We start from the raw sequence: 57,671 nt of genomic DNA on the forward strand, positions 1-57,671 counted from the left end.
AGGGTGGTCGCCACACCCCGTTCTTCAAGGGATACCGTCCCCAGTTCTACTTCCGCACGACGGACGTGACGGGAACGGTGAAGCTGCCTGAGAACGTGGAAATGGTGATGCCGGGCGACAACATCGCGATCGAGGTAGAGCTCATCACCCCGGTGGCGATGGACAAGGAGCTGCGCTTCGCTGTTCGCGAGGGTGGCCGCACGGTGGGCGCCGGCGTCGTGGCCGAGGTCATCGAGTAATACGCCTGGGAGGCCGCAGGGTCTCCTGGCTCCACTTTCCGGATTTAGAGGGGAGGGCACCTTCTGGTAGCCTTCCCCTCTCGTGTCTGATGAGGTAGGTCATGCCGAAGGGCAATCGTTCCATTATTTCGCTCGAGTGCACGGTGTGCAAAGAGCGGAACTACACGACCACGAAGAACAAGCGGAAGAGCCAGGACAAGCTCGAATTGAGCAAGTTCTGCTCGAAGTGCCGCAAGCATACGGACCACAAGGAAGGTAAGGTCTAGGTCGGTAGTTCCTGAGAGTTTCTAGGCCAGTAGCTCCAACGGTAGAGCAGCGGTCTCCAAATCCGCGTGTTGGGGGTTCGAATCCCTCCTGGCCTGCCAAGTCTCAGTGGGAGCGGGGCCCCCGGTACCTGGAGGTACCGGGGGTTCCTGTGTTTCCGCAGTTCGTAAAATTTCGCATTCGCAGTACCTCGTGAGGCACCATGGCGACGGCATCAGAGGCCAGCCAGCAGGCTAACCGCTCGGCGATGGATCCGAAGCGGCTCGTGGTCATCTTCTACCTCCTCGCCGGCATCATCCTGGCGCTGTTCCTGGAGCGCCTCTTTGGGGCGTTGTGGGCCAGCTTCGGATGGCCCGACTCGGTTCTCATCGAGGGGTTGGATTGGAAGGTGTCCACCCTCGTGGGCTACCTGGTGGCCGTGGGGCTTGCGCTGGTCGGATTCTTCCATCCAAAGACGCACACGCTCTCCATGGAGGTCGCGTCCGAGTTGATGAAGGTCTCCTGGCCTACCTGGCCGGAGACCCGGACGTCGACCATGGCCGTGGTCGTCGCCTCGCTTGTCGCCGCGGTGCTGCTCTTCTGCATCGACACCGTCGCGTACAACTTGATGGTGGAGTGGCTGCCGGCCCTGTGGGGGAAGCTGTAATGGCCATGAAATGGTACGTGGTCCACACCTACTCGAACTTCGAGAACCAGGCGAAGAAGAGCCTGGAGGAGAAGGTTCGGCTCGAGGGGTTGCAGGACCAGTTCGGTGAAATCCTCATCCCCATGGAGCAGGTCGTGGAGATGGTGAAGGGCGAGAAGAAGACGTCTCGCCGCAAGTTCTTCCCGGGCTACATCTTCGTGCAGATGGAGCTGAACGACCGGACGCTCCACCTGGTGAAGAACACGCCGAAGATCACCGGCTTCCCCGGGACGGTGCAAAACCAGAACCCCCTGCCCATCTCGGACCAGGAGGTCGCGCGGCTCACGTCGCAGATCTCCGAGGGCACGCTCAAGCCCAAGCCCAAGGTGCAGTTCGACGATGGTGACACGGTGCGCGTCATTGACGGGCCCTTCGCCAACTTCAACGGCACGGTGGAAGAGGTCAACGCGGAGAAGGGTCGCGTGAAGGTGCTCGTGAGCATCTTTGGTCGCGCCACCCCCGTGGAGCTGGACTTCATGCAGGTGGAGAAGACCACCGGCTAGTTTTTCGCGGGCGGCTCGGGTAGAGCGCGCCTCGCACACCTTCCGCGCCCTCCGGGGCGCGGTTCCATGGGTGGGAGGGCCTCCCCGTCTGGAGGCCCGTCAGGACCACCCCCTCGAAAGGCAGTAGTCAGCCGATGAAGAAGGTCACAGGTCAGGTCAAGCTGCAGATTCCCGCCGGCAAGGCGAACCCCGCTCCGCCGATCGGCCCCGCGCTCGGTCAGCAGGGCGTGAACATCATGGAGTTCTGCAAGCAGTTCAACGCGAAGACGCAGGCGGAGGCCAAGGAGGGACTGATCATCCCGGTGATCATCACCGTCTATCAGGACCGCTCCTTCACCTTCATCCTCAAGACGCCTCCGGCGGCCGTCCTCATCAAGAAGGCGGCGGGCCTGCACACCGACAAGAAGAAGGGTTCGGGCGCGAAGAAGCCTGGCAAGGAGAAGGTGGGGCAGATCACCCGGAAGCAGCTCGAGGAGATCGCCACGAAGAAGATTCAGGACACCACCGCCGCGTCGCTTGAGGCCTGCATGAACACCATTGCTGGCACCGCGCGCTCCATGGGCATCGAAGTCGTCGGCTAAGCCGCCGCCCCACTCACGGACGAGGATTTCTGTCATGGCTCAGAATGGGAAGAAGTTCCGCGCGGCCGCCACGCTGGTGGATCGCGAGAAGCGCTACAGCATCGCCGAGGGCTTTCAGCTCCTGAAGAAGACGGTGGATGCGCGGGCGTCGAAGTACGACCAGACGGTCGATGTCGCCATCAACCTGGGTGTGGACCCCAAGCACGCGGACCAGATGGTCCGTGGCGCCGTGGTTCTGCCCAACGGCACGGGTGCCACCGTGCGCGTGGCCGTGTTCGCGAAGGGCGAGCGCGCCACCGAGGCTGGCAACGCGGGTGCGGACATCGTCGGCGCGGAGGATCTCCAGAAGCGCATCGAGGAGGGCTTCCTCGACTTCGACACCGTCATCGCGACGCCCGACATGATGGGTATCGTCGGTCGCCTCGGTAAGGTGCTCGGCCCCCGTGGCCTCATGCCGAACCCGAAGGTCGGCACGGTGACCATGGACGTGGCCAAGGCCATCCGCGACGCGAAGGGCGGTAAGGTCGACTTCCGCGCGGAGAAGGCCGGCATCGTCCACGCGAAGATGGGCAAGGCCTCCTTCGCGGTGGACAAGCTCGAGGGCAACTTCAACGCGCTGGTGGACCTGGTGATGAAGCTCAAGCCGGCCACCGCCAAGGGCGTGTACCTGAAGGGCATCGCCATCTCGACGACGATGGGCCCGGGCATCAAGATCGATACCCAGGAGATTCTGGCCCGCCACCGCTAGGCGGACAGCAGGCAGGGCGGCGCTCCCATCCCCGCACAGGGGGTGTCAGAGGCGCCGCTTGCCTGACGTCTCAGGTTCGAAAGTTCTGGATCTTTGCTGAAGCCGGGGGTATAGGCCCCCGGCTTTTGCAATTGGAGCGCCACGTCGTGAGACGGGTGTTCCGACCTGGTTCATGACAGCAGGGACCCGGTCAGAGGAGAAGTGCCCCGTTGGGAACCGGACAACCGGTCGGGGCATGGCTTCCCCTGTCGGGTTCAAACGGCCGAAAGGCCAGCCCTGCCGAGACTGGAGGTGCGTTGTGGTGTCTCTCGGAGACTCCTCTCGCTCTGCCACTTTGGCCCAGGCATCACGCCCGTCGGAAGACGGGCCAGTAAGGAGGTGAGTCAAAGTGCTGAAGAGCGAGAAGGAGGAGATGATCAAGGAACTCCACGAGAAGTTCTCGCGGACCAAGTCGGCCGTCGTTGCCGAGTTCTCCAAGGTGGATGTGGAGACGGTGACGAAGCTGCGCCGGAAGTTCCGTGAGGGCAACGTCGAGTACAAGGTCATCAAGAACACGCTGGCGCGTCGTGCGGCGCAGGGCACGGACGTGGCTGTCATCGCTGATGACTTCACGGGTCCCGTGGCGCTGTGCATCAGCTACGGCGATGTGGTGGCCCCGGCGAAGATCCTGACCGAGTTCACGAAGGACCTCGAGGACAAGATCAAGATCCGCAGCGCCGTGGTCGACGGCCGCAAGGTCGACGCCGCCGGTGTCAAGCAGCTGGCGAAGCTGCCGGGTCTCAACGAACTCCGAGCGCAGTTGCTCGGGATGATCACCCAGCCGGCTACCAAGCTGGTTCGGACGATTGCCGCCCCGGGTACGCAGCTCGCGCGGGTCATTCAGGCCCACGCGGACAAGTCGCAGGGGTAGTTTTCCTCATCTGTCCGAGAAGTTTTTCTACACCCACCTTTTCGGCCGTTCCTCCCTTTGGGAGTAAGGCCGTTAGTCAATCCAAGAAGGACACAGTTCCATGGCTGACCTGAACGCAATCGTTGATTCGCTTTCCTCCCTGACCATCATCGAGGCCGCCAACCTGGTGAAGGCCCTCGAGGAGAAGTGGGGCGTCTCCGCCGCCGCCGCCGCCGTTGTCGCCGGTCCCGCGGCCGCCGCCGCCGCTCCTGTTGAGGAGAAGACGGAGTTCACGGTGGTGCTGGCGAACGCCGGCGCCAACAAGATCAACGTCATCAAGGAGATCCGTGCCATCACCGGCCTGGGCCTGAAGGAGGCCAAGGACCTGGTCGAGGGCGCGCCCAAGACGGTCAAGGAAGGCGTCAACAAGGACGACGCCAAGAAGATCAAGGACCAGCTCGTTGCCGCTGGCGCCACCGTCGACGTCAAGTAAGTCGAACAGGAGCTGCTTGGTTTCCGGGAATTCCCAAGCAGCTTCCTGACCGAATGAGCAGGCCGGCGCTCCCAGTGAGGGGGGCTGCCGGCTTTGCCCATTTGACAGTTGCAAATTTCCCGGCGCCGCCGCGCGTTATTGATGTTTGCCCCGCCCGAGCAGCCGTCCCCGGAGCCAGAATGCCGACGCAGATCCAGAACAATTTCCGCGTGCGGAAGACCTTCGCCAAGATCGCGAAGATCATCGACATTCCCAATCTTATCAACATCCAGAAGCAGTCCTACGAGAAGTTCCTCCAGGCCGATATCGCCCCGGAGAAGCGTGAGGACGTCGGACTTCAGGGTGTCTTCAACTCGGTATTCCCGATTCGGGACTTCAACGAGACGTCGTCCCTGGAGTTTGTCAGCTACCACCTGGAGAAGCCGAAGTACGACGTCGACGAGTGCCACCAGCGCGGGATGACCTATTCCGCCCCCATCAAGGTCGTGGTCCGCCTGGTGGTGTGGGACAAGGATGAGGAGACTGGCGCCCAGTCCATCCGTGACGTGAAGGAGCAGGAGGTCTACTTCGGGGAAATCCCGCTGATGACCCAGAACGGCACCTTCATCATCAACGGAACCGAGCGCGTGGTGGTCAGCCAGCTGCACCGCAGCCCGGGTGCCTTCTTCGACCACGACAAGGGCAAGAGCCACTCGTCTGGCAAGCTGCTCTACAACGCCCGCATCATCCCCTACCGCGGTTCGTGGATCGACTTCGAGTTCGACCACAAGGACCTGCTGTACGTGCGCATCGACCGCCGGCGCAAGCTGCCCGCGACGGTGCTCATCCGCGCCCTGGGCGCCGTCAGCGACACCGCGAAGAAGAACCCGCTGGAGTTCAAGGGCTCCACCGAGGAGATCCTCAACTACTACTACGCCACGGAGACCATCTACCTCCAGAGCGCGACGGACTTCGAGAAGAGCGTCGAGCTGGAGCTGCTCCCGGGCCAGCGAGCCACCCGCGATATCAAGACGAAGACGGGCGAGCTCATCGTCAAGAAGAACCGCAAGTTCACGCGCGCCGCCATCAAGAAGCTCGAAGCGGCGAAGATGAAGACGCTGCCCATCGACGCGGACGAGCTCTTCACGAAGGTGTCCGCCTACGACGTGGTGGACGAGAACACCGGCGAGGTCATCCTCGAGTGCAACGAGGAAGTCTCGCAGGACAAGATCGACGAGCTCCTCAAGCGCAACATCAAGGAGTTCAAGGTCCTCTTCATCGACAACCTCAACGTGGGTCCGTACCTGCGTGAGACGTTGATGCTGGACAAGCTCGAGACGCCCGAGCAGTCCATCATGGAGATCTACCGCCGCCTGCGCCCTGGCGATCCGCCGACGCCGGAGACGGCGATCAACCTGTTCACCAACCTGTTCTTCAACCCGGAGCGCTACGACCTGTCCAAGGTCGGTCGCCTCAAGTTGAACTTCAAGTTCGGCCTCGAGGAGCCTCTCGACGGGCAGATCCTCACCAAGCGCGACATCCTCGAGGTGATCCGCTACCTGATCGATCTGAAGAACGGCAAGGGCACCATCGACGACATCGACCACCTCGGCAACCGCCGGGTGCGCGCGGTGGGTGAGCTGCTGGAGAACCAGTACCGCATCGGTCTGGTTCGCATGGAGCGGGCGATCAAGGAGCGCATGAGCCTCCAGGAGATCGAGACGCTCATGCCGCACGATCTCATCAACGCCAAGCCCGTCACGGCGGTCATCAAGGAGTTCTTCGGGTCCAGCCAGCTGTCTCAGTTCATGGACCAGACCAACCCCCTGTCCGAGGTGACGCACAAGCGCCGTCTGTCCGCGCTCGGGCCCGGCGGTCTGACCCGTGAGCGTGCCGGCTTCGAGGTGCGCGACGTTCACCCGACGCACTACGGCCGCATCTGCCCCATCGAGACGCCGGAAGGTCCGAACATCGGCCTCATCGCGTCGCTGTCGACCTATGCGCGCGTCAACGAGTTTGGCTTCGTGGAGACGCCGTACCGGAAGGTCGAAGCGGGCATCGTGACGACGGACGTGGCCTTCTACTCGGCGCTCGAGGAGGAGAAGCACACCATCGGACAGGCGAACGCGGAGACGGACAAGAAGGGCAAGTTCGTCAACGCGCTCGTGTCCAGCCGCCGCGGCGGTGAGTTCGTCCAGGCTCGCGCCGAGGACGTGGACCTGATGGACGTGTCTCCGAACCAGCTGGTGTCGGTGGCCGCGTCGCTCATCCCGTTCCTGGAGAACGACGACGCCAACCGCGCCCTGATGGGTTCCAACATGCAGCGCCAGGCGGTGCCCCTGCTGCGCACCAGCGCGCCGCTGGTGGGCACGGGCATCGAGGCCATCGTCGCGCGCGACTCCGGCGTGACGTGCGTGGCCAAGCGCGACGGCACGGTGGAGAGCGTGGACGCCGGCCGCATCGTGGTGAAGGCGGACGTGCCGGCTTCGCTCAGCGACGTCTCGAGCGAGGTCGACATCTACAACCTGCTCAAGTACCAGCGCTCCAACCAGAACACCTGCCTCAACCAGAAGCCCATCATCAGCAAGGGCGACAAGGTCCGGAAGGGTGACGTCATCGCCGACGGCCCGGCCACCGAGACGGGTGAGCTGGCGCTGGGGCAGAACGTGGTCGTCGCGTTCATGCCGTGGCAGGGCTACAACTTCGAGGACTCCATCCTCATCAGCGAGCGCATCCAGAAGGATGACGTCTTCACGTCGATCCACATCGAAGAGTTCGAGTGCATCGCGCGAGACACCAAGCTGGGCAAGGAAGAGATCACCCGCGACATCCCGAACGTGGGTGAGGAAGCCCTCAAGGACCTCGACGAGAGCGGCATCATCCGCATCGGCGCCGAGGTGAAGCCCGGCGACGTGCTGGTGGGCAAGATCACCCCGAAGGGCGAGACGCAGCTGTCTCCCGAAGAGAAGCTGCTGCGCGCCATCTTCGGCGAGAAGGCCGGCGACGTTCGTGACAGCTCCCTGCGCGTGCCTCCGGGCGTGGTGGGCACCGTCATCAACGCCAAGGTGTTCAGCCGCAAGGGCGTGGAGAAGGACGAGCGCGCCAAGCAGATCGAGTCCATGGAGGAGGCGAAGCTCCTCAAGGACCAGAACGACGAGATCAAGGTCCTCCAGGACAGCGCCATCGGCCGCATCCGCGCGCTGGTGCGTGGCAAGGAGGTCCAGGGCAAGCTCGTGGACGACAAGGGGAAGATCCTCCTGAAGAAGGGGGACATCCTCGACGACGCGCTGCTGGCCACCGTGCCCTACAAGTACTGGGGCGAGATCTCCGTCGGCGACCCGCTCGACTCTCGCGTGCGCGACATCCTCCGCAACCTGGAGGAGACGAAGGAGGCCGTGAAGCTGGCCTTCGGCGAGAAGATCGCCCGCATCAAGAAGGGCGACGAGCTGCCCCCTGGCGTCATCAAGATGGTGAAGGTGTACGTCGCCATCAAGCGCAAGCTGGCCGTGGGCGACAAGATGGCCGGCCGCCACGGAAACAAGGGCGTCGTGTCCCGCATCCTCCCCGAGGAGGACATGCCGTACCTGGAGGATGGCCGTCCGGTGGACATCGTCCTCAACCCGCTCGGCGTTCCCAGCCGCATGAACATCGGGCAGATCCTCGAGACGCACCTGGGCTGGGCCGCCAAGGGCACCGGCGAGGCGCTGCAGCGCTACGTGGAGGACAACTGGAGCGCTGACGCCATCAAGGTCCGCCTCAAGGCCATCTACGGTGAGGAGACCGCGTTCGGCGAGTTCCTCGACAAGCTGGACGAGGAGGAGATCAAGCAGCTCTGCCGTCGCTCCAAGCGGGGTATCCACGTGGCCACGCCGGTGTTCGACGGCGCGCACGAGCTGGAGATCCACCAGCTGCTGGACGAGGGGAAGCTGCCCCGCACGGGCCAGATGGTGCTCTTCGACGGGCGCACGGGTGAGCCGTTCGACCAGAACGTCACCGTCGGCGTCATGTACATGCTGAAGCTGCACCACCTGGTGGACGAGAAGATCCACGCCCGTTCCATTGGTCCCTACTCCCTCGTCACGCAGCAGCCCCTGGGCGGCAAGGCCCAGTTCGGCGGTCAGCGACTGGGAGAGATGGAAGTCTGGGCGATGGAGGCCTACGGCGCGGCGTACACGCTGCAGGAGTTCCTCACCGTCAAGTCGGACGACGTGGTGGGCCGCACGCGCATGTACGAGGCCATCGTCAAGGGCGACAACGTCCTGGAGAGTGGCCTGCCCGAGTCGTTCAACGTGCTTCTCAAGGAGCTCCAGTCACTCGCGCTCGACGTCGAGCTGCTGGAGCACGCCCCCCCGGAGCGGCAGCGCAGCTTCGGCGGTGACTTCCTGGGTGGTGGTGGTGACGGCGAAGACCGGAAGACCGGTACCGACGCCTGAGAGAGCCGGAGCGCCCGCCTGACCGGCCGCCCGCCACCCTGAAAAGGGTGGGCGCGGCCGGGTCCGGGGCGGGGGCCCGAATCAGCTGGCGTTCCCCACGGGGGACGCCTCACGAGATTTCGGAGGCAACGTGAAGGACATTTTCAACTTCTTCGAGAAGCCGAAGGACCCGCTGTCGTTCAACGCCATCCGCATCGCGCTGGCGTCGCCCGACAAGATCCGCCAGTGGTCCCATGGCGAGGTGAAGAAGCCGGAGACCATCAACTACCGCACGTTCAAGCCGGAGCGTGACGGCCTGTTCTGCGCCCGCATCTTCGGGCCGGTGAAGGACTACGAGTGCAACTGCGGCAAGTACAAGCGCATGAAGCACCGCGGCGTGGTGTGTGAGAAGTGTGGCGTGGAGGTCATCCAGTCGAAGGTCCGCCGCGAGCGCCTGGGTCACATCACCCTGGCCACGCCGGTGGCCCACATCTGGTTCCTCAAGTCGCTGCCGAGCCGCATCGGCAACCTGCTCGACATCACGCTCAAGGAGCTGGAGAAGGTCCTCTACTGCGAGAGCTACATCGTCCTCGACCCCAAGTCGACGCCGCTGACCAAGGGCGAGCTCATCAGCGAAGAGAAGATGCACCGGCTCTACCAGGAGCACGGTGAGGACTCCTTCACCACGGGCATGGGCGGCGAGGCCGTCCGCGAGATGCTCAAGGCGCTGGACGTGGAGCGGCTGTCCGAGGACCTGCGCAAGGACATGCGCGAGACCACCAGCGAGGCGAAGCGGAAGAAGTACGCCAAGCGCCTGAAGGTGGCCGAGGCGTTCCGCGTCTCCGGCAACAAGCCCGAGTGGATGATGCTGGACGTGATTCCGGTGATTCCGCCGGACCTGCGCCCGCTCGTTCCCCTCGACGGTGGCCGCTTCGCGACCTCCGACCTGAACGACCTGTACCGTCGCGTCATCAACCGCAACAACCGCCTCAAGCGCCTCCAGGAGCTCAACGCCCCTGACATCATCATCCGCAACGAGAAGCGGATGCTGCAGGAGGCGGTGGACGCGCTGTTCGACAACGGTCGCCGCGGCAAGACCATCACCGGCCCGAACAAGCGGCCGCTCAAGTCGCTGTCCGACATGCTCAAGGGCAAGCAGGGCCGGTTCCGTCAGAACCTGCTCGGCAAGCGCGTGGACTACTCGGGCCGCTCCGTCATCGTCGTCGGTCCCGAGCTGCGCCTGCACCAGTGCGGCCTGCCGAAGATCATGGCGCTCGAGCTGTTCAAGCCGTTCATCTACAACAAGCTCGAAGAGAAGGGTTACGTCACCACCATCAAGTCGGCGAAGAAGATGGTGGAGAAGGAGCGTCCCGAGGTCTGGGACATCCTCGAGGACGTCATCCGCGAGCACCCGGTGCTCCTCAACCGCGCCCCCACGCTGCACCGCCTGGGCATGCAGGCCTTCGAGCCCGTCCTCATCGAGGGCAAGGCCATCCAGCTGCACCCGCTCGTCTGCGCGGCGTTCAACGCCGACTTCGACGGTGACCAGATGGCTGTGCACGTGCCGCTCTCCATCGAAGCCCAGATGGAAGCCCGCGTGCTGATGATGTCGACGAACAACATCCTCAGCCCCGCGAACGGCAAGCCCATCATCGTCCCGACGCAGGACATGGTGCTCGGCATCTACTACATGACCCGCGCCCGCGAGTTCGCCAACGGCGAGGGTCGCGTGTTCAGCTCGCCCGACGAGGTGCGCGCCGCGCACGACCACGGCGAGGTGCACCTGCAGGCGAAGGTGGTCTGCCGCATCGATGGCGTCCGCAAGGAGACCACCGTCGGCCGCGTCCTCCTGTGGGAAGTGGTGCCGCGCCGCGTGGGCTTCGACGCCATCAACAAGGTGCTCGACAAGAAGTCGCTCGGCGGCCTCATCGACCTCTGCTACCGCCTCACCGGCGAGAAGGAGACGGTGCTGCTCGCGGACCGCATCCGCAGCCTCGGCTACTACAATGCGACCCGCGCCGGCATCTCCATCGCGCTCAAGGACATGATCATCCCTGCGAAGAAGCAGGAGTTCCTGGACTACGCGCGCAAGGAAGTGGCGGAGATCGAGAACCAGTACCTCGAGGGCCTCATCACCGACGGTGAGCGCTACAACAAGGTCATCGATATCTGGGCCGAGGTCACCGAGAAGGTCGCCCAGGAGATGATGCAGCAGATCTCCCAGGAGGAGACCTCCGGGGACAAGGACGGCAAGCGCGAGTCGCGCAAGCAGCCCTCGTTCAACCCCATCTACATCATGGCCGACTCTGGCGCGCGTGGTAGCGCCCAGCAGATTCGCCAGCTGGCCGGTATGCGCGGCCTGATGGCGAAGCCCTCCGGCGAAATCATCGAGACGCCCATCACCGCGAACTTCCGCGAGGGCCTCTCCGTGCTGCAGTACTTCATCTCCACGCACGGCGCTCGCAAGGGTCTGGCGGACACGGCGCTCAAGACGGCCAACTCCGGTTACCTCACCCGCCGTCTCGTCGACGTGGCGCAGGACGCCATCATCAACGAGTACGACTGCGGCACCATGGACGGTCTGTTCATCGGCGCCCTGGTCGAAGGCGGAGAAATCATCGAGCCCCTCGGCGAGCGCATCCTGGGCCGCGTGGCCCTCGATGACATCCTCGACCCCGTCACGGGTGAGGTGCTGGTGCGCGCCAACGAGGAGATCGACGAGGAGCGCGTCCGCCGCATCGAGAACAGCGGTCTGGACAAGGTGAAGATCCGCTCGGTGCTCACGTGCCAGGCCAAGCGCGGCATCTGCGTGGAGTGCTACGGACGTGATCTGGCCCGCGGCCGGAAGGTGTCCGTGGGCGAGGCCGTCGGCGTCATCGCGGCGCAGTCCATCGGTGAGCCGGGTACGCAGCTGACGATGCGCACCTTCCACATCGGTGGCGCGGCGACTCGGCGCGCGGAGCAGTCCAGCCTGGAGAACCGCTACGCCGGTAAGGTGAAGTTCGCGGGTCTCACCACGGTGCAGAAGGTGGATGGCACCCTGGTCGCGATGAACCGCAACGGCGAGCTCGTCGTGGTCGACGACTCCGGCCGTGAGCGCGAGCGCTACCAGATCATCTACGGCGCCCGCATCCTCATCAAGGAAGGGCAGCGCATCGAGCCGGGTACGCTCGTGGCCGAGTGGGATCCGTTCGCGATTCCGCTGCTCACCGAGGTCGGCGGCACGGTCCGGTACGAGGACATCATCGAAGGCGTGACGATGTCCGAGACGCTCGACGAGGTCACGGGCCTGTCCCGGAAGACCATCATCGAGTCCAAGGATCCGGAAGCGCGTCCGCGCGTCTCCATCCGCGACGCCCAGGGCAACACGAAGGACCTGCCCTCGTCCCGCAACCCGGCGAGCTACTTCCTGCCGCAGGGCTCCATCATCACCGTCAACGACGGCGATGAGATCCACCCGGGCGAAGTGCTCGCCAAGGTGCCCCGCGAGACGACGAAGACCAAGGACATCACGGGCGGTCTGCCCCGCGTGGCCGAGCTCTTCGAGGCGCGCAAGCCGAAGGACGCCGCGGCCATCGCGGAGATCGACGGCGTGGTGTCGTTCGGCAAGGACACCAAGGGCAAGCGCAAGCTCATCATCACCCCCGAGGTGAATGGCGAGCAGCGCACGGACCTGGCCAAGGAGTATTTGATCTCCAAGGGCAAGAACATCAGCGTCCACTCCGGCGACCGCGTGAAGGCCGGCGAGGCGATGATGGACGGCGCGGCCAACCCGCACGATATCCTCAAGGTGCTCGGCGAGAAGGAACTCGCTCGCTACCTGGTGGACGAAGTGCAGGAGGTCTACCGACTCCAGGGCGTGAAGATCAACGACAAGCACATCGAGACGATCGTCCGGCAGATGCTCCGCCGCGTGCGCGTCACCGACGTGGGCGACACCAACTTCCTCGTCGACGAGCAGGTCGAGAAGTGGGTGTTCGAGGAGGAGAACGAGAAGATCATGGCCGAGGGCAAGCGCCCGGCCGTGGGTGAGCCGCTGCTGCTCGGCATCACCAAGGCTTCGCTCTCCACCGAGTCGTTCATCTCGGCGTCTTCCTTCCAGGAGACCACCAAGGTGCTCACCGAGGCCGCCATCAACGGCAAGGTGGACTACCTGCGCGGCCTCAAGGAGAACGTCATCATGGGCCGGCTCATCCCCGCCGGCACGGGCCTGCCGAACTACAAGCACCTCGACATCGAGGTGGAGAGCCCGACCGACGAGGTCAACGAGATGGAGGCCGCTCTGGCTGGCGCCCATGGCGACGGAGGCCCCCTGGCCCCGCCGTCCCAGCGCTCGGAAGGCACCCAGACGACCGGCGCCGCCTAGCGCCCACCGGCCGCCCCCTGGGCGTGCCGACCTGCTTCCCTCTGCCGCCCCGGTGTTCGCACCGGGGCGGCGGTTTCATTTTCTGCCCCCAGTAAATCCGGACTTCCCGGACGTTGGTCTTGACGGTGATGGCGCGCTGCGTTAAGTTTTGCGCGAAGACTTTTGACACGCCGGGTGAGCCCCCGGCGACGCCAGGACTGAAAAGGGGAAGACGACATGGCCACGACGAAGCAGGCGGCGACGAAGAACGAGACGACCACGACCGAGGCGAGCGCCGAGGCGGTGAAGAGCGGTCTTTCGAACGTGGAAGTATTCCTGAAGGCCCAGCTCGCTCATGCGCAAAAGCGCATCGAGGAGCTGGAGGGCGAGGCCGGCAAGGTGGTGAAGGCGCTGGACGCCCGCCGCGTGGAGGCCACCAAGGAGGCGCAGTCGCTGTGGACGAAGTTCCAGGCGGGTGAGCTGCTGACGGACCCCCGCGTGAAGGAGCTGGGCACGAAGGTGAACGCGGCTGGCACGGAGCTGCGCAAGCGTCTGGATGGGCTGCAGGCCAGGGTGGTGGAGACGGTGGGCGTGGCCAGCCAGTCCCAGCTTCAGGAAATCAACAAGGAGCTGTCCAAGCTGTCGCGCAAGGTGGACGCGCTGCTCAAGCCCATCCGCCGCAACGGCGCCGCGAAGGGTTCCGAGACCACGCCGCGCGCCTGAGAGCGCCGCGTGGTTGACGGTTGGTGCCCCCTACCTACTCCACGAGTGGACACGGAGCAGGGCAGGGGGCTCGTTCTCGTTTCCTTCACCCCGGGGGTGTGATTACGTGGCAGGTCCGTTCGACTGTTCCAGGCTTGCTTGCCTGGTGCACCCCCTCCCGGAGAGACCCATTGGACAACAAGCCCGAGGCCCCCCGAGAGAAGAACCCTGTCGCGGAAACTTTTGAGCGCATCTGGAGTCAGGCGCTCCTGGCCGTGAACACCGCCGAAGAGGAAGCCTCCCGGGCCGTACAGCGGGTGGCGGCCGTGGCGGGCTGGAGCCAGGACGAGGTGAAGCGTCAGGCCCAGGCGTTCTCGGACCGGCTGGCGGGTCACCGCAAGGACCTGGAGCACAACGTGGAAGACAAGGTCCGTACCGCGCTGACCCGGATGAAGCTGCCCCGCCGCGAGGAACTTCAGGCGTTTGGTTCCCGATTGGACCGCCTGGCCGAGCGCATCCAGGCCCTGGAGCAACGTAAGTGAAGGCCCCCGCCCACACGGGCGGGAGGTCTTTCGGTACGCGGTTCTTCGAATCTCTCCACGCCCTGAGTTCCGGCTGCTCCCGACTCCCCTTGCTGGCAGGGGTGGCGCTCGTCATGTCCGCGCGGCTGGTGCCGCTGCTGGAAGAGCGACCGGTGCAGCCCGTCGTCCCCGAGCGCGTGGGGGCAGAGAGTGCTTCTCCGGAAGCCTCCCTCATCGACATCGTGCTGTCCCGCCGCGCGCCGGACCTGGGGCTCACCCTGCGGCGGCAGCTGGGACAGGCCATCGCGGAGGAGGCTCGGACGGCGGGGTATGATCCGCTGCTCGTGCTGGCCCTCATCGACGTGGAGTCCGACTTCGCCGAAGAAGCCGTCTCCGAGAAGGGCGCGCGCGGGCTAATGCAGATCAAGCCCAGCACGCTCCACTTCCTGGCGGAGAAGGAAGGGCTGCGCCTGTCCCGGGAAGAGGTGACGGCGGACACCGCGCTCTGTGTCCGGTTGGGCATCCGCTACCTGCGCTCACTCCAGGACCGCTTCGGTGGCGACCTGGAGCTGGCGCTGATGGCCTACAACGCCGGTCCCACCCGCATCCGCAACGCCATCAAGCAGGGCGAGCTGGAGCGCTTCCGGCGCTACCCGCGGGCCGTGCGACGCGACTTCCGCCGCTTCCGCGAGGGCCATGGCCTGGGTGGAGACTGGGCCCTGGCGCAGCGCGAGGTCCCCATCGCCGAGCCGACGCCCTGACGCGTCAGTGAATCTCCGAGCCGCACGCCCGCTCCAAGCGGGTACATGTGCGCCTTGTCCCGTTCCCCAGGGTGCGCTAAGCGTTGCAAGTGCCCGGGACTGTTGGAGATTCCGAGGAGTGACTACATGAATCGCCCGTTTTCGAGCGCGGCACTCGCCGCCGCCATGGTGGCGTTGTCCCCGCTGGGAGCCCTTGCGGGCTCCGTCTACCTCAACGGTGTGTTGATCGACGGCGTCACCAACCAGAAGTTCGAGAAGGCCACCGTCCGCATCGACGAGGCCGGCAACATCCACATCGACGCACCGGGCTACCGCGCATCGACGTCGAGCGCGACGCCTCCTCCGACGGCTCCCGCGCAGGCCGCCGCGCCGCCCGCGACTCCCAGGACGACTCCCGCCGCCGCGCAACCCTCCACGCCGCAGGCCATGGCCGTGCCCGCCGCCGCGCAGGGGACTCCTCCCGCTGCCGCCACCCCCGCCGTGGCCACGACGCCAGGGCGCATCACCCAGCGCTACTGGCTGGTGACGGAGCAGACGGTGCCGGGGATGACGGAGTACGACATTGATGTGTACGTCAACTCGCGCTGGCTCCGGAAGCTGCGTGGCAATGAGGACCAGGTGGTCGTCGACGTCACCAAGCACCTGCAGCCGGGGAGCAACCAGGTGATGTTGATGGCGCGGAAGGTCAGCACGGGCTCGAGGCGCAGCGATTCGCCCAAGCACGTGTTCCGGGTCATCATCGGCGAGGGCAACGAGGGGGGCGGGAACGTGATGATCGACAACCCCCTCATCCGCTTCCAGACGACGGCGGCGGAGTCGAAGGACGTCACACAGGAATTCACCCTCACCACGCGCTGACGGGGGAGGGGCCACGGAGAGACACGTCGTGTTCAACCTGGATGAGCGCTACCGCGGCCTTCCCGCGACGCGCGAACAGATCCTCGCGCTGCACACCTCGCTCAACACGCCGCATGTGGCCATCCCCGGCAAGCAGGCCGGACCGTCACAGGCGTTCGTCGTGGGCCTCCGCGGAGGGCAGGGGGCAGCCGTCTTCGTCTACCTCTACCTCTCCGAGGCCGAGGACTGCGCCGTGTACCTGTCCGGCCGCCGCAACATGACGGCGGACGAGTACCGAGACGACGAGGGCGAGGCGCTCGCCTTCGTCGAGTCGCTTGGCTTCATGATGGATGACGCCAACTGGCGCGCGCAGCCGGCGGAGCAGCAGGACGAAATGCTCAAGGCGCTGCCGGTCTTCTTCAAGGACCCCAAGCTCGTGCCGGCGGTGAAGGCGCGCGCGGAGGAGAAGAAGAACGTCACCACCACCCTGGGCCGGTTCCTCGCGGCCTTCTGAATCCCGTCTCCCACTTCCTTCCCGCCGTCGAGAACCGCTCCCATGCTCCGCCTCGCCTCAGCCTCCTGCTCCCTCGCGCTCGTGCTGGCGCTCTCCGGTTGTGTCCATACCCCCACGGAGAAGGAGCGCCGCAGCGCGGAGATTCACTACGACCTGGCGCTCCAGGCCCAGCAGCAGGGGCACCTCCAGGACGCGCTGCGCGAGCTGCAGGTGTCCCTGGACAATGACCCGGACTACCCCGAGGCCCACAACGCCATGGGCATCCTCCTGCACATGGCCTTCGGCCGGCCGGCCGAGGCGGTGGGGCACTACGAGCACGCGCTGAAGGTGCGGCCCGGCTTCTCCGAGGCCCGGACCAACCTGGCCAACGTCCACCTGGACCAGGCGCGCTACGACGAGGCCATCAAGCTCTACGAGCAGGTCCTCAACGACATGCTCTACGTGACGCCCTACATCGCCCAGGCCAACCTGGGCTGGGCGCTCTACAAGAAGGGCGACACGGCGCGCGGGGTGGGGAGCCTCAAGGCGTCGGTGACGACCAACCCCGGCTTCTGCCTGGGCTACCGCAACCTGGGCATCATCTACGACGAGACGGGCAAGCTGGATGAGTCGTGCCGGCAGTTCTCCCGCTTCCGTGAGAACTGTCCAGAAGCGGCCGAAGCGCACATGCGCGAAGGCGTCTGTCTGGCGAAGCAGGGGCAGGCGGATGCCGCCAAGCAGGCCTTCGAGTTCTGCGAGGCCAAGGCGAAGTCCAGCGAGCAGGAGATGAAGGACGACTGCCGAAGGCTGCTCGAAAAGCTCTAGTCTGCTATCTGGACGTACCGTGGACCACGTCGACTTCGGCAAGTACCTGAGCCAGCAGCGCGACCTCCGGGGCATGTCCCTGGAGGACGTCGCGCGGGAGACCAAGATTCCCCCGACGCTCATCGCCGCCCTGGAAGCGGGGCAGGTGGAGCGGCTGCCTTCTCGCATCTTCGTGGTGAACTACATCAAGGCCTACGCCCAGGTCATCGGCCTGTCCCCCGAGGAGGCGGTGCTGCGCTACGAAGAGGTGGACCGCTCGGTGCCCTCTCCGTCGCCCGCGCAGCTCGAGCAGGAGCGCCGCAAGCGGGCCTACGTGGGGCTGTCCGTCCTCCTGGTGGCCCTGGCCCTCGGCGTCTATCTGTTCCTCGTGTTGAGCGGGAAGCTTCCTTCTCCGCTCGCGCGTTGAAGGACGCCATGGAGCGCTACGACGACGATGCGCTCGTGCTGTCCACACTGGACTACGGCGAGGCTGACCGACTCGTCACGCTGCTGACGCGCGAGCATGGGAAGCTGACGGCCTTCGCCGCGGGGGCTCGCAAGAGCAAGCGGCGCTTCGCGGGTGCGCTGGAGCCGTTCATGCGCCTGCGGGTGCACATCGTCGAGACGCGCGGCTCCACCGTTCGGCTGGACACCACGGACATCGTCGCCGGCTACTACGCCGCGCGAGAGGACCTGTCGCTCATCGCCCGCGCCCTGTACGCCGTGGAGCTGTGCCGGGAGCTGACTCGCGACCACGAGCCGCAGCCGGAGCTCTTCTTCCTGCTCGAGAACTACCTGCGCCGCCTGGATGCGAAGGAAGCGGGCCCCACGTCGCTCCTGGCCTTCGAGCTGTCGGCGCTGGCCCACGCGGGCCTGATGCCGCGCTTCGATGCGTGCTCGCTGTGCGGCGGTGAACCCGGAGAGCGTCCCCGGTTCGACCAGGCTCATGGTGGCGCTGTCTGCGAGCCGTGCAGCGTGCGCGCACGCGAAGCCGTCCTCATCCCCGCGGCCCTGCTCTCCGGACTGCGCGCGCTTCAGGAAGGCGAGCGCACACCGCTCCCGGCTGACCTGCGCGCCCGAGCCCGTGGATTGCTCAACGTCTTCATCGCCCACCACCTGGGGCGCCGCCTCAAGAGCGTGGACTTCATGGCCCAGGTGGGCCTGGACTGACGACGGGGCGCGGTGCGCGCCACTCGGGAGAAACCATGAGCGAAGGGCAGGAGTCGCCGCTGGACGTGGTGTGCTTCGGTGAGACGCTGGTGGACTTCCTTCCCTCCGAACAGGGCAAGCGCGTGCGCGAGGTCGCCGCGTGGCATCCCTGTCCGGGTGGCTCGCCCGCCAACGTCGCGGTGGGGCTGGCTCGGCTGGGGCTTCGGTCCGCCATGCTGGGCGTGGTGGGTGCGGACGAGTTCGGCCACTTCCTGCGCGAGCGACTCGCTCACGAGGGCGTGAATGTGAGCCACCTGCGCCAGACACCGGACGCTCGCACGGGGCTGGTGTTCATCTCCCTGGATGCGAAAGGTGAACGCAGCTTCACCTTCTTCCGGACGCGCTCCGCGGAGTTCCTCCTGGGCGACACCGACGTGGACGCGGACTTCCTGCTCCAGGCTCGGGCCGTGCACTGTGGCTCCAACTCCTTGCAGCGCGATGAGGCCCGCTCGGCCACGGTGCGGATGCTCACCCTGGCTCGTGACGCGGACCGTATCGTGAGCTGCGACCCCAACCTGCGCCTGCACGCGTGGGAGGACCCGGAGCAGCTCAAGGGGCTGCTCGTGCGGATGTTGCCCCTGTGCACCGTGGTGAAGCTGTCCGAGGAAGAGATTGGCTTCGTCACGGGCACGGAGTCTCCCGAGGAGGCCTTGACGCGACTGTCGTCCCTCGGCGTGCGGCTGCCGGTGGTGACGCTGGGCGAGCGCGGCGCACTCTTCCTGTGGCGAGGTGAGCGGGTTCATGTCCCCGCGCCACGGGCCCGGGTGGTGGACACCACCGGAGCAGGGGACGGCTTCGTCGCGGCGCTGCTCCACGGTCTGGTGCGGTGGTACGGCGGCGCCCGCGCGCTGGAGTCCGCCACGCGCGAGGAACTCGTGGCACTGACGACCTTCGCCTGCGAAGTCGCCGCCCGTGTCGTCGAGAAGCCGGGTGCGGTGGAGGGACTGCCTCGCGCGGAAGAACTCACGGCGGTGTGGCCTTCGCGCCCCGTCGCTCGTTGAGGCGCGACAGGGCATGGGGCTCGCCTACGGTGGGGTGATTCTCGTCACGAAGCTGTCCGACGAGGACCTCCCCGTCACCGGGCCCGAGCCGAAGTCGAGGGTGCCGACGAGCCGCCCCCACAAGACGACATCACGCAGCCCCGCGCTCCCCACGCGCATCGCGGATTGATTGCCGACGTCGCCGAAGGCGCGACCCCAGCGCGTCTCTCCATCGCGGCCCAGCTTCGCCACGAAGATGTCCTCGCCGCCCGCGCTCGTCAGAAGCCCTTCGCCGAAGTCGATGGACGTGCTGAACGAGCCCGTCACGACCACGCTCCCCGCGAAGTCGACGTCCACGTCATAGCCCCAGTCGAAGCCCGGGCCGCCGAAGCTCCGGCTCCAGCGATGGTGGCCCTCGCCATCCAGCGAGACGACGAACACATCGCCGTCGCCGCTCGAGAGGGGACCTCCTCCGTGGTCCACCGTGCCGATGAACGCGCCCGTCGCCACGACGTTGCCCGACGGGTCCGCGGCCAGCCGCCAGAAGGTCTGGTTTCTCAGCGGGCCGAAGCTCTTCGCCCAGAGGGGTTCGCCATGGGCGTCCAGCTTCAGCACGTAGACGTTGAAGCCGGGCGCGGACAGCCAGGGCACGCCATGGAACGACAGCGTGTCCACATAGCCGCTGCTGATGAAGAGGTTGCCCGCCGCGTCCACCGCCAGCGACGCGAGGGTGCTCACGGGACCCGCCTCGTAGAGGTTGTTCCATACGGGCGCTCCGCTGCTTCCCGCGAGCCGCACGACGAACTGGTTCAAGGGCCCCTTCGCCGGAATCGGCCCGTCGCCGTAGTCGATGGAGCCCGCGAAGTAGCCGCTCACGTACACGTCTCCGTCGGATGCCACAGCGAGCGTGCCCGTCTGCTGTTGCCCTCCATCTCCGAAGCACCGGCTCCAGACATGCTCGCCGGAGGCCGCGAACTTCGCCACGAAGGCGCGGGGGTAGCCGGGCTCGCCACGGCAGGGCAGCGGGCCTCCTCCAAAGTCCAGCAAGCCCCAGTAGTCACCCGTGATGACCAGGTTGCCCTCCGAGTCGACGCTGATGCCCGTGGCCTGTTGGTAGTTCTCGTCGCCAAATCGCCGGCTCCACAAGAGCTGCCCCTGTGGGTCGAACCGCGCGACGAGGATGTCCGAGTTCGCCGTGCCCACGAGCGCGGTGTGGCCATCCGGTTGAACCGCCAGGTCTCCAAACCCGTCGACCCCGCCATGGGTCGCGGTCCATTCGCGGCGATTGAGCTCGAGAGGCTGGAACCGTGCGAGAGGCTCCGCTGGCGTGGCCACTTCCGCCCCGGTGCCGCCATCGCATGCCGCCACCAGGGCCACGAGCCACAGGGCGGATGAAAGCCTGAATATCGAGTTCATACGGACAGGCTAGAAAGGCCCATCCGTCGGATACAAGGCGCACGGGCCGCTCATGTCGTAGTGGAGGCGCCTGCTCTCGCGGCTGTCGTGTACGAGGACTTCTTGTGACCTGTTCGGGACGCCGGAGAGGAGCCCGCGCATGAGGGCCGTTCATGGTCGCCGACGCACTGGCGCGCGGTGGATTCCTGAAACGGGCCGGTGACGGGGAGGGGCTCGTCCTGGAGGGGGTCGGGATGAAAAGATGGGGCAGCCCATGGCCTTGCCCTCACCGCATGCCTCGCCCGAGGAAGAGGCGTCGCCCCTGGCGCCGTCTCCCGAGTCCCTGACGCTGCTGAGCATCCCGGGGGACTCACCCGAGGCCACGGACTCCTACTGGCTGACCCACGTCTACCAGGGGGACCGACTGCCGCAGTTCACCGCGCGCTCCGTACTGCTAGGCGCGGGCATCGGCGTCATCACCTGTGCCACCAACCTCTACGTCGGACTCAAGACCGGACTCGCCTTCGGTGTCGCCATCACCGCAGCGTTGCTCGCACATGCATCGCATGGGCTCCTGCGCCGCCTCACCCCGGGCCTCGCTGGCGCGCCCCTGTCTCCGCTGGAGACGTGCAATGCGCAGACGGTGGCCTCCGCGGCCGGCTATGCCACGGGCGGCGCGCTCGTCTCCGTGCAGGGCGCCTGGCTCATCGTCACCGGCCAGCATCCCTCCGGTCCGACACTCCTCGCGTGGACGTTCTTCCTGTCCGCGCTCGGGGTCCTCTTCGCCGTGCCCTTCAAGCGGCAGCTCGTCGACCACGAGCAACTTCCCTTCGCCTCCGGAACGGCCGCCGCCACCACCATTCGCGCGCTGCATTCGACGGGGGCTGAAGCGACGCCTCGATTGCGTCTGCTCGGACTGGGAGGCCTGCTCTCCGGGCTCGTCACCGTGGTCCGTGATGGACTGGGACGGCTTCCTCTCTCGATTCCATTTCCGGGCTCGTGGGGTGGCTTGCCCCTGGAGCGGCTTGGCTTCGGGCTGGAGGTGAGCTTGTTGCCCATTGGCGCGGGCGCGCTGCTCGGGCCTCGCACCACGGCGTCGCTCCTGTTGGGCGCGCTGCTGATTCACGGAGTCGTGGCGCCGCGCGTGTTCGCCTCCGGGCTCGTGTCCGTGGAGAACGGGAACTTCCTCGAGTGGAGCCTGTGGCCTGGCGCCGCCATGCTCGCCACCGCGTCCTTGCTCCATTTCCTGCTCGAAGGCCGTGTCCTCCGGCGGGCCTTTCGCGGATTGTTCTCCCGCCGCACCTCTCCACCGCATCCCGTGGACGCGCTCCAGGTGCCGCACAGGTGGCTCCTCGCGGGCCTCTGCGTGGTGACGCCCGCGACCCTCCTCGTGGCACATCGAGGCTTCGGTGTTCCGCTCGCGCACGCGGCGCTCGCCATCGCGCTGTCGTTCGTCTTGTGCCTCATCTCCTGTCGTGTCACCGGCGAGACGGATGCCACTCCGGTGGGCGCGCTCAGCCAGGTGACCCAGCTCACCTACGGCGTCTTGCTGCCACACAACATCCACGCCAACCTCGCGACCGCGGGCATCACCGTCAACTCGGCGTCGTCGGCCGCGGACCTCCTCACGGACCTGAAGACAGGGCACCTGCTGGGTGCGCATCCCCGACGCCTGTTCCTCGCGCAGCTGCTCGGCTCGGTGGTGGGAGCGCTCGCGGTGGTGCCGCTGTTCTTCCTGCTCGTGCCAGACCGTGAGGCACTCGGAGGCGAGCGCTTCCCCGCACCCGCCGCGTTCATCACCGCGAGCGTCGCGCGAGTCCTGTCCTCGGGGTTGGGAAACCTGGAGCCCGCGACCCGCGCGGCCGTGGGTTGGGCCGCGCTCGCCGCCGTCGTGCTCGTCCTCGCGGAGAGGCTGCTCCCCCAGCGTGCCCGGCGCTGGGTGCCCTCGCCCCTGGGCATGGGGCTCGCGTGTCTGTTGGCACCCTCGTACTCGCTGAGTCTCTTCCTTGGCGGGCTTGTTTCCGCCTTGGTGGGATACGTGAAATCCACGACAGCGGAGGGACGCGTGGCGACACTGGCCGCGGGGACCATCGCGGGCGAGGGACTGGTCGGCGTTGCCATCGTCCTGCTGCAAACGCTCTGGTAGCGTCACGTTCCACCGATGCGCTGCCCGAACTGCTACCGCCGCCTTTTGCCGGGCGCGGCCTGTCCCGTGCACGGCTCGCGAGATGCTGGCGGCCCTGCCAACGAAGGACTGCCGCTCGCGGACGTTCCTGGCGTGCGCGTCGCCGCGCCCCTGGGCAGCGGTGGCTTCTCGCAGGTCTTCACCGCGTATCGGGACTCGGATGGTCGCGAGGTGGCCCTGAAGCTGGGGCATGGGCCTCACCAGGAGCGCTTCGCTCGCGAGGCCACCGCCCTGCGCCGCGTGGGGCCTCCCACCGTGCCGGAGTTGCTCGAACACGGCGTGGCTCGCGGGCGTCCCTTCCTGGTGATGGAACACCTGCATGGCCAGACGCTCGCCGCGTGGATGGCCGCGCTGCCCGGCACCGGTACAGCGTCGCTTGCGCATGTCCGGGAGATGCTCCGTGGGTTGTGCTCGGCGCTGGAGCGAACGCATGCCGCGGGCGTCGCGCACCGGGACCTCAAGCCGGAGAACGTCTTCCTGCGCGAAGGTGGCGCGCTCAGCCTGCTCGACCTGGGCCTGGCGCGTTTCTATGACGTCGAGGGCGACGACCTGGCGGACGAGCTTCCTCCGGGCGTGACCCCCGCGGGACAGCGGCTGGGCACGCCGCTCTACATGGCTCCAGAGCAGTGTCTCGATGCCCGGCTCGCCAGCACGTCGGCCGACATCTACTCGCTGGGAGTCCTCCTCTTCGAGTTGCTCACGGGCGCGCCCCCCTTCGTCGGCAGCCCAGAGCAGATCCGCCACGGCCACGTCAGCTTGAGACCGCCCCGTGTCTCGGAACGTTGCGCGCTTCCTCCCGCGCTCGATGAGGTGCTGCGCACGTGTCTGGCCAAGTCCCCGACGGAGCGCTTTGCCCGGGCTCCCGATGTGCTCGCCGCTTTCGATGCGGCCTGTCACGTCGCGGTCTCTCCGAGCGTCGTCCAGCCCGGCGAAGTCCCCGCCGCCTCGGCCCTCCAGGTCGTCGGCTCGGGAGTCCGGCAGGTGGCGCTGCTGGGCCTGCATGCCTCGCTGTCCGTGGATGCGGTGCTGGCCGCCATCGAACCGCAAGGAGGTGTCCTCGCGCGTGTGAAGCGCGGTGGCTATGTCATCGCCTTCGCCGAGTCGCTCACCGCCGAAGCGAACGTCCGCGCAGGCGCGCTCACCGCGCGGCGACTGGTGGAAGAGGGCGAGTCCTCGGCGGTCCTCCACCTCGCGGAGCTGCATGTCCTCGTCGGGACAGCCACGCTGCGGATGGCGGGGCCCGCCCTCGACGCGACGGGCGACTGGTGGCCCACGGACTGGGTGCCGGGCGAGACACGTGTCACCGCCGCCGCGGCCGCGCGACTGGAGCCAGGGGCCACCGAGGCGGTGGCTTCCTCGGAGGCGAGCGTCGTCGATTCCACGCCCGTCGGCGGACGACTGCGGTTGCTCGACAGCGGTGCCTCCAGCTCCGTGTCGGAGCCGCCTCCGCTCGTGGGGCGCGAGCCGTTGGTCGACCTGCTCATCCAGGAGGCCACGCGCTGCCTCACCCTCGGCGTGCCCGGCTTCTCGGTCCTCACCGGTGACGTGGGGCAAGGCAAGTCACGGGTCATCGAGGCGCTCGCGACACGGTTGGAGGCCGAGGGCCGTGCCCAGGTCTTCCGCCTGCGCGCGGCGGCTCCCGACGTCTCGGCTCCGGAGGCCATGCTGGACGTGCTGCGGGCCTCCGTCGGCGAGGGGGCATCGCCACTCCCCGAGACTCCTCGCTCCGGACCCATTCCCCTCGCCGATGCGCGCCACGCCGCCGCGCGCTGGCTCGCCGAGGCGCTCCGACACCGCGCGCGCGAGACGCCTCGCGTGTTGTTGCTGGATGATGCCCACCTGGCCGACCCCACCAGCCTGGATGCGCTGGAAGTGGCCACGCTGGCTGGTGCGTCCGCTCCGCTGTGGGTCTGCGTGGTGGCTCGACCCGCGCTGCTCGGGCTGCGTCCTCACCTGGGCGAGCGTAGCGCGCACGCGTCGCGGCATGTCCTGCCGCCCCTGCCGCCCGAGGCCAGTCGCGCCTTGCTCCTGCACCTGCTTCGTCCGGCGGAGCATGTCCCCGAGCCCGTGCTGGCGCGCCTGGAGCAACTGGCCCAGGGCGTGCCCCTGTCCCTGGTGGAGCTGGCGGTCGCACTGAGGACCGCCGGGGCGCTGCGTGCCGCGCCGGGCGGGGGTTGGTACATCGCCCCGGACGCGCTGCTGGACGTGTCGGTGACGCCGTTGTTTCAGCGCCTTGCTACCCGCGTGCTCGCGGGACTGCCCGAGGCCCATGGCGTGCTGGCGCGTCTGTGCGCGGTGCTGGGCTCCGAGCTGGATGTCACGCGCGTGGACGCGGCCCTGCGGTACCTGGAACCGCGCGACGAACAGGTGGGCGTGGCCACGTCGCTGGACGCGGGCGCGGGCTTGCAGCGACTCGCTCGCGCTGGACTGCTGCGACCCATGGGCCTGGGGCGCTTCGCCTTCCGTCATCCGCTTCTGCGCGAGGCGCTCGAAGCGCTCCTTCCTCCCGCGACGCGCCGTGCGCTGCATGCCGCCGCGCGCCAGGCCACCTCGGGCAACTCGCCCGCGGAGCGCCGTCGTCGCGCGCACCATGCCGCGGCCTGTGGCGCGCACGAGGAAGCCGCCATCGCCTTCCTGGTGCTGGCCGAAGAGGCGCGTCGCGCGCACCAGTCGGTGGAGGCGGAGCAGCACTTCACGCGCGCCCTCTCCCTGCTGCTGGAGGAAGACACGGGGCGCCGGGCACTCGCGCTGGCCGGACGCGGCCGTGTGCGGCATCGCCTGCAGCGCTTCCATGAAGGGCTTGGAGACCTGGCCGCGGCGCGAGTCCTCGCGGAGGGGCGCGGCGACATGGCCCTGTCGTTGGACCTGCTGCTGGAGGAGGCCACCGCGCGTGACTGGATGGAGGACGTGGATGGCTCGACGGCGTGCGCGCGCGAGGCGCTGGAGCGAATCGAGCACCTCGATGACCCGCGCCTGTCCCTGCGCTGCTCGCTGGCCCGGGGCCGTCTACACGTGCGTCAGGGAGAGTGGGGCCCGGCGGCGCGCATCCTCTCCTCCGTCGTCGAGGGCGCCGAGGGCGCGCGCGAGCATGAGACGCTCGTCGTCGCCCTGGCCATGCTGGGCTCCGCGCTGACCTTCCTCCAGCGCACGGAGGAAGCCGCCGCTCGTTTCGAGGAGGCCGTGTCGCGCTGCGAGGCCGCCGGCGATGCGCTGCACCTGGCCGCCACCCTCATCAACCGCGTGTTGTTGTGGCTGGGGCAGGGCGATGTGACGCGAATGGAAGGAGACCTGCGCCGCGCCATGGGCCTGGGCCGCGAGCTGGGCCACGCCCAGGTGGAGCGCTGGTCCACCTTCAACCTCGCGGAGGTGCTCTACATGCAAGGGCGATTGGCGGAGGCCCTGCCGCTGGCGCGTCGCTCGCACGAGCTGGGGGTTCGCTTCTTCCTCGAGCACCCGGTGCCCCTGGATGCGTTGCTGCTCGCGCGCATCGGCGCCGCGCTGGGCGACCTGGGAGAGGCGTCCCGACAACTGCGCTGGATTGAGTCCCATTGTCCGCCGGCGTCCCTGCCTCCCACGGCGGTCATGCGTCGGTTGGTGGAGCTCCAGGTGCGCGAGGCCGAGGCCGGTGCGGGCTCACATGAGTCCCGGGCCTGGCATGCCCTGGAGGAAGAGGCGCGAGAGCTGGCCTCCCCCGACGAGAAGGCGGAGCTGCTCCTCCAGGCCGCGCACTCCGCCTTCGCCGCCCGCAAGCTGGCGGAGGGCCTCATCTGGTTGGCCCAGGCCGAGAGCGCCGTGTCAGCCGCGCCCCTGTGGCGCCCCCGGCTCGTCGCCCTCCAGGACGTAGCGAGGCGGGTGTAGCGCGAGCCGCTACAAAGCCGCGCGGACGTGACCTTCCGCGCTACAGCGGACGACCTGCCAGGGCGGCTTCGAGACGGCAAGGTGACCGGCGGCGCGCTGGCCTGGAGCGTGCTTCTGTAGGGGGTATTTCGCCAATTCCGTGTTTTTCACTGGAGGAGCGTCCATGGGTGTCACTGTCCGTCGCCCCCCGTCGGGAATCGTGTCCGTGCTGTGCCTGGTCCTGGCCGGCTGTGGTGGAGGAGGAAGTGGGCCCACCACCCCTCCAGCACCCGAGGTCGGAGAGAGCCAGGCGGAGATTCGCATCGCCAACTCCCTGTCCACCGACGCGCTCGTCCTCAATGCCATCGGCACCAACCCCGAAGCCAACGGGCTGCTGGCGACGACGAGGCTGGTGGACCTCTTCAGCCCGCTAGGTGGAGACCCGCGCATCCTCAAGCAGCTGCATGACCCGGACGCGCAGAAGTTCATGGAGTACCTGGTGAGCTGCGCGCTGGGGCCCAACCAGACGCTCTGGTACTACAACCCCCGAGGTTCGAACCCGGGCCCCCGCGTGTGGGGTGGCAAGGCGGGCCTGTGCACGCAGTGGCTCACGTCGGCTCCCTCGCAGGCGTGTCTCAACCGGGTCTCCGCGTGCCTCCTGTCGCGCAACAACGCGCTGGGCCGCCGAGTGGAGTTGTCCATCCGGGGCGAGGTGCCGGGAGACCCGAGCATCTTCTACCTGGAGGCCGTGACGAAGCCCGCCGAGTACGAGCCGACCACGGCCGTGAAGCTCGACAGCTTCGCCCTGTGTACCGGGAGCGAGACGGGCGCTCAGCGCGACTGTGGCTGGACGGCTGACGGCATCGGCGTTTGTATCCCGGGGTCGACGGTGTCGTTGGGCGCGGGGGGCGTTGTCTCGTGCCCCGGCCCGGCGGTGGGGTCCAGCTCGGGTGCTCAGATGGTGTTGCGCGTCTGCTCGGGAGTCGTCGGCTGCGATTCGGCCCGCACCACCAATCTGGGCGAAGGGGACTCGAGCTGCGCGGGCTCGGAACCCATTGTCACCTTCACCTGCCCCGTGGAGGGCTACTACAGCGTGATGACGGCGCCGTGGGACAGCGACGACGCGGGCACCGCCAGCGTGGACGTGTCAGCTGACTCGCCCACGCGATATGCGCTGTCCGAGTCGCAAGTGTTCGCGGTGCGTGAGGGCGCCTTCTACGGCAACGTCTTCGACCCGAAGGCCCTGGCCACCAAGGTGTCCGTGGAGGAGGTGCAGGTCGGTGGCGAGCGACCGCGTTTCGTCGTGGTCGGCGACGACGCCATCATCGAAGGTGCCATCTACAGGAAGATGTACTCCTGCTACGACCCTTCCTGGGGCGACGGCGCGGCGTACTCCTCGCATCGCGTCTGCGCGCTCCCCAACGCCGGCGCCAACTGCGCGGCCACCGTCGCGGGGCCGTGCTGGGGCTCCGCCGTGAAGCCGTCCCTGCCAGGCAGGTGCGAGGTGAATGACGGCCCGCAGGTGCCCGGAGACGGCGACTACGAGCGGTGCAAGGACCCCTACGGGAACATCTGGAAGGAGCCGGTGACCACGTTCCTCCATGACCCGTGTGGGCCCGTGAGCGATGACCAAACGGGCAAGCTGTGCGGCCGCACGGTGCGACCGCGCAAGGAGCGCTAGTCGATGACGACGGGAGGCGTGGAGTCGCTCTATGGCGAGGAGCTGCGGCCAGGAGCCCTGGTGGGTCGTTGGGTGGTGGAGCGCGTCCACTACCGAGGCCCGGTCTCCACCCTCTATCGTGCTCGGGACGTGGGAGGCGGAGGCGCCTCGGCGCTGAAGGTCCTCCAGTCGTCGGCGCTGACGACGGACACCGCGCTGCGCCGCTTCCGTCGCGAGGCGGCCACGCTCCAGCGGCTGAGTCATCCGCACATCGTCGGTGTGCACGACTATGGCGAGCTCCCGGATGGCAGGCCCTTCATCGCCATGGAGTGGCTGGAGGGCAGGGACCTGGCCGCGGAGCTGGCGGCGCGGGGTCCTCTGTCCTCACGTGAGGCGCTGGAGGTGCTGGAGCAGGTGGGCGCCGCGCTGCGGGTGGCCCATTCCGCGGGCGTGGTGCACCGGGACCTCAAGGCGCAGAACGTGATGAAGCTGTCCGGGAGCGGCGAGTCTCTCGTGGTGAAGCTGGTGGACTTCGGCGTGGCGAAGGGGCTGACGGCGGACTCGCCCGGTGCTTCTTCGCTCACCCATACCGGCGTGGCCCTGGGCACGCCGCTGTCCATGGCGCCGGAGCAGATTCGCGGTGAGGCGCCCGATGCCCGCACGGACCTGTACGCGCTGGGCGTGCTGCTGTTCCAGCTCGTCACCGGACAGCCTCCCTTCCAGGGCGCCACCCGGCATGAAGTCGAGGAGCAGCACCTGCACGCGCCCCCTCCGAGGCCCGGCGAGCGAGCCCCGGTGCCCGAGGCGCTGGACGACGTGGTGCTGCGCTGTCTGGCCAAGAATCGCGAGGACCGCTACCCGGACGTCGTCGTGCTGCTGGAGGACCTGCGGCGCGCGGTGGGAGGAGAGAAGCCGCGCGAGGCCCAGGGCCACGCGGTGGCGCTCTACGCGGAAGCGCGACTGTCGCGGGCCCCCGACTCCGCGCTGCTGGAGCGGATGGACTCCCTGCTGGAGCGGACCGGCGCGGTGGCTCGGGAGGCGGGGCTCGAGGTGCGACTGGAGGGGAGCGGCTGCCTCATGGCGCTGGCGGCTCTGCCCGATGACGCCATCTCCGAGCGCGCCGTGCGTGAGCGTGTGCTCGCGGCGGCCCTGTCGCTGCTGGAGGGCGCGCGCGACTCCCGCGATGCGGACGGCGTGCCCGTGGAGCTGGCCATCACCGTCCACGTGGACCGCCTTCCCAGTTCAGAGGGACGCGGGAGCGCGGACGGCAGCCTGCTGCACCTTCCCGGCTGGGTCGCGGACTTCCAGGACGCGGGGCTGGTGGCCACCGGGGCGGCGCTGCGGGACTTGGAGTCGGGCTTCCTCGCCGCGCCGTTGCCGGGCGGCGGAGCCATCTGGTCCCGCGTCACCGGCCGACGCTGACGCTCACGGCTTGATGCCGTGGCGGCGCAGCAGTCGGTAGAGATGCACCCGGTCCATGCCCGCGGTGACGGCGGCCTGGGCCACCTTGCCCTGGTGCTTCTCCAGCAGCGCACGCAGATAGCGCCGCTCGAAGTCGTCCACCGCGCGGCGGCGCTGGTCCGCGTAGGGCAGGCTGGGGTCCACCTCCATGGGGTTGCCCGAGCGCGACTCGTCCTCGGTCAGCTCCACGGCTTCCTCGAAGACGAGGCAGCGCTCCAGGTAGTTGCGCAGCTCGCGCACGTTGCCGGGCCACGCCGCGTAGCGCAGGCGCGCCAGGAAGTCCGGCGTGCGCAGCGAGGCCGTGCGCTCCCGGTCCGCGCCCAGCGAGCCGAGGATGCCCTCCACCAGCAGGGGCAGGTCCTCCGGACGCTGACGCAGCGGGGGCAGGGGGATGCGCAGCACCGCGAGCCGGAAGAAGAGGTCCGAGCGGAAGCGTCCCGCGTTGACCTCCGCGCGCAAGTCACGGTGCGTGGCCGCCATCAACCGCACGTCCACCGGCTGGTACGTGTTGCTGCCGACGCGGCGAATCTCCCGGTTCTCCAGCACGCGCAGCAGCTTGGGCTGCAGCTCCGCGGGCAGCTCGCCAATCTCGTCGAGGAAGACGGTGCCGCCAATGGCCTCCTCGAAGACGCCCGCGCGGCGATGGACGGCGCCGGTGAAGGCGCCCTTCTCGTGGCCGAACAGCTCGCTCTCCAGGAGGTGCGCGGGGATGGCGCCGCAGTCCACCACGAGGAAGGGCCCGTCCTTGCGGCGGCCCGCGTCGTGGATGGCCTGCGCGGCCTGGCTCTTGCCCGTGCCCGTCTCGCCCTCCAGCAGCACCGTGACGTCGCGAGACGCGGCGCGCTCCATCATCGCGAAGCACACGCGCATGGCCACTGAGGCGCCCACGAGCGTCCCGAAGCGCGTGCTCTCCGACACCGGCAGCCGGTTGTTCTCCGCGCTGAAGTCGAACCGCAGCACCACGCGGCCCAACCTCAAGAGGGAGCCGCTGCGCAGCACGCCCTCCATCACCTGGACGCCATCCAGGATGACGCCGTTGAGGCTGTCCAGGTCCCTCACCTGGGGGCCCTTGGGGCCGATGCGAATCTCGCAGTGGAAGCGCGACACGGTGGAGTCATCCACCGCGAAGTCGTTGAGCGGGTGCGAGCCCACCGAGCAGGTGTCCGCCGTGGACTCCCACGTGCTGCCGGAGTTGGTGCCTTCCACCACCGTCAGGCGGAAGCGGCGCACCGTCGACGCGTCATAGGCACGGCGCCCTTGCTCATAGGGCAGCGTCACGTGCAGCGCTTCGTCTCCTGAGTCCCGGGCCTCCAGCTTCCAGAGCGAATCGTTCTGCACGTCTGGAGTTAAGGGGGTTGTGCGGGCCCGGTCGGAAGCAGACATGAGCTTCAGGATAACATGGCCGCGTGACGCCGAGTCTTCGCTCATCCATCTCCGCCTGCCTGGCAGGACTCCGGGGAACGCCCTCGCGGAGACCCGGCGCGGCGAGACACCGGCCGGGCTCCGCGCCCCCCACTCCGCCCCCCGGCCCCCCTGCGACACAGAGCTCACGGCCGTGGTGGGTTGCTCCCGACCGTGTGGCGAGCCTGGGCACTGCAGCGGGTGTGCCGCCATACCCGCTCCCTGGGTTGTCCGGCGCCCACCGACGGACGGAGTGACTTGTAGCGCTACAAATCCCGGTCGCCTGTAGCGCGGAGGGTTACAGCCAGGCCCGGTCCGCGCGTCGATGACCGTCATCGATGGGCTCGATTGGGCTCATCCGTCCCCCGTCGCTAGGTACGTGATGCCGCCACCCCGCACCGCGAGGAGGGCGAGATCGCATCCCCGCACCCGGGGATGCCCAGCAAAGGAGAGCACCATGTTCAAGAAACTCATCCAGGTCCTTGCCCTCGCGAGCGCGGGGTGGAGCGCGGCAGTGGTCGCCGCGCCGCCCCAGGGCACTCCCGTCGCGCGGGGGCTGTCGAGCCGCGAGGCCATCCAGGACTGGAAGAAGCAGCACGGCAACTGGGGGCGCTGGGGCCAGGAGGATCAGCTCGGCACCGCGAACCTCATCACTCCAGCCAAGCGCAAGGAGGCCGCGAAGCTCGTTCGCGACGGTGTGTCCGTCTCGCTGGCGCACACCCTGGAGACCCGGCAGGCCGCGGACGTCCCCTCACCGCTGGAGCGCCAGATGCTCTTCCACGGCGAGGCCCCCGAGTCCACGTACAGCGCGGACCACCTGGGCATCGGTTTCCATGGTTGGTCCCACACGCACCTCGACGCGCTCTGCCACGTCTTCGACGAGGGCCGGACGTACAACGGCTACCCGCAGTCGAAGGTCGATTCGAAGGGCTGCTCGGTGCTCTCGGTGAACGAGGTGCGCGACGGGCTGCTCACGCGCGGAGTCCTCATCGACATGGCCGCGTTCAAGGGCGTGCCGTACCTGGAGCCCGGGACGCCCATCCACGCGGCGGACCTGGAGGCGTGGGAGCGCAAGACGAAGGTGAAGGTGTCGAGCGGTGACGCCATCATCGTCCGCACGGGGCGCTGGGCCCGCCGCGCGGCGGTCGGGCCTTGGGACGTGTCCTCGAAGTCACCGGGACTTCATGCGTCCAGCGTGGAATGGCTCGCGGCGCGCGGGGTCTCCATCGTCGCGACGGATGTCGGACTGGACGTGCTGCCCTCCGGGGTGGAGGGCGTCGTGATGCCCGTGCACGTGCTGCTCATCAACACGCTGGGCGTCCACGTCATCGACAACGCGGACCCGGAGGCCCTGGCGAAGGCGGCGGCGGCTCGCGGACGCTACGACTTCCTCCTCAGCGTCGCGCCCCTGGCCATCGAGGGCGGGACGGGCTCGCCCGTCAATCCCATCGCGACCTTCTGACGGGAGCGCTTCGGGGGCGGGGGCGTCCGCGCCGCCACCCGGGTGGCGGTGTTGTCCTCGCCGCTCGACGTGGCGGCGAGGAACATCGCCTCGCGCAGCCAGCGGTGGCCCGGGTCGGAGTCGCGCGAGGCATGCCAGCGCATCACGATGCTGTCCGCGGTCAATGCCAGGGGGGGCGGGCTCACGCTCAGGCCAAAGGCCTTCGCGCTCGCCAGCGCCGAGCGCCGGGGCAGCAGGCCGAGCAGCCGCGCACCGCGCAGGAGGTGGGGCACGCTGAGCGCGTGGGTCGTCTGAACGGCCACGCGGCGGCGCAGGCGGAGCTTGGCGAGCGCGTCATCCACCGCGTCGCTGGAGTCCGCCCGTCGCGACACGCGGACATGCGGAATGGCGAGGAAGTCTTCCATGGACAGCTGCGTGTCCACGCGCACGACGCTCGGGTCGAACACGACCAGATAGCCCCCGGCGCAGAACAGCCGCAGCTTGTGATGGGGGGCCTGCTCCATGGGTGGACCCACGAGCAGGTCCAACGAGCCGTCATCCAGCATCGCCAGCCCCCGCGCTTCCTGGAGCGGAGAGAGGGAGAGGGTGACGCCCGGGGCCTGCTCCGCGACGAGCGCGAGGAGCGGCGGCACCAGCGAGGACTCGAGTCCGTCGGACAGGCTCACGCGGAAGTGGCGCTCCTGCGTGGCGGGGTCGAAGGGGCGCTGGGTGAGCACGGCCTGGAGGCACGCGAGCGCATTGCGCACGGGCTCCGCGAGCGCCTGCGCATGGGGCGTGGGGACGACGCCCGTGGGCGCGCGGGTGAAGAGCTCGTCGCCGAGCAGCTCGCGCAGACGGGCCAGGTGGTGGCTCATCGCGGGCTGGCCCAGTCCGACGCGGTGGGCGGCCCGGGTGACGTGGCGCTCGCGCATGAGGGCGTCGAACGCCACCAGGAGATTCAGGTCCAGTCGGGAGAGATGCGCGTGGTCGATGGGCTGCATGGCTTCGCGTCTCCTTGCCAGCCGCAGGGATAACGCAAAGCCGGCGCGGATGCCCGGGAGACGTGGCGCTAGAACGCCAGGTTGAGCTGCAGGGTGATGAGCTGGGAGGTGCCCGCGTCCTTGGGGATGACGACGGAGGCGGCTTCCGCTCCGGCGGCGGCCTCCTGGTGGGCCAGCTGGTAGCGCAGCTTGAAGGCGAGGTGGGGGGCGTTGACGAACCAGCCCAGCTGCGCTTCCGCGATGTAGAGCAGGTCGTCGTCCAGATCGAAGCTCGGGTTGAGGAAGCTCAGCCGCACGGCCGCGTCGAGCACCTTCTTGTAGAAGACATAGTCGGCCTGAACCCATGCGCCAAAGCTGGAGAAGTTTTGCGAAGCGTCCTGCGGGTCCGTCCGGCTGTAGTACAACTCGCCGAAGAAGCTGAACCTGCGCGCCTGGATGAAGAGGTCCACGCCGCCGGTGATGAAGCGCCGGTCGCCTTCACGGAGGATCTGGAAGACACCGGACTCCGGGTTGAAGTTCTCCTTCACCTGCGTCACCTCGCCGCCCGCGCCCTGCAGGGTGAAGGACACGTTGAGCGGAGGCGGCTCCTTGTCTCCCGACATGATGTACGGCAGCTCGCCGTAGCCCGGCTTGCCCATGGGCGAGAACGTCGCGCGTGCGTTGAACTGGTACTTGCCGGGCTCGGAGCGGATGGAGCGCAGCGGCGAGCCGCCGAAGATGCCCACGTAGTACTCCAGGTGCTCCATCGTCCCGAAGATGGTCACGCCCTTGTCGCGGCCCGTCCAGTAGTAGTTGGCGATGGTGGAGAACTCGGGGAAGAGGATCTGCTGCGGTCCCCAGGACTCGTGCCGGCTGAGGGGCGTGTACTGCTGCCCCGCGCGGACGCCCACCTCGTCGATGGGCTGGATCTCCACCAGCGAGTCGAGCAGGTAGATGGGCGGATCCGCCAGCTCCAGCGACGTCCAGAAGCGAATCCACGGCCGGTAGATGTTGCCGCGAAGGATGGGGCGGAGGAACGAGAAGGCCGTGCGTGACTCCGCCTTGCCATCCAGGAAGACGGGCTCGAGCTTGTAGCCCGCCTGCAGGCCGATGCCGAGCAGGTAGTTCCCATCCTCCGACTGGATGTGGAAGCCGTTCTTCTCGTCGTAGCCCCCGGTGAGCGACGGCTTCTTGTCGTCGTCCTTCTCTTCATCCTCCGCGTGGCCCACGGCCGGTACGAGGAGTCCAGTGCCCATCGCGACGACGGCCGTCGCCACTCGCATCCAACGCATACCCTGTTCCCCCGAATGAGCGCTGCCCGCGCCTGTGCTCTCACGCGAACCCGAGCGGCACTCTGAGCACGCGACGGGGGGAAGGAAGCGTCACGGCGCGCGCGCTATCGCGGAGCGAACGACCGGGCCGCTTCCGCGATGGCTGACGGACAGCGGCCTCGTTCTCGAGGGTGGGGACTCGTGAACAGGCATCGGGAGGCGACGCGTGAAGCGGGCGCTGAAGTCCCGCCGCGGAACGAGGGGGGCATGTTCACTGAGGCGTGCCCGCCCCGGACGCGAAGGGCCCCTCCCATCCGGCGGGAGAGGCCCTTGCGTGTGGACCTGGGAGCGTGGCTACGGCGAGGGACGCGTCTTCTTGGGCTCGTCGCGCCCGGCACCGCCGGTGCCCTGCTGGCTGGCCGCTCCGGGCGTGGCGGCGTAGAGATTGTCCCCCAGCGAGTTGACGACCTGGCTGATGGCCCGCTGCGAGCGCACGCTGTTGCCCGCCTTGTCGAGCGGCGGCGAGAAGGCGGCGATGGCATAGCGACCGGGAACGACGGCGACGATGCCCCCGCCCACGCCGCTCTTGGCGGGGACGCCCGCCTGATAGAGCCACTCGCCGGTGCTCTCATACAGGCCGTTGGTCGCCATCAGCGCCAGCGTGCGGCGCGCCGTGTCCGGGCTGACGACCTTCTTGCCAGTGACGGGATTGGTGCCACCGTTGGCCAGCGTGGCGCCCATGGTGGCGAGCTGCGTGGCCGTGACGTTGACGGAGCACTGCCGCGTGTAGAGGTCGAGTGCCTGCTCCCGGGGGGAGCCAAGCACCTTGTATGAGTCCAGCAGCGCGGAGATGGACTGGTTGCGGGTGTTGGTCTCCGTCTCCGACTTGTAGACCTCCTGGTTCACCGGGAGGTCCGCGCCCGCGAAGTCGTTGAAGTTGTCGCTGAGCTTCTTCCAGCGGGCTTCGGGCGTTGCCGCCGGAATCATGCTCACGGAGGTGATGGCGCCCGCGTTGACCAGCGGATTGCCGGCGCGGTGGTCCTCGTTCATCTCGATGGCGACGATGGAGTTGAAGGGCTGCCCCGTGGCATCCACGCCAATCTTGTCCTCGACCTTCTTGGCGCCCACCTCGTCCATCAGCCGCGCCAGGGTGAAGGGTTTGGAGAGGGATTCGATGGGGAAGGGCGAGGTGGCATCGCCCACCGTGTAGACCTTGCCCTCCACGGTGACGAGCGCGAGGCCGAAGAGGTTGGGGTTCACCGTGGCGAGGTACGGGATGTAGTCCGCGTTCTTGCCTTCCTTGGTGCCGCGGAACTGCTGGTGGGCTTTCTGGAGCGCCTGCTGAATCTCCGTCTCCGTGGGCATCGCCTCGTCGCCCTGGGAGGGGCGTGCGGCCGTGGAGGCGGTGTCCGACGGCTTCGTGGCCGCCTTGGGACTCTCGGCGAGCGCGATGCCTGGCCCCGCGAGGGCCATGAGGCACATGCAGAACAACCAGCTACTTCGACAACGGAGTGCGAGCTTCATGTCATCTCCTTCCAAGGACAAGGGCGCTTACGAGCGGACACATGACGCCCGGCTTTGGTGGTTGAGGAGTGAGGCCTCGGGGGACGCGCGGCAACTTCGAGAGCACCCGAGCAGGAGAGCCCCCGCGCCCATGCGTCCACGCGTGAGGCCAACGCCCCTCCCCGCCGTCCGGGCTTTGCCGTGGACGTGTGACGGCTACCTTGTCCGACGTCGTGCCGCACGGCGCTCCGCCGGTGCCCGTCGACAAAAAGGAAGGAGCGCCATGGCGGAGCCCATGACCTCGCTGGAGTCCGGAGTCCAATCCCACCTGCTGTCCGCGGTCTTGAATCCCGAGCAGGTCCGACTGGACGTATGGAACCGCTTGCGGGAGGAGATGTCCCGGCTGGAGGCGCGGTATTCGGAGGGACAGGTGTCCTCCGACGAGCGCGTGGCGCAACTGCTGTCGCTCTTCGCGGAGGTCCACCCCATCGAGCGGCTCTTCGTGTTTCCGGGCGAGGCGCGCCTGCTGCGCCTGGCGGAGATGGCGCGCCGACATGACGTGGAGGAGCTGGCCGAAGAAGTTCGGCGGCTGGTGGGGTTGTTGAGCCGTCACAGGGACCGCGCCTGCCTGGTGTCGGAAGTGGATGGCGAACGGTCCGGGGCGGTGGGGGAGCTGGGGCCGGAGGGCTCGCACTACTTCACCACGCTGGTGGTGGATGACATGGAGGCCGAGGACTTCGCGCGAGTCCATCGCGGCATGGTGGATGCGCAGCGCGGGGAGCGGCAGTTCATCTACGAGCTGCTCCAGGTCCGCTCGGTGGAGGACGCGCTGGTGGCGGTGCTCGTCAATGACGACGTGCAGGCCTGCGTCGTCCGGCAGGACCTGCCCCTGCGCTCACGCTCGCCGGTGAAGCAGCTGCGCTCCACGCTGGAGCCCATCCTGGCGGAGGCGGAGCGGAGGGGGGAAGCGGCGAGCCTCGTGGTGGCGCGCTGGGTGCGCCAGCTGCGCCCGCATCTCAACATCTACCTGATCACCGACGAGTCGCTGGTGAGCCGGGAGCTGCACACCGAGCGCCTCTTCGACCGCGTCTTCTACCGGTACGAGTCCGCGCATGAGCTGAACGTCACCGTGGTGGATGGCGTGCGCGAGCGCTACCGGACGCCGTTCTTCGATGCGCTCAAGCACTATGCCTCGCGGCCCATCGGCAACTTCCACGCGCTGCCGATTGCCCGGGGACACTCTGTCTACAACTCGCGCTGGCTGCGGGACATGGGGGAGTTCTACGGCCCCAACCTGTTCATGGCGGAGTCGTCCTCCACGGCGGGCGGCCTGGATTCGCTGCTGGATCCCACCGGCTCCATCAAGGAAGCGCAGGAGAAGGCGGCGCAGACGTTCGGCGCGCAGCACACCTTCTTCGTCACCAACGGCACGTCGACGGCGAACAAGATCGTCCACCAGACGTTGCTCCAGCCGGGTGACGTGGTGCTCATCGACCGCAACTGTCACAAGTCCCATCACTACGGACTGGTGCTGGCGGGGGCGCAGCCTTTGTACCTGGATGCGTATCCGGTGCGTGAGTACGCCATGTACGGCGGCGTGGCGTTGAGCACGCTGAAGGCGAAGCTGCTGGAGCTGAAGTCGGCGGGGCGGTTGGACAAGGTGAAGCTGGTGGTGCTCACCAACTGCACGTTCGACGGGCTCGTGTATCACCCCGAGCGGGTGATGGAGGAACTGCTCGCCATCAAGCCGGACCTGTCCTTCCTCTGGGACGAGGCGTGGTTCGCCTACGCCACCTTCATGCCGTTGGCGCGCCAGCGCACGGCGATGGCCGCGGCGAAGCGCCTGGCGGAGAAGCTGCGCAGCCGCTCCTATCGCGAGGAGTATCGGGCGTGGCGCGCGCGCCGGGGGGATGGGGACCCCGCGGCGGGGGCTCGGGCGATGGAGGAGCGCCTGATGGCGGATCCGGACAAGGTGCGGGTGCGCGTGTACGCCACCCAGTCCACGCACAAGTCGCTGTCCGCCTTCCGGCAGGGCTCCATGCTCCATGTCTGGGATGAGGACTTCGAGCGGCGCGCGTCGGCGGCGCTCACGGAGGCGTACTACACGCACATCACCACGTCTCCGAACCATCAAATCGTGGCGTCGTTGGATTTGTCGCGGCGGCAGGTGAACCTGGAGGGCTTCGCGATGGTGAAGGAGGCGTTCCAGCTCGCGATGCGGACGCGGGAGCGCCTGCGGGAGGACCCGTTGCTACATCGCTACCTGCGGCTGTTGGACGCGGAGCAGGTGGTGCCGGAGGTGTTCCGCAAGTCGGGGTTGAATCGCTACGTGGGCCCGGGCTCGGCGGGAGTGGATGACATGAGGCGGGCGTGGAGCCAGGACGAGTTCGTGCTGGACCCCACGCGCATGACGCTCTTCACCGCGCTCACGGGGCGCAATGGCTTCGAGTTCCGGAGCAAGGTGTTGATGGACCGGCTGGGCATCCAGGTGAACCACACGTCCATCAACACGGTGTTGCTGAACGCGACGATTGGCGTCACGTGGGGTTCGCTGTCCTTCCTGTTGGATGGGCTGCGGCACGAGGTGGAGCGACTGGAGTTGGCGTTGTCCCAGTCGACGGAGGTGGAGCGCCGGTTGTTCGACGCGAAGGTGCGGTCCATCACCGACGAGCTGCCGCCACTGCCGGACTTCAGTGGCTTCCATCCTGCCTTCCAGCCGTCAGGGGGCGTGGGGGAGGGAGACCTCCGCGCCGCGTTCTTCCTGGCGTACGGCGAGGAGAACTGCGAGTTCGTGCCCTTGACGGAGGCGGGCGCGGCGCTGGAGTCGGGGCGTCCGTTGGTGTCCACGCGCTTCGTGGTGCCGTATCCGCCGGGCTTCCCCATCCTGGTGCCGGGGCAGGAGGTGAGCCCGGGCATCGTGGAGTTCATGCGGAAGCTCGACGTGAAGGAGGTCCACGGCTACCAGCCGGAGCTGGGCCTGAGCGTCTTCACGGAGTCGGCACTGGAGCGCGTGGCGAGCGGCGGCGCGCGAGAGCTTCCAGCGCCACGGGCCCGAGGCACGCGTCATGCGCCAGGGAAAGGCCCGGTGCCCGCGCCGCACTGAGCAGCCGACACCGACGTCGCGCGACCCCATGAGGGGCTCCATTCCTGCCAGAGGTGGGTGCTGGAGCCTCATCTCGTGCGTCGGACACGCGTGTTGGTTCCTCCTGGGGTCCTCTTGGTTTCAGAAGAGAGGGCCATCTCGGAGGAAGCGATGAGGCCAGGTCTGGGAGGAAGCCTGCTGGTGGGGCTTTTGATGGTGGGCTGTGCGACGTCGCGGGTGGTTCACCTGGATACGGGGCAGGGGAGCCCCATCGCGTACACCCCACGGCAGCGTGTCGGCCCCGTCGAGGTTGACAGCGGCGAATTCAAGAGGGCGATGGCTCAGCTCATCCTGGACCTGCGCTTCTCGTTGCGGTCCACGGAGGCGACACGTTCGAGACTTCAACTCGTGTCGTGGGACGAGAGGACATGGGGCGCAGAGCGTGGTGGAGGGTGCACCAGCCAGTCCGTGCCAGACGAGTGCCTGACGCTTCTGGGAGATGGCTTCAGCCTCCTTGATGCAGCTTCGCGACGGAATCTGGCGTTGTCCTTTGCTTGGGATGGTGTGTGGTCGGGCGTCCAGGATGCGGTGAGGAACGTCGTCAACCCGCTGGCACTCAAGGCGATGATTTCGTCGGCCATGGCTGCCTATATGTTCCTGGTCTTGGCACCCGAGCCGCTGACCAAGTTCGTCGCGATCGCCCTGACAGCCTATGTCATCGCGTACATGGGCCTGGAGTCCTTCGAGAACCTCGTGGATGGATGGATGCGGCTCTCCTCGGAGGCGGAGCGAGCTGTGTCCCTTCAAGAGCTGGAGACGGCGGGAAGTCGTTTCGGAGCGGTGATGGGAACGAATGGCGCGCGAGTCCTCATCCTCGCGCTGACAATGGCGTTGGGTGGCGGGGCCGCGAACATCGCGACGAAGGGGCCCCTGCTGCCGGGATTCGCTCGTGCGACGTTGGCGATCGAAGCCAACGCGGGAGTGCAACTCTCCGCCGCGTTGGGAGGTGGGGTTCGTTCTATCTCGTGGGCGCCAGGAGTCCTCACGGTGGGCCTCGCCCCGACCGCGGTGGCCGCCACAGCGATGGGGGCCACCACTGGCGAAAGCGCCGGTGCATCCGTCACGGAGAGTCGACCGGAGTTGAAGCACGTCTTCAACGGAGTGAGGAACGCACCGGGCTTTCCGGCCAACTTCAAGGCTGTCCAGAATGGCACCACGCGAAACCGCGTCGACAACAAGGACCTGCTTGAGAAGTTGCGAGAAATCGAGCCCGGTGATTGGGTCAAAGTCTATAAGGACGGCTGGGTCGGTACGGACAAGGTGTCACTCCACTACTTTGAAAGCGCGTCGGGGAAGGTGTTCAACTTCAAGATGAAGCCTGGTTGGAGCAATCAATGAGTGAGTCCTCGTCAACTCGCGGGGCTTCGCTGGAGGACGTGTCGCTGCGCGCGGAAGGCGGCGATGAGGCACAGCGACTGGTGGCGATTGCCGCCCTGGGCATGTGTCACGCGCTGGCCTCGGGTGTGGTCACCGCTGCCTATGCATGTCAGCAGCTCTTGGGTCCTGCGCTCCTGGCCCGGCTGGAGACTCCCGGTGTCCATCCGGAGCTTCGTCGTGCCATCCACTTGGCGACCGAACTCGAGGACGTCGCCGACCTTGTGCCCGACAAACTGCACGTCTCCATCACGGAGATTGAGAACAAACTGCTGGCCGTGCTGTCCAGCCTCGCTTCCGCCGAAGTCACTGGCGCGAAGTGGCTGGTGAAACGGCCCGTGCCCGCGCCGCACTGAGGCGCGTACTCAGGCATGCCACGTGAGTGAGGAGTCCACCCTCGTCACGGCGGGGAGTGAGAAGAAGAACGTGGTGCCGAGGCCCGGCTGGCTTTCCACCCAGACGCGGCCACCATGGGCCTCGGTGATTCCCCTGACAATGGTGAGCCCCAGTCCGGCACCTTCCTTGTGCCGGCTCTTCGCCTGCCAGAAGGGCTCGAAGAGGTGGGTCAGGTCGTCGACCGGAATCCCGGAACCTGTATCGCTCACCGAGCAGCGAACCATGTCCCCCCACGGCTCCGCGCGCAGCGTGACGAACCCTCCCATCGGCGTGAACTTGAGGGCGTTGCCAATCAGGTTGGAGAAGAGCTGCAGCACCCGGTCCTTGTCGACGAACACGTCCGATACCTGGGGCTCGACATCGAGCTGGAGGTGGACGGAGCGGGCGTCGGCGAGCGCGCGGTGTTGATCCAGCGCCTCCTGGAGCAACGCCGCCGTCGACTCCGGCCGTCGGTCCACCGTGAGCTGTCCTCCTTGCATCCGCGCTACGTCCAGCAGGTCCTCGATGAGCGTGGTGGCGCGGATGACCGCCTTCTGGATGGAGTTCAGCGGCCGAGAGTCCGCGAGCCGCTCCTCCGGCGAGCGCTTCATCAACGTCCCCGCGCTCAGCGCGATGACATTCAGCGGAGAGCGCAGGTCGTGCGCCACGATTCTCAGCACCTCGTCGCGAAGGAGCGTGGCCTCCTCGGACTCGGCATGCAGGCTGGCGTTGTCGATGGCGAGCGCGGCGCGGCGGGCCACCTCCTCGACCAGCGCCAGGTCTCTTGCGCCATAACGCCGCCCGGACTCGGACGTGCCCAGGGCGACCACCCCGAGCGTGTGTCCTCGCGCGCTCAAGGGCACGACGATGCAGGACTGGGGCGCGAGTCTCCGCAACATGTCCAGGTGCTGGGGCTCCTCCGACGACGCCTCCAGCAACGCCAGGGGCACTTCCTCGAGCAGCAGGGCCTTGCCTGACTTGAAGACCTCCGCCAGGAGGTGGCCTCGCCGGAAGGGCGTCTGTGGATACAGGTCGAACATCGCCTCCAGGAGTCCGGACTTCTCCGGCGAGGCGGCAAGGGATTGCCTGCGCAATACCCTTCCACCCTCGTCGAGCAACGCGACGACGCAGAAGTCCGCGAGCGTCGGGACGACCAGCCGCGACACCGTGGAGAGCGTCGTCTGGGGGTCCAGGGAACTGGCGAGCCGAGGCCCGGCCTCCGCGAGCAGGAGCCAGTCGCTCTCCAGTCGCTTTCGCTCGGAGATGTCCAGGACCTGCGAGATGAAGTGCAGCGGCCTGCCCCGGGAGTCCTGAACGAGGGAGGCCGTCAGCAGCGCGTCGACCAGGTGCCCCTGCTTGTGGAGATAGCGCTTCTCCAACTGGTACGACCCCTGTTCCCCGTCGAGCAACCGCTTCACCACGAGCAGGTCCTGCTCCAGGTCTTCGGGAAAGGTGAGGTCGTGGAACGTCATCTGGAGCAGTTCCTCGCGCGAATATCCAAGGATCTGGCACAGCGCCTCGTTCACGTTCAGCAATCGTCCCTCCAGACTGACCAGGCACATGCCGATGGGCGCGTGCTCGAACGCGGCGCGAAAGAGCTCCTCTCGATTCCGACGGGCCTCCTCGGCCCGCTCGCGAGCACTGATGTCCCGGAGGATGACGACGCGCTGCTTCGTTCCATCCACCCACACGTCTGCCAGGGTGGCTTCCGCCGGGAACACCTCGCCCCCCTTGCGAAGTCCGAGGAGTCGACGGCGCTCCTCGCGCGGACTCACGCTGTCTCCCAGCGGCTCTTGCAACAGCAACCCCAGGGGCTGTCCCAGCGCGTCGCTCACGCTGTAGCCGAAGATTCGCTCCGCGCCGGTATTGAACAGGGTGATTCGCTGGTGCGCGTCGATGGTGATGATGGCGTCGGCCGCGTTGTTGACGATGCCGGAGAAGCGCGACTCCGAGTCGCGCAGCGACTTCTCCACCTCGCGCTGGCTCGCGTCCAACAGGGACAGGGCCTTCGCGTTGCGCGCCAGGATGGCCAGGAACGTGGCCACCGTGACGAGCGCGAACACGGAGGTTCCGAAAGGGGCGGAGTGAAGCCCCAGCCGCTCGCTGAACAGCCGCAGCCCCCAGACGATCAGCGGAATGAGGATGGTTGCTGGCAGCAACCTGCGCGCCATGAGACCGCCGGCGTCATCCCGGAGCAGCACGCCCATCAGCCCCTGCCGGGGATGCACGGAGAGTACGCCGAGCGCCAGCATCAGGAACAGGAGCGCCGTGTGCAACGCCATGGGTGAATAGCTCCCGAGCCTGTCGAGCCCGGGCAGGAGCGTGAGCGGAGCGTCCTCCAGGTACACGTAGCTGATGAGCGCCTGCGCGGCGATGAGCGCGACGAGCAGCGCCAGGGGCCGGGCGGGATGCCAGCCCTCCCGTGTCCTGACGTGAAGCAGCAGCAGGGCACCGCCCATCAAACAGAGGCTCAGCGCCGTCAGGGGAGAGGGGCGACCCGGCGGGCTCGGTGACAACCTGCGCAGCGTGTTCGCGAAGAGGAGGCGGTCGATGCCCAGGTCCGTTCGTGCCACGTACTGGAAGAGCACGAGCCCTCCGAGCAGGAGGACGAACAGGGCCATGGCCTGTCCGGTCGTCCGTCTGAGGCGGTTCGTCGGCTTGTCGCGCAGCAGCCAGAGCGCCATGCCCACGAGGAGCAGGCCCAGGGCCGTGTTCGGCATCATCATCCCGGCACCCGGCAGGGTCACCGCGCGGGTAAGCCGCTCGCTGGCGAGGGCCCAGCCGACCAGCGCCGTGGTCGTCACCAGGACGGCCATCAGGCACACGGCGGGGACCAGCCAGTCGAGCACCCTTTCGATTGGGTGCGGAGAGTCACTGGGGCGCGCTGCCGTCATGGGGCCGCGGTGGGTTCCGTCGCGAGGTCCGTTCAAAGGGTGCGAGCGTGGAGTTCACTCACCGCACCCGGGATGAAACTTCCATCCAGAAACCTGGAGATGCCCCGGCGCGAGGACCAGGGCGGGGCCCCGGTCAATCCACCGCCCGCCTCATCGAGTGCCCGCCTCGGGTGGCTCCTCCTGGGAGTGGGCCTCCCAGCGAATCCAGCGCAGGTCCCTCACGAAGAGGGTGTAGAGGACGGGGACGAGCAGCAACGTCAGCACCGTGGCCACGGTGAGCCCGCCAATCTGTGCGTAGCACAGCGGTTGCCACAGCGGGCCGCCATGCAAGGCGAGTGGGATGAGGCCCAGCACGGTGGCGGCCACCGTCACCAGCACGGGCCGCAGGCGGTGCACTCCCGCGTCGAGCAGTGACTCGCGCAGGGACTCGCCGCGCTCGTGAGCCTCTTCGATGTAGTCAAAGAGGACGATGATGTGACTGACGATGACGCCCATCAGGCTGATGATGCCCAGGAAGGCCATGAAGCTGAACGGCGCGCCCATGATGACCAGGGACACCAGCGCCGCCGCCGCGCCGAAGGGAAGGGCCGCGAAGACGACCAGCGGTTTGACGGCGTTCTTGAACTGGATGACGAGCATCACGTAGATGGCGACAATGAGCATGCCCAGCACGACGACCATGCTGGAGAAGCTCTTCTTCTGTTCCTCCGCCTCGCCGCCAATCTCCATCGTGTAGCCGATGGGCAGGCTCTTCTGGAGCGCATCGAGCCCGGGGCGGGCTTCCTTCAGGATTTCCGACGCGAGGACGCCCTGTTGGGGAAAGGTGGAGACGGTGATGGTGCGGAACTGGTTGCGGCGGCGGATCTTCTCCGTCTGGAGCGAGTAGGTGACGACGGAGACCTGCCGCAGCGGGACTTTTTGAGGCCCCGTGCGGGAGCTGACGTAGAGGTTCTCGATATCGCCCAACTGGGCGCGCTCCTCCGCGCGGAGCCGGGCGACGATGTCGATTTGATGAATCCCCTCGCGAAGCTGACCCACCGTCATGCCGTTCATGGCGACGGCGGAAGACGTGGCCACGTCCAGGTTGGTGACGCCCGCGAGGTTTGCCCTGTCCGGGTCCACCTCCAGCTTCACGGAGAACGTGTCACTGCCCCAGTCATCCCGGGTGCGAGCCGTCCCGGGGACGGAGCGGAAGAGGGCCTTGGCGCGCTCGGCGATATCTCGGAGCAGGGAGATGTCCTCGCCGGAGATGCGGATGGACACGGGGATGCCCACGGGCTTGCCGGTCTCCAGCTCCCGCACGTCGATGCGCGCGCCGGCGATTCGCCGTGACAGCGCCTCCTGGAACAGTGGCACCAACACGCGGGTGTCTTCCTTGTCTCGGACCTGGACCACGAGCTGTGCGTAGTTGAACTGTTGCAGCTCGGGCGCCACGGAGAACCAGAAGCGCGGCCCTCCGCCGCCGATGAACTCCGTCACCGACTCGAGGATTTCGTGGGGCGGGTCGTCGCCCTTCGCGTGGGCCTTGCCATAGTCCTCGGCCACCTCCTGGAGGATGCGCGTGGCTTCGCGGGCCGTATCTCGCGTGGCGGTGAGCGTGGCGTCCTCGGGCAGCCAGACGTCCACGTAGGACAGATAGGACAGGTCCTTGGGGAAGAAGGCGGACCTGACGCGGGTGCCCACCAGCGCGCCCGCGATGAGGATGACCAGGGCCACGCCGACGACGAGGAGGCGGTGGTCGATGGCCCAGCCGACGACCTGCTGGTAGCGCATCGTGAAGCCCCGCGTGCTCCGCTGCCCGGGGGCCAGCTCCGCGTGAGCGGGCGCGCGCAGGATGGTGGAGCCCAGCAGCGGGATGAACGTCATGGAGACGATGCGCGAGGCGACCAGGGACAGGGTGAGGACGATGGGCAGCGTGCGGATGAAGCGGCCCGTGTCCCCGGGCAGCGCGAGGAAGGGCAGGTAGGCGGCGATGTTGGTGAGGGTGGCGAAGAGGATGGCGGTGGCCAGCTTCGTGGGCCCGAGCCATGCGGCGATGCGCGGCTTCCAGCCCATGGACAGGGAGCGTTTGATGGCGTCGCTGGCGACCACGGGGTCATCCACCAGCAGGCCCAGGGCGATGATGAGCGACGCGATGGAGATCTGCTGGAGGTCCACGCCGAACACGTGCATCAGCCCGAAGGTCATCGCCAGGGTGATGGGGATGGACAGGGCCAGCAAGAGCGCCGTGCGCCACTCCCAGAAGCCGATGAGCGCCACGAGGACGACGAGGATGATGGCCTCGTAGAGCGACGACATGAACAGGTCGACGTTCTCCTTCACCTGGAGAGGCTGGTCCGACGTGCGACGGATGACGAGGTCCTCGGGCAGGAGTCGCTGGACGTGTGCCAGCTCCTCGCTCACCACCTTCCCGAAGTGGTCGATCTGCTCGCCGGGCCTCATGTTGACGGCGAGGGTGATGGCGCGGTTGCGGACGAAGTGTCCCTGGGCGTCTCGCGCGTCCAGGTAGTTCAGGAAGCGGGGCGGGCTCTGGTAGTCGCGGCGCACGTCCACCAGGTCGCGCAGGTACACCGGGGAGCCGCCGCTGGGGGTGGTGAGGATGTCACCCAGTTGCGTCTCGCTGGTGAGCTCGCCGGACGGGTCGATGGTGATGCTCTTCCCGCCAATCTCCAGGATGCCGCCGGGCGCGGTGATGTTGCGCGCGGAGATGATGTTGGCGAGCCCGGACTGGTTGACGCCATAGGAGGCGAGCCGCTCCTGGGAGTACTCGAGATAGATTTTCTCCGGCAGCACGCCGCTGCGGGTGACCTTGGAGACGACGGGCAGGCGCTGGAGGTGACGCTGGAGGGTGTCCGTGAAGTCGTCGAGCTGCCGGTGGGTGTAGCGGTCCCCCGCGTTCTCCGTGAGTCGCGCCCGTGCGTCCTTGGGTGAGCGCACGACGATGGGGCGCCACACGTCGGGGTGGAGCTCGGAGAGGCTCAAGTGGTCCTGAGCGAACGCGCGCAGGTGTTCCAGCAGCGCCGGGTCCTCCAGCGACGTGGCCATGTCCACGCCGATGAAGCCGGGGCTCTGGATGAGTCGGGCGTCGTCCGTCTCTGGCAGGGTGTCGAAGAACCTGCGCGCCTGGTCTCCCAGCCGCTGCATGGACGTCGCGTTGATGGCGGGTGGGAAGCTCACCACCACCGTCGCACGGGGAGCGTCGGAGGCCGCGGCGGAGCGCACTTCCTCGATGGCCCGGGCGATGGCGCGTGAGCGCAGCTCCAGCTCCACGTCGTTCGCCTTCGGGCTGGCCACCGTGAGCATCAGCGTGGCGGTGTCGCCGAAGTCCTTCAGGAACTGCACGGGGCCGGCGCCGCCAGGCAGGTCCCGTATCGTGTCGAGCCGTCCCTGGATGTCGTCGAACTCCTTCGCCCGGTCCGTCACGTCCTCCTTCAGCGTGACGTAGACGACGGACAGGCTGGTGCGGCTGATGGACTCGATCTTCTCGACGCTGGCGTTCTCGGAGATCTTCTGTTCGATGCGGCGGGTGACGAGCTGCTCGATCTTCTCCGCCTCGGCGCCGGGCCACAGGCAGGTGGCCACCGCGACGCGCACGGCGATGACGGGGTCCTTCGCCTTGGGCATCTTGAAGTAGCCATAGACACCCCACGCCAGGGTGAACGCGAGGAACACCCAGGCCACCTGGCGCTTCTCCGTGAAGTAGCGCGCGGTGTTGTGCTTGTGGCGCACCAACGCTTCGTCGCGAGCCCGCTCCGCCTGCTCCGGAGTCGGAGGTGTCCCGGGCCCATCGGTGGGGGCGCTCAAGGAATCACCTCGACCGCTTCACCGTCCGACAAGAGGCTGGCGCCGGTGACGACGATGCGCTCACCGGCCTGGAGCCCTTGCTTCACGGGGATGACGCTGCCCAGGTATTCGCCCAGCGTCACCTCGCGGGCTCGCACCAGGGCCTTGCCGTCCTGCTCCTGGAGGACGAACACGGCGAAGCCGTCCGGCTTGCCGGGTGCGCGGACGATGGAAGACAGCGGCACGAGCAGCTCGGGCTGGAGTCGGGCGGAGCCTCCATCGCGCAGCGACAGCGCGGCCACCATGCCGGGCTTGAGTCGCTGGTCGGCGTTGGGGATGGAGACCTCCACGGCGAAGACGCGACTCTTCGGGTCGGCGGAGGGGGCGATGCGGGAGATGCGCCCCTCGAACTGCTGGCCGGGGAAGGCCTGGGTGATGACGGCCTGGGGCGCACCGAGTCGGACATTGGGCAGCAGGGTGTCCGGGACGCCGAACACGACGCGGACGGTCTGCGTCTCCGCGACGGAGAAGGCGACGGTGCCGGGCGCGGCCAGGGCGCCGACCTCCACGGCGCGTTTGAGCACCACGCCCGTCAACGGCGAGCGCAGCTGGGTGTCGTCGAGCGCCGTGCGGGCTTCGTCCACGCGAGCCTGGGCGACGGCGGCCGCGGCCGCGGCGCTGTCTCGCTGGGTGCGCGCGGCGTCGAGCTGCGCGGGTGTCTGCACTTCGGCGTCGACGAGCTTCGTCGTGCGGTCGAAGTTGATCTGCGCCTGTTCCTGGGCGGCACGGGCCTGGGCGAACGCCGCGCGGGCTTCGGTGAGCTTCTGCGAGTAGTCCGTCTTGCGCAGCGCCGCCAGCTCCGTGCCCTCGCGGACGTTGTCGCCTTCCTGGAGGATGCGGGGGCGGCCGTCGACATCGCGCACCTTGGCGATGGACTCCACGTAGCCACCGACCTTGAAGGCCAGGTCCACTCGGGTGGCCGGCTGAATCTCCGCGGAGAAGCGCGCGTTCGCCGTCGTCCCGGCGCGGCCCACGGTGGCGATGCGCACCGCGGTGGGAGGTGCGGGCGGAGGCTGACTTCGTCCGCAGGCGAGCCCGAGCAAGGCCCACCCGAGGAGAGTGAAGGCCTGGAACGACATCCTCATGGTGCGGGCTCCTGCGATGCGGCAAGCGTGTTGCGTGAAGGACAGCCCCGGAGGACCGGGGCCATCTCGTGCGAAAGCTCACCACGCTGAAGCGGCGTCTCGGGTGTGGGTACGGGGTGGTGGGCGTTGCGTGTCACGCGCTCGACAGGGATGAGCGCGGGGATGCTCAGAGGACGACGAGCAGCCCGAGTGAAGCTGTCGGGTAGACCTGCCGCAGCTTCAACTCACCGGCGGTGACGCGAAGGGCGCGAGTGTCCGTGAAGGTGAACCCAGGCCCGCCGCGCGCCGTCAGTCCGAGCCGCCCGGCCCCCGGCCGCCACATGACGCCCACCGCCGGCTCCAGGAACGCCGTGGTGCTGGCGCCCTGCGACGGGCCCTTGCCGGAGCGGGCCACGAACTCCTCGAAGCCCGCGGTCACGCCCACGAACGGACGCAGCGCCCCATTCGCGAGCGTCAACACCGTGTAGCGCGCGTCCGCGCCCACCGCGTAGTTGAGCTTCACCTCGCCCAGCTCCGCCCCGTCGAAGCGCGTCCTTACGCCCACCGTGTTGCCCCACTGGCCCGCGCGCGTCATCAGGCCGAAGGAGAAGGGCCCGTCGAACGACGGCGAGATGTCCAGCCGGATGCCGTACATGGACGCGTCCAGGGCGGGGGGCTGGAACTCCAGCAGCACCGCGCCTCGCCGCTCCCGCTCCTGCGGCGGAATCCGCTCCCCGGCGTCATCGGCCAGGGCCGGCGCCCCCAGCAATGCCACCGACGCCAGGACCGCCTTCAGGGCTCCTCGTGACTGGATTCGCATCGTGCTCTCCCCTTAGTCGTTCGACTAAATTAGTTACACGACTAACTAAAACCGGGCTCAAGGGATGTCAAGGCGACCGGGCAGCCGGGGTGGGGCACCCTTGCGGGTAGGTGTGTGGCGTCCTATGGGGGACAGATGGCCCGTCCACGCAGCGGAAAGACACCGTCCAGTCCTCCCCCGGAGCCGGCGGCCCCGGGCGTGCCGGATGCGCGGGAGCGCCTCATCGCCGCGAGCTCACGCGTGCTCGCGGAGCGTGGCTACGACGCGACGACGGTGAAGGAGGTGGCGCGCGTGGCGGGGGTGAACCAGGGCCTGGTGCACTACTACTTCGGCAGCAAGGACGCGCTGCTGCTGGCCGTCACACGCGAGCACAGTCAGCAGTACGCGGAGGAGCTGCGCCAGTTGCGGGAGGAGACGCCGCTGGAGCAACTGGCGGACACGAGCTTCGCATGGGGAGAGAGTCACCTGCGCGAGTCACCCGCGCAGTTCCGCCTGCGCTATGAGCTGTTCGCGCTGGGGCTGCGCAATCCGGAGCTGACCTCCGCCGTCGCCGAGCTCCAGGCCCAGGGCGACATGGAGGTGGCGCGGACGGTGGCCCTGTACCGGGGTGGGGACGCGGCGAAGCCGGAGCCCACCGACCTGCACTACGCGGTCATCATCAAGGCCTGCTTTGACGCGCTCGCGCTCCAGGCGCTGTTGGATCCGAAGTTCGACGCGGCCCCCATCTACGCGCTCTTGAAGCGCATGGTGCTGTCGAGCGTGGATGGACCCGGGAGCGCGAAGCCCGCGCGGCGAGGGACCAAGGGGCAGGCACGGCGAGGGAAGACTCCGGCTCGCCGTCGTCGGGTGCCTCGGTCGCCTCGCTAGAGGGCGGTGCGTTGTCCTGGCCTGAGGAACCTCACGCGTCGGTCTCCGCGAAACGCGGCGCGTACGTCGGCCTCGGTGGAGAGGGGCTCGAAGGTGCCGTAGTGCATGGGGATGATGAGGGATGGGCGGAAGTACTTCCGGATGGCGAGCGCCGCGGTGCTCGGCCCCAGTGCCCAGCGTCCACCACCGGCGGCGAGCAGCACGATGTCCGGATGGAAGAGCTCCTGGATGAGCGACATGTCGCCGAAGAGCCAGGTGTCTCCCGTGTGGTAGAGCGAGCGCCCGTCCGCGAAGGTGAGCACGTAGCCCAGTGGCCTGCCCCCGGGCTCTGTCGAGTGCATGGCGGGCACGGCATGGACCTGGACGTCGCCGATTGTGAAGCCACCGCCCACGTTGACGCTGTGCTGCTGCGCCTCGGGAATCTTCATCGCACGCAGGTGCTCACCCGTGGTGACCACGAGGGCACCTGTCACGCGGGCCAGCTCGGGGACATCACCGGCGTGGTCACCATGTGCGTGCGTCACGAGAATGGCCGCGGGTTTCTCCTCGGCGTAGCGGGTGAGTGACTTCCACTCGGTGGGGGTGCTCGGGTTGTCCTTCAACCAGGGGTCGATGAGCAGGCGCGTGCCTCCGGGCGAGATGACCTCGAACGCGGCGTGGCCGAGCCACGTCACGCGAAGTCCGCTGGAGGGTTCGAGGGTGGCACTCGCGGTGGACGTGGGCCGGGGCGCCGACGCGAGTCCGTTGATGGGAGGCGCTGCTGGCGCGACGACACCGTGCAGAGGCGCCTTCACGGTGACTGCGGCCGACGCTGGCGAGTCCGAAGCAACGCGCGCCGGCGGCTCGACGACATCGGGGCGAGGCGCCTTCACGGTGACGGCGGCCGGCGCTGGAGTGCCCGAGGCCGCGTGCACCGGCGGCTCGACGACACCGGAACGCGAAGCCCTCGTGGTCGCGGCTGGTGCCGGCGTGGCGGAGGTGGGAATCGCGAGCGTCAGTGAGAGCAGCAAGCACGGCATGAAGGGGTGGGGGCGGCGCATCGACACTCCTCGGACGAACGGGCTCGCGACCGTGGAGGCGCGAGCCGTCATGGGGTGCACCGAGGAATAGAAGGGGGACGGCGTGCGGGGCTTGGGCGTTATTGACGTTGAATCGCCCGCGCGTACTGGCCCGGAGTCATCCCGACGATGCGTCCGAAGTGGCGGTTGAGCTGGCTCTGGTCATAGAGCCCGACCTCCGCGGCGACGGTGCCCGCGGCGAGTCCTTGTGCGAGCAGCGTCCTCGCCCGGGCCACGCGCAGATGCGTGACGTACTCGTGCGGTGGAAGTCCCAGCTCTGAGCGGAACACACGCAGCAGATGGAACTTGTTGAGTCCCACCGCGGACGCGAGCGTCTCCAACTCCACGTTCAGGGTGAAGCTCGCGTGCAGGTACTCGCGGGCGCGTGACACCGCGGCGCGGTGTGGGGCAGGGGAGGCCGGGGGCTTCGTCTCTCCGTACTCGGTGAGCAGGGCTTCGAGCGTCTCCGCCACCAACGATTCGCACTCCAGTGTGTCCTGCGTCCTCCGGGCCAGTGCGTCATGGAGCGCGAGGGCCGTGAGTTCCGTGCGGCCCTCGCCCTGGGACAAGGCGGTGCGCAGGTGGGGCGTCGCCGCGAAACCCAATTGGAGCGAGGCCTGTCGCACCAGCGCCGGCGAGAAGGCGACGGACTGCGCGGTGACAGGCGCGTGGACTCGCTCGTCGCGGTGAACCTCGCCCGGTTCCTTGAGCTTGATCCGACGTCCGGGACCATGTGTCCAGGTGCGCTTGCGGTACCAGAAGTCGAAGGCACCCGCGTACGTCACGGTGAGGCCGTAGGCAGTGGAATGTCCCGTCCACAGGCGGGTGTCATTCTCCACTCGGACGACTTGCACGTCGGGAACCGAGAGAGGGCGCCAGGTGATGACGGTGGCGGGGCGCGCGTGTGGCATGGTGTTTCGTCCTTGATGCTTTCTATCTCACGTTTAGGGTGCTTCACGAGGTAAGGGGCGTCGTGACAGTCGGGGGGGCGCGCTAAAAGCGCTGAACCGGGCCTTTTCTGGCGGCCTACTGGGCCGGAGGATGGAGACATGCCAGGAGCCACAGGCGGTCAGAGCGTGGGGGGCGCACGCATGGGGACGGATGCGGAGGGCGCGTTGCGCGCGGTGCGGTCGCTCGTGGAGCTGGACGAGACGGAAGAGGCGGCACAGCTCTACGAGGAGCTGGGGGCCTCGCAGCGCGAGCGACTCCGAAAGCAGGCGGCGCAAGGGCCGGTCAAGGAGCGGCGGGGTCTGGTGGAGGTGCTGCGCCGAGCGCGCGACTTCCTGGGCGCCGCGCGATTGATGGATGGCAGCGGCGACGACGCCGCGGCCGCGGACCTCTACGTCCAGAGTGGCCAGTACATGGAAGCGGCGGAGGCGTGGCTGCGCGCGGGAGACTCCGAGCGAGCCGCCGCGGCCTTCGAGCGGGGCGGAGCCCTGGAGCGCGCGCTGGAGGTCTATCGCGGCCTGGGGGCGCGGGAGTCCATGGCGCAGTGCCTGGTCCGGCTCAAGCGGCTCTTCGACGCGGCGGAGCTCTACCGTGAGCTGGGCCAGCCGCACGCGGAGGTGGAGGCCCTGGGCGGTGTGACGCCCGAGGACCCTCGCTACACCGAAGCGGTGCTGCGCATGTGCCGGCTGCTGGACGTGGAGGGCTTCACGCACCAGGCGCTCGCCGTGCTGGTGGACGCGTTGGCCAGCTCCGAAGTGGCGCGCTCGGAGCCCGCCATGGTGACCGAGCGGGCACGGCTGCTGCGGCGCATGGGGATGAACGCGGAGGCGGAAGCCGTGCTCGGCCGGCGCAACGCGACCAGCGCCACGCCGGTGGCCAACGGCTATCGCTTCCTCAAGGCCATTCCCATTTTCAGTGAGCTGACCCTGGAGGACATGAAGGACCTCTACCGTCAGGCGCGGCAGGTCGTGCTCGCGCAGGACTCGGTGGTGTTGGAGAAGGGCGAGCCGGGGGTCGGGTTGCTCGTGCTCCTGGAGGGGACGGTGGACGTCTTCAGCGGTCCGGAGGCGGACGCCCGTCAGCTCAACTCGCTGGGACCGGGCGCGTACCTGGGAGAGATTTCGCTGGTGCAGGACGCACCGGTGTCCGCCCACGTGCGGGCACGCACGGCCGTGCGCGCGCTGCGCATCAGCCGTGCCGCCTTCGAGCACTACCTGGACACGCACGAGGCCGCCGCGCTGCGCATCTACCGCCTCTTCACCCAGAACCTCGCGGAGCGGGTGCGTGCCCTGAGCACCTGACGTCGCGACGGCACGGCGTCACTTCCAGGCGCAGCCCTTGATCTTCTTGCAGAAGGCCAAGTTCGTGGCCTTCTTGCAGTCCATGGCGATGCCCATGCACATCTTCGAGGCGTACGAGTAGGAACAGCCGGGCTGGCTGTTGCAGAAGACGCTCGAATACACACCGCAGAAGGTCGCCTTCCCGGTGCACTGGCCACCGCCTTCGTTCGCCGCCGTGTCCTCCGCGGCCTTCTGCGTCCCGTCCTTGGGGGGCGACTCCTTCACCTTCCCGTCCGCCGAGTCCTGGGGCGCGGGGGTGGCGGGTTTCGCCTGGGTATCCTTGTTTTTTGTGTCGGAGGAGGGCCCCTCAGCGCTGGCGGGAGCACAGGCGAGCAGCACCGCGGTCGCCAATCCCATGACGAGTCCCAGCCGCTCTGCGTGGCGAAGCATATGCCGTCCTTTCGGCGCGGAGCCCGGTGGCCCCGCCGTGGTTTGAACAGGCCAGTGTAGAGGACTCCTTCCGGGCGTGGGGGTGGTGGCGTGCTCGGCGGCCTGCCTCACCCAAGGAGGTGGGTCCTTTTCGCGCGACTGTCATCGACGGGGATGGCTCGCGCGGATAACATGCCGGGCTTCATGGCCAGGCAGGATGGCGCCAGCGAAGATCCCGACCGGGGGCGGCGCATCGGAAAGTACGAAATCCTCACCCGCCTCTCGATGGGCGGAATGGCGGAGCTTTTTCTCGCCTTCACCTCGGGACCGGGCGGCTTTCGCAAGTTCGTCGCCGTCAAACAGATCCTCCCGGACATCAAGAAGGACGAGCAATTCGTCCAGATGTTCCTGGATGAGGCGCGAATCACGGCGGCGTTCTCACACGCGAACATCGGGCAGGTGTTCGACCTGGGCGAGGACGGCGGCGAGCTGTATCTGGCCATGGAGTTCCTGCCCGGGCAGAACCTGGAGCAGGTGGTCAAGGCCTCCACGCGGCAGCAGTACGGGTTGCCGCTCGGCTTCATCGGGCGGGTGATTCGCGATACCTGCCTGGGGCTGCACTACGCGCACCACTTCACGGACCCCTCCGGGCGTCCGGTGTCGGTGGTGCATCGCGACGTGTCTCCGAAGAACGTGATGCTCACCTATGACGGGGTCGTCAAGGTGATCGACTTCGGCATCGCCAAGGCGCGCGGCCGGCTGGGCCGTACGCAGGTGGGCACGGTGAAGGGGACCAGCGGGTACATGTCCCCGGAGCAGGTGCGTGGCCATGGGATGGACGGCCGCAGCGACTTGTTCTCCGTGGGGGTGATGCTGCACGAGATGCTCACCGGCCAGCGGCTGTTCAACGGTCCGCACGAGGCCGCGGTGATGCTGCAGATCGTGGAGGCGAACGTCGTCTCGCCCCGCGCGGGCAACCCGGACATCCCGGAGGCGCTGGACGCAGTGGTAATGCGCGCGTTGTCGCGCGACGTGGCGCAGCGCTTCGCGAGCGGCCGGGAGATGGCGCGCGCCATCGAGGCGGCGCTGGGGCCGGAGCTGTTCGACGAGGACGGCATCACCGAGGTGATGGGCGCGCTGTTCCAGGAGAAGCGCCAGAAGACGCGCACGCTCCTGGAGCTGGCCAGCAGCGCCGAGGACGCCCGGGTGAGCGAGGCTGCCGGCGCGCTGCAACAGGATGAAGTGGCCGAGCCCGGAGCCGCCACGCGGGTTCCCACCCCGCGAGCGAAGCTCCCGCCAGCAGGGCCCTCTTCGACGGCGGTGCAGAGCCGCACGGACGTGAGCAGCGCGCCCAAGCCGGTGCCGCAGCGACGTCCAGCGGCGCCGACGGACTCGGAGCTCTCCACCCGAGTGGGTGTGGGCAGCGCGCCCAAGCCGACGCCGCAGCGCCGGCCCGCCACGCCGACGGACCCGGAGATACCGACGCGCGCGGGTGCCGGCAGCGGGCCCAAGGCCGTGCCGCAGCGAAGGGCCGCGTCCGAGCCCACCTCGGCGACGCCGCGCAAGCCTCGGCTCGCCCTGGAATCGGGGCTCTCTCGTACGCCCCGGCCCCGACCCGAGGAGTCCGCGGAAGATGCGGAGTCTCTCGACGAGCCGAGCGACCTCTCGACGCAGCAGTTCCGCACCCGTCCGCCGCGTCCCGGAGCGAATCAGGCGGGCGCGCGGGCGGGGCGTGGCGCCACGCGAGGTGACGCAGAGCGCTCGGATACGCCTCGGCAGACGCCCGTCGCCAAGGCGCCGTCGCGCTGGATGGGGCGGCTGGTGATGCTGGTGGTCCTGGGCGGGTTGGGCTGGGCGGCGACGCTGCCCTCCGTCCGCGCGCAGTTCCTTCCCGCCGTCGACTCCGCGAAGGCCTGGGTGAAGGCGGAGTTGGATTCGCAGCCCTCGAAGGACCCCGCGGCGGAAGCGCCGTGGCCTCCTCAACAGAAGCCGGGCCCGCCGCCGGGCTTTCCTGGCACGACAGCCCCGGTGGACCCACGTCCGGGGGCCCAGGCCGCCGCGCAAGAGCCCGCACCGGAGCCCGTCGAGAAGCAACCCGCCGCACCGGAGCCGGCTGGCACGCCCTCGGTCCGCACCGCGTCCGTCACGTCCCCGCGCAAGGGGAAGGATGCCGCGACGTCACCGACCGGGAAGGGTGTGGCGGAGGCCTCCGGCAAGCCCACCCCGCGCCGCGCCGAGAGCAAGGCCAAGGATGTGCCCGAGCCGGTCACCACCGTGACGCAGGACCCGGACATGTTGGCGGAGGTGATGGACACCAGCACGCCCAAGGGCGCGGCGAAGGCGGGCCTGGGGTGGATCACCCTCTACACGGTGCCTCGGGCGGCCGTGTTCGACGGGGCCACCCAGTTGGGCACCACGCCGCTGCTGAAGTTCCCCCTGCCGGTGGGGACCTACAGCCTGAGGTTGGTCGACCCCACGGATGCGGAGGCGGCGAGCCGTCGTTTGTCGGCGCCCGTGCGTCCCGGCGAAGTGACCAAATTGCAGATTCGACTGGCGGACCTCCCCCTGTACAAGGAGTGAGCGCCGTCCTTGACGCCCCCGGACCCCCTCACTAGGGTCCGCGGGCTCTTCCTTCGACGCAATGCGAGAAGGACACCCAAAGCTATGTATTTCCAGGATCTGATCTTCACGCTCCAGAAGCACTGGGCCGACCAGGGCTGCATCAACACGCAGCCGTACGACCTCGAAGTCGGCGCCGGCACCATGGCTCCGTACACGTTTCTTCGCGCGCTCGGTCCGGAGCCCTGGAACGTGGCGTACGTGCAGCCCTCGCGGCGCCCCGCGGACGGCCGGTTCGGAGAGAACCCGAACCGCCTGTTCCAGCACCACCAGTTCCAGGTCATCCTCAAGCCCGCGCCGAAGAACGTGCAGGAGCTGTATCTGGAGTCGTTGCGGAAGATTCGCATCGACCCGCTCGAGCACGACATCCGGTTCGTCG

Annotated in this window: 42 protein-coding genes, 1 tRNA gene and 1 pseudogene (1 of these 44 running past the window's edge); 32 read left to right on the top strand and 12 right to left on the bottom strand. The window is 68.0% G+C overall.

Annotation, left to right across the window (positions count from 1 at the left end; translation table 11 throughout):
• The 20 genes and pseudogenes from tuf to HUA74_RS41355 all read left to right on the top strand — a co-directional run.
• Nucleotides 1-239: pseudogene (tuf, locus tag HUA74_RS41260) on the top strand (elongation factor Tu); the annotation flags it as partial.
• Between the two features lie 101 nt (nucleotides 240-340).
• The gene (gene rpmG, locus HUA74_RS41265) at nucleotides 341-505 is read left to right on the top strand and encodes a 50S ribosomal protein L33 (RefSeq protein ID WP_046713307.1); all 165 of its coding nucleotides are present in this window, start codon (nucleotides 341-343) and stop codon (nucleotides 503-505) included.
• Between the two features lie 23 nt (nucleotides 506-528).
• Nucleotides 529-604: transfer RNA gene (locus tag HUA74_RS41270), tRNA-Trp, on the top strand.
• A gap of 101 nt (nucleotides 605-705) precedes the next feature.
• Nucleotides 706-1,149: a preprotein translocase subunit SecE gene (gene secE / locus HUA74_RS41275; protein ID WP_141642653.1), complete on the top strand. Its 444-nt coding sequence runs from the start codon at nucleotides 706-708 to the stop codon at nucleotides 1,147-1,149.
• Nucleotides 1,149-1,691 (top strand): transcription termination/antitermination protein NusG, encoded by a 543-nt coding sequence (gene nusG / locus HUA74_RS41280; protein WP_011553122.1) that lies wholly within the window; start codon nucleotides 1,149-1,151, stop codon nucleotides 1,689-1,691. The genes secE and nusG overlap by 1 nt, the downstream gene beginning before the upstream one ends.
• A 134-nt stretch (nucleotides 1,692-1,825) precedes the next feature.
• On the top strand, nucleotides 1,826-2,272 hold the full coding sequence (gene rplK, locus HUA74_RS41285; RefSeq protein WP_141642652.1) for a 50S ribosomal protein L11: 447 nt from the start codon (nucleotides 1,826-1,828) through the stop codon (nucleotides 2,270-2,272).
• A gap of 34 nt (nucleotides 2,273-2,306) precedes the next feature.
• Nucleotides 2,307-3,020 (top strand): 50S ribosomal protein L1, encoded by a 714-nt coding sequence (gene rplA / locus HUA74_RS41290; protein WP_141642651.1) that lies wholly within the window; start codon nucleotides 2,307-2,309, stop codon nucleotides 3,018-3,020.
• 388 nt (nucleotides 3,021-3,408) lie between these two features.
• Nucleotides 3,409-3,930 carry a 50S ribosomal protein L10 gene (gene rplJ, locus HUA74_RS41295; protein ID WP_141642650.1) on the top strand — a complete coding sequence of 174 codons (522 nt, stop codon included), beginning with the start codon at nucleotides 3,409-3,411 and terminating at the stop codon, nucleotides 3,928-3,930.
• Nucleotides 3,931-4,030: 100 nt separating this feature from the next.
• On the top strand, nucleotides 4,031-4,402 hold the full coding sequence (rplL, locus tag HUA74_RS41300; RefSeq protein WP_141642649.1) for a 50S ribosomal protein L7/L12: 372 nt from the start codon (nucleotides 4,031-4,033) through the stop codon (nucleotides 4,400-4,402).
• A gap of 179 nt (nucleotides 4,403-4,581) precedes the next feature.
• Nucleotides 4,582-8,814 carry a DNA-directed RNA polymerase subunit beta gene (gene rpoB / locus HUA74_RS41305; protein ID WP_174458971.1) on the top strand — a complete coding sequence of 1,411 codons (4,233 nt, stop codon included), beginning with the start codon at nucleotides 4,582-4,584 and terminating at the stop codon, nucleotides 8,812-8,814.
• A 130-nt stretch (nucleotides 8,815-8,944) separates the two neighbouring features.
• Nucleotides 8,945-13,159, top strand: a complete 4,215-nt coding sequence (gene rpoC, locus HUA74_RS41310; protein WP_141642647.1) for a DNA-directed RNA polymerase subunit beta' — start codon at nucleotides 8,945-8,947, stop codon at nucleotides 13,157-13,159.
• Nucleotides 13,160-13,375: 216 nt separating this feature from the next.
• Nucleotides 13,376-13,861, top strand: coding sequence for a hypothetical protein (locus tag HUA74_RS41315; RefSeq protein WP_141642646.1), 486 nt, complete (start codon nucleotides 13,376-13,378; stop codon nucleotides 13,859-13,861).
• Between the two features lie 170 nt (nucleotides 13,862-14,031).
• Nucleotides 14,032-14,382 carry a phasin family protein gene (locus HUA74_RS41320; protein WP_141642645.1) on the top strand — a complete coding sequence of 117 codons (351 nt, stop codon included), beginning with the start codon at nucleotides 14,032-14,034 and terminating at the stop codon, nucleotides 14,380-14,382.
• The gene (locus HUA74_RS41325; protein WP_174458972.1) at nucleotides 14,379-15,122 is read left to right on the top strand and encodes a lytic transglycosylase domain-containing protein; all 744 of its coding nucleotides are present in this window, start codon (nucleotides 14,379-14,381) and stop codon (nucleotides 15,120-15,122) included. Before HUA74_RS41320 ends, HUA74_RS41325 begins: the two co-directional genes overlap by 4 nt.
• A gap of 126 nt (nucleotides 15,123-15,248) precedes the next feature.
• Nucleotides 15,249-15,980: a hypothetical protein gene (locus HUA74_RS41330; RefSeq protein WP_174458973.1), complete on the top strand. Its 732-nt coding sequence runs from the start codon at nucleotides 15,249-15,251 to the stop codon at nucleotides 15,978-15,980.
• A gap of 28 nt (nucleotides 15,981-16,008) precedes the next feature.
• Entirely contained in the window at nucleotides 16,009-16,473 is a 465-nt protein-coding gene (locus HUA74_RS41335) for a social motility and stimulation tgl protein (protein WP_141642642.1), read from the top strand.
• 42 nt (nucleotides 16,474-16,515) lie between these two features.
• Nucleotides 16,516-17,277, top strand: coding sequence for a social motility TPR repeat lipoprotein Tgl (gene tgl, locus HUA74_RS41340; protein WP_174458974.1), 762 nt, complete (start codon nucleotides 16,516-16,518; stop codon nucleotides 17,275-17,277).
• Between the two features lie 19 nt (nucleotides 17,278-17,296).
• Nucleotides 17,297-17,683 (top strand): helix-turn-helix transcriptional regulator, encoded by a 387-nt coding sequence (locus HUA74_RS41345; RefSeq protein ID WP_174458975.1) that lies wholly within the window; start codon nucleotides 17,297-17,299, stop codon nucleotides 17,681-17,683.
• 8 nt (nucleotides 17,684-17,691) lie between these two features.
• Entirely contained in the window at nucleotides 17,692-18,426 is a 735-nt protein-coding gene (gene recO, locus HUA74_RS41350) for a DNA repair protein RecO (protein ID WP_174458976.1), read from the top strand.
• A 35-nt stretch (nucleotides 18,427-18,461) separates the two neighbouring features.
• A complete protein-coding gene (locus tag HUA74_RS41355) occupies nucleotides 18,462-19,466 on the top strand; it encodes a carbohydrate kinase (protein ID WP_174458977.1) in 1,005 nt (334 codons plus the stop codon).
• 24 nt (nucleotides 19,467-19,490) lie between these two features.
• Here the strand turns inward: HUA74_RS41355 and HUA74_RS41360 are convergent, their stop codons facing one another.
• Nucleotides 19,491-20,861 carry a hypothetical protein gene (locus HUA74_RS41360; RefSeq protein WP_174458978.1) on the bottom strand — a complete coding sequence of 457 codons (1,371 nt, stop codon included), beginning with the start codon at nucleotides 20,859-20,861 and terminating at the stop codon, nucleotides 19,491-19,493.
• 253 nt (nucleotides 20,862-21,114) lie between these two features.
• Between HUA74_RS41360 and HUA74_RS41365 the strand changes: the two genes are divergently transcribed.
• The 4 genes from HUA74_RS41365 to HUA74_RS41380 all read left to right on the top strand — a co-directional run bounded on the left by HUA74_RS41365 (nucleotide 21,115) and on the right by HUA74_RS41380 (nucleotide 29,944).
• The gene (locus HUA74_RS41365; protein ID WP_174458979.1) at nucleotides 21,115-22,986 is read left to right on the top strand and encodes an OPT family oligopeptide transporter; all 1,872 of its coding nucleotides are present in this window, start codon (nucleotides 21,115-21,117) and stop codon (nucleotides 22,984-22,986) included.
• Between the two features lie 15 nt (nucleotides 22,987-23,001).
• Nucleotides 23,002-26,883 carry a serine/threonine-protein kinase PknK gene (locus tag HUA74_RS41370; RefSeq protein ID WP_174458980.1) on the top strand — a complete coding sequence of 1,294 codons (3,882 nt, stop codon included), beginning with the start codon at nucleotides 23,002-23,004 and terminating at the stop codon, nucleotides 26,881-26,883.
• A 163-nt stretch (nucleotides 26,884-27,046) separates the two neighbouring features.
• Nucleotides 27,047-28,543, top strand: a complete 1,497-nt coding sequence (locus tag HUA74_RS41375) for a hypothetical protein (RefSeq protein WP_174458981.1) — start codon at nucleotides 27,047-27,049, stop codon at nucleotides 28,541-28,543.
• Nucleotides 28,544-28,546: 3 nt separating this feature from the next.
• Nucleotides 28,547-29,944, top strand: a complete 1,398-nt coding sequence (locus HUA74_RS41380) for a serine/threonine-protein kinase (protein ID WP_174458982.1) — start codon at nucleotides 28,547-28,549, stop codon at nucleotides 29,942-29,944.
• A 3-nt stretch (nucleotides 29,945-29,947) separates the two neighbouring features.
• On the opposite strand, the gene HUA74_RS41385 is transcribed toward HUA74_RS41380, so the two are convergent.
• Complete coding sequence (locus tag HUA74_RS41385; protein ID WP_174459008.1) at nucleotides 29,948-31,366, bottom strand: sigma 54-interacting transcriptional regulator; 1,419 nt, start codon at nucleotides 31,364-31,366, stop codon at nucleotides 29,948-29,950.
• A 475-nt stretch (nucleotides 31,367-31,841) separates the two neighbouring features.
• Between HUA74_RS41385 and HUA74_RS41390 the strand changes: the two genes are divergently transcribed.
• Nucleotides 31,842-32,846 (top strand): cyclase family protein, encoded by a 1,005-nt coding sequence (locus HUA74_RS41390; protein ID WP_174458983.1) that lies wholly within the window; start codon nucleotides 31,842-31,844, stop codon nucleotides 32,844-32,846.
• Here the strand turns inward: HUA74_RS41390 and HUA74_RS41395 are convergent.
• The 3 genes from HUA74_RS41395 to glsA all read right to left on the bottom strand — a co-directional run bounded on the left by HUA74_RS41395 (nucleotide 32,765) and on the right by glsA (nucleotide 36,600).
• Nucleotides 32,765-33,826, bottom strand: a complete 1,062-nt coding sequence (locus HUA74_RS41395; RefSeq protein WP_174458984.1) for a LysR family transcriptional regulator — start codon at nucleotides 33,824-33,826, stop codon at nucleotides 32,765-32,767. The two genes, HUA74_RS41390 and HUA74_RS41395, sit on opposite strands and share 82 nt — an antisense overlap.
• A gap of 68 nt (nucleotides 33,827-33,894) precedes the next feature.
• Entirely contained in the window at nucleotides 33,895-35,097 is a 1,203-nt protein-coding gene (locus HUA74_RS41400) for a porin (protein WP_174458985.1), read from the bottom strand.
• Between the two features lie 333 nt (nucleotides 35,098-35,430).
• Nucleotides 35,431-36,600: a glutaminase A gene (gene glsA / locus HUA74_RS41405; RefSeq protein ID WP_174458986.1), complete on the bottom strand. Its 1,170-nt coding sequence runs from the start codon at nucleotides 36,598-36,600 to the stop codon at nucleotides 35,431-35,433.
• Between the two features lie 262 nt (nucleotides 36,601-36,862).
• Between glsA and HUA74_RS41410 the strand changes: the two genes are divergently transcribed.
• From HUA74_RS41410 to HUA74_RS41420, 3 genes are all read left to right on the top strand, one after another.
• Nucleotides 36,863-39,682, top strand: coding sequence for an aminotransferase class I/II-fold pyridoxal phosphate-dependent enzyme (locus tag HUA74_RS41410; RefSeq protein WP_217443704.1), 2,820 nt, complete (start codon nucleotides 36,863-36,865; stop codon nucleotides 39,680-39,682).
• A 75-nt stretch (nucleotides 39,683-39,757) separates the two neighbouring features.
• Nucleotides 39,758-41,059, top strand: a complete 1,302-nt coding sequence (locus tag HUA74_RS41415; RefSeq protein ID WP_174458987.1) for a hypothetical protein — start codon at nucleotides 39,758-39,760, stop codon at nucleotides 41,057-41,059.
• Nucleotides 41,056-41,451, top strand: a complete 396-nt coding sequence (locus HUA74_RS41420; RefSeq protein ID WP_174458988.1) for a DUF3969 family protein — start codon at nucleotides 41,056-41,058, stop codon at nucleotides 41,449-41,451. The genes HUA74_RS41415 and HUA74_RS41420 overlap by 4 nt, the downstream gene beginning before the upstream one ends.
• Before the next feature lie 9 nt (nucleotides 41,452-41,460).
• On the opposite strand, the gene HUA74_RS41425 is transcribed toward HUA74_RS41420, so the two are convergent.
• The 4 genes from HUA74_RS41425 to HUA74_RS41440 form a co-directional block, all read right to left on the bottom strand.
• Nucleotides 41,461-44,319, bottom strand: a complete 2,859-nt coding sequence (locus HUA74_RS41425) for a PAS domain S-box protein (protein ID WP_371817391.1) — start codon at nucleotides 44,317-44,319, stop codon at nucleotides 41,461-41,463.
• Nucleotides 44,320-44,514: 195 nt separating this feature from the next.
• The gene (locus HUA74_RS41430; RefSeq protein ID WP_174458990.1) at nucleotides 44,515-48,168 is read right to left on the bottom strand and encodes an efflux RND transporter permease subunit; all 3,654 of its coding nucleotides are present in this window, start codon (nucleotides 48,166-48,168) and stop codon (nucleotides 44,515-44,517) included.
• Nucleotides 48,165-49,292, bottom strand: coding sequence for an efflux RND transporter periplasmic adaptor subunit (locus tag HUA74_RS41435; RefSeq protein WP_174458991.1), 1,128 nt, complete (start codon nucleotides 49,290-49,292; stop codon nucleotides 48,165-48,167). Before HUA74_RS41435 ends, HUA74_RS41430 begins: the two co-directional genes overlap by 4 nt.
• A 166-nt stretch (nucleotides 49,293-49,458) precedes the next feature.
• Nucleotides 49,459-50,091: a hypothetical protein gene (locus tag HUA74_RS41440; RefSeq protein WP_141646781.1), complete on the bottom strand. Its 633-nt coding sequence runs from the start codon at nucleotides 50,089-50,091 to the stop codon at nucleotides 49,459-49,461.
• Nucleotides 50,092-50,226: 135 nt separating this feature from the next.
• On the opposite strand from HUA74_RS41440, the gene HUA74_RS41445 reads away from it, so the two are divergent.
• Nucleotides 50,227-50,958, top strand: a complete 732-nt coding sequence (locus HUA74_RS41445) for a TetR/AcrR family transcriptional regulator (RefSeq protein ID WP_174458992.1) — start codon at nucleotides 50,227-50,229, stop codon at nucleotides 50,956-50,958.
• On the opposite strand, the gene HUA74_RS41450 is transcribed toward HUA74_RS41445, so the two are convergent.
• Both HUA74_RS41450 and HUA74_RS41455 read right to left on the bottom strand, forming a co-directional pair.
• Nucleotides 50,955-51,998 carry a metal-dependent hydrolase gene (locus tag HUA74_RS41450; protein ID WP_174458993.1) on the bottom strand — a complete coding sequence of 348 codons (1,044 nt, stop codon included), beginning with the start codon at nucleotides 51,996-51,998 and terminating at the stop codon, nucleotides 50,955-50,957. The two genes, HUA74_RS41445 and HUA74_RS41450, sit on opposite strands and share 4 nt — an antisense overlap.
• Nucleotides 51,999-52,096: 98 nt before the next feature.
• Nucleotides 52,097-52,927 (bottom strand): helix-turn-helix domain-containing protein, encoded by an 831-nt coding sequence (locus tag HUA74_RS41455; RefSeq protein WP_174458994.1) that lies wholly within the window; start codon nucleotides 52,925-52,927, stop codon nucleotides 52,097-52,099.
• A gap of 138 nt (nucleotides 52,928-53,065) precedes the next feature.
• Between HUA74_RS41455 and HUA74_RS41460 the strand changes: the two genes are divergently transcribed.
• A complete protein-coding gene (locus tag HUA74_RS41460; RefSeq protein WP_174458995.1) occupies nucleotides 53,066-54,265 on the top strand; it encodes a cyclic nucleotide-binding domain-containing protein in 1,200 nt (399 codons plus the stop codon).
• 18 nt (nucleotides 54,266-54,283) lie between these two features.
• Here the strand turns inward: HUA74_RS41460 and HUA74_RS41465 are convergent, their stop codons facing one another.
• The gene (locus HUA74_RS41465; RefSeq protein WP_174458996.1) at nucleotides 54,284-54,694 is read right to left on the bottom strand and encodes a hypothetical protein; all 411 of its coding nucleotides are present in this window, start codon (nucleotides 54,692-54,694) and stop codon (nucleotides 54,284-54,286) included.
• A 183-nt stretch (nucleotides 54,695-54,877) separates the two neighbouring features.
• Here HUA74_RS41465 and HUA74_RS41470 point away from each other — a divergent pair, with 183 nt between their 5' ends.
• Both HUA74_RS41470 and glyQ read left to right on the top strand, forming a co-directional pair.
• Nucleotides 54,878-57,253, top strand: coding sequence for a serine/threonine-protein kinase (locus HUA74_RS41470; protein WP_174459010.1), 2,376 nt, complete (start codon nucleotides 54,878-54,880; stop codon nucleotides 57,251-57,253).
• A gap of 84 nt (nucleotides 57,254-57,337) precedes the next feature.
• A protein-coding gene (gene glyQ / locus HUA74_RS41475) for a glycine--tRNA ligase subunit alpha (RefSeq protein ID WP_141648943.1) crosses the window boundary here: on the top strand, nucleotides 57,338-57,671 show its 5' portion. It continues 659 nt past the right edge of the window; 334 of the gene's 993 nt are visible here — the first part of the coding sequence; its start codon is at nucleotides 57,338-57,340; its stop codon lies beyond the right edge, outside the window.

The organism is Myxococcus sp. CA051A (assembly GCF_013336705.1).
In the GTDB taxonomy this organism is placed as follows: domain Bacteria; phylum Myxococcota; class Myxococcia; order Myxococcales; family Myxococcaceae; genus Myxococcus; species Myxococcus llanfairpwllgwyngyllgogerychwyrndrobwllllantysiliogogogochensis.

What these genes read in the sequence shown, in the direction of transcription:
- HUA74_RS41410 (WP_217443704.1), top strand. Translation starts at nt 36,863, where the DNA reads ATGGCGGAGCCCATGACCTCGCTGGAGTCCGGAGTCCAATCCCACCTG.
- HUA74_RS41370 (WP_174458980.1), top strand. Translation starts at nt 23,002, where the DNA reads ATGCGCTGCCCGAACTGCTACCGCCGCCTTTTGCCGGGCGCGGCCTGT.
- HUA74_RS41315 (WP_141642646.1), top strand. Translation starts at nt 13,376, where the DNA reads ATGGCCACGACGAAGCAGGCGGCGACGAAGAACGAGACGACCACGACC.
- rplK (WP_141642652.1), top strand. Translation starts at nt 1,826, where the DNA reads ATGAAGAAGGTCACAGGTCAGGTCAAGCTGCAGATTCCCGCCGGCAAG.
- HUA74_RS41445 (WP_174458992.1), top strand. Translation starts at nt 50,227, where the DNA reads ATGGCCCGTCCACGCAGCGGAAAGACACCGTCCAGTCCTCCCCCGGAG.
- HUA74_RS41400 (WP_174458985.1), bottom strand. Translation starts at nt 35,097, where the DNA reads ATGCGTTGGATGCGAGTGGCGACGGCCGTCGTCGCGATGGGCACTGGA.
- secE (WP_141642653.1), top strand. Translation starts at nt 706, where the DNA reads ATGGCGACGGCATCAGAGGCCAGCCAGCAGGCTAACCGCTCGGCGATG.
- HUA74_RS41470 (WP_174459010.1), top strand. Translation starts at nt 54,878, where the DNA reads ATGGCCAGGCAGGATGGCGCCAGCGAAGATCCCGACCGGGGGCGGCGC.
- HUA74_RS41450 (WP_174458993.1), bottom strand. Translation starts at nt 51,998, where the DNA reads ATGCGCCGCCCCCACCCCTTCATGCCGTGCTTGCTGCTCTCACTGACG.
- HUA74_RS41460 (WP_174458995.1), top strand. Translation starts at nt 53,066, where the DNA reads ATGCCAGGAGCCACAGGCGGTCAGAGCGTGGGGGGCGCACGCATGGGG.
- rplL (WP_141642649.1), top strand. Translation starts at nt 4,031, where the DNA reads ATGGCTGACCTGAACGCAATCGTTGATTCGCTTTCCTCCCTGACCATC.
- HUA74_RS41435 (WP_174458991.1), bottom strand. Translation starts at nt 49,292, where the DNA reads ATGAGGATGTCGTTCCAGGCCTTCACTCTCCTCGGGTGGGCCTTGCTC.
- HUA74_RS41365 (WP_174458979.1), top strand. Translation starts at nt 21,115, where the DNA reads ATGGCCTTGCCCTCACCGCATGCCTCGCCCGAGGAAGAGGCGTCGCCC.
- HUA74_RS41440 (WP_141646781.1), bottom strand. Translation starts at nt 50,091, where the DNA reads ATGCGAATCCAGTCACGAGGAGCCCTGAAGGCGGTCCTGGCGTCGGTG.
- HUA74_RS41380 (WP_174458982.1), top strand. Translation starts at nt 28,547, where the DNA reads ATGACGACGGGAGGCGTGGAGTCGCTCTATGGCGAGGAGCTGCGGCCA.
- tgl (WP_174458974.1), top strand. Translation starts at nt 16,516, where the DNA reads ATGCTCCGCCTCGCCTCAGCCTCCTGCTCCCTCGCGCTCGTGCTGGCG.
- rpoB (WP_174458971.1), top strand. Translation starts at nt 4,582, where the DNA reads ATGCCGACGCAGATCCAGAACAATTTCCGCGTGCGGAAGACCTTCGCC.
- rplA (WP_141642651.1), top strand. Translation starts at nt 2,307, where the DNA reads ATGGCTCAGAATGGGAAGAAGTTCCGCGCGGCCGCCACGCTGGTGGAT.
- HUA74_RS41355 (WP_174458977.1), top strand. Translation starts at nt 18,462, where the DNA reads ATGAGCGAAGGGCAGGAGTCGCCGCTGGACGTGGTGTGCTTCGGTGAG.
- nusG (WP_011553122.1), top strand. Translation starts at nt 1,149, where the DNA reads ATGGCCATGAAATGGTACGTGGTCCACACCTACTCGAACTTCGAGAAC.
- recO (WP_174458976.1), top strand. Translation starts at nt 17,692, where the DNA reads ATGGAGCGCTACGACGACGATGCGCTCGTGCTGTCCACACTGGACTAC.
- HUA74_RS41375 (WP_174458981.1), top strand. Translation starts at nt 27,047, where the DNA reads ATGGGTGTCACTGTCCGTCGCCCCCCGTCGGGAATCGTGTCCGTGCTG.
- HUA74_RS41360 (WP_174458978.1), bottom strand. Translation starts at nt 20,861, where the DNA reads ATGAACTCGATATTCAGGCTTTCATCCGCCCTGTGGCTCGTGGCCCTG.
- HUA74_RS41390 (WP_174458983.1), top strand. Translation starts at nt 31,842, where the DNA reads ATGTTCAAGAAACTCATCCAGGTCCTTGCCCTCGCGAGCGCGGGGTGG.
- rpmG (WP_046713307.1), top strand. Translation starts at nt 341, where the DNA reads ATGCCGAAGGGCAATCGTTCCATTATTTCGCTCGAGTGCACGGTGTGC.
- HUA74_RS41330 (WP_174458973.1), top strand. Translation starts at nt 15,249, where the DNA reads ATGAATCGCCCGTTTTCGAGCGCGGCACTCGCCGCCGCCATGGTGGCG.
- HUA74_RS41395 (WP_174458984.1), bottom strand. Translation starts at nt 33,826, where the DNA reads ATGCAGCCCATCGACCACGCGCATCTCTCCCGACTGGACCTGAATCTC.
- HUA74_RS41420 (WP_174458988.1), top strand. Translation starts at nt 41,056, where the DNA reads ATGAGTGAGTCCTCGTCAACTCGCGGGGCTTCGCTGGAGGACGTGTCG.
- HUA74_RS41465 (WP_174458996.1), bottom strand. Translation starts at nt 54,694, where the DNA reads ATGCTTCGCCACGCAGAGCGGCTGGGACTCGTCATGGGATTGGCGACC.
- glsA (WP_174458986.1), bottom strand. Translation starts at nt 36,600, where the DNA reads ATGAAGCTCGCACTCCGTTGTCGAAGTAGCTGGTTGTTCTGCATGTGC.
- HUA74_RS41385 (WP_174459008.1), bottom strand. Translation starts at nt 31,366, where the DNA reads ATGTCTGCTTCCGACCGGGCCCGCACAACCCCCTTAACTCCAGACGTG.
- HUA74_RS41455 (WP_174458994.1), bottom strand. Translation starts at nt 52,927, where the DNA reads ATGCCACACGCGCGCCCCGCCACCGTCATCACCTGGCGCCCTCTCTCG.